General features: G+C 72.2%; 48 protein-coding genes and 1 pseudogene (2 of these 49 running past the window's edge). 37 read left to right on the top strand and 12 right to left on the bottom strand.

What is annotated here, in order from left to right; all coding sequences use genetic code 11:
- On the bottom strand, positions 1 to 1,288 hold the 5' portion of the coding sequence (locus ACLZN2_RS12265; protein ID WP_416978452.1) for an IucA/IucC family protein. The gene continues 233 nt to the left of window position 1, outside the view; 1,288 of the gene's 1,521 nt are visible here — the first part of the coding sequence; it begins with the start codon at positions 1,286 to 1,288; the stop codon falls past the left edge of the window.
- Between the two features lie 95 nt (positions 1,289 to 1,383).
- Here ACLZN2_RS12265 and ACLZN2_RS12260 point away from each other — a divergent pair, with 95 nt between their 5' ends.
- From ACLZN2_RS12260 to ACLZN2_RS12250, 3 genes are all read left to right on the top strand, one after another.
- On the top strand, positions 1,384 to 2,892 hold the full coding sequence (locus ACLZN2_RS12260) for an IucA/IucC family protein (RefSeq protein WP_416978427.1): 1,509 nt from the start codon (positions 1,384 to 1,386) through the stop codon (positions 2,890 to 2,892).
- A 91-nt stretch (positions 2,893 to 2,983) separates the two neighbouring features.
- Positions 2,984 to 4,246, top strand: coding sequence for a VWA domain-containing protein (locus ACLZN2_RS12255; RefSeq protein WP_416978426.1), 1,263 nt, complete (start codon positions 2,984 to 2,986; stop codon positions 4,244 to 4,246).
- Entirely contained in the window at positions 4,246 to 5,097 is an 852-nt protein-coding gene (locus ACLZN2_RS12250) for a hypothetical protein (protein WP_416978425.1), read from the top strand. Before ACLZN2_RS12255 ends, ACLZN2_RS12250 begins: the two co-directional genes overlap by 1 nt.
- 60 nt (positions 5,098 to 5,157) lie before the next feature.
- On the opposite strand, the gene ACLZN2_RS12245 is transcribed toward ACLZN2_RS12250, so the two are convergent.
- Positions 5,158 to 5,814: a winged helix-turn-helix transcriptional regulator gene (locus tag ACLZN2_RS12245; RefSeq protein WP_416978424.1), complete on the bottom strand. Its 657-nt coding sequence runs from the start codon at positions 5,812 to 5,814 to the stop codon at positions 5,158 to 5,160.
- Between the two features lie 87 nt (positions 5,815 to 5,901).
- Between ACLZN2_RS12245 and ACLZN2_RS12240 the strand changes: the two genes are divergently transcribed.
- From ACLZN2_RS12240 to ACLZN2_RS12220, 5 genes are all read left to right on the top strand, one after another.
- The gene (locus tag ACLZN2_RS12240; protein ID WP_416978423.1) at positions 5,902 to 7,110 is read left to right on the top strand and encodes a pyridoxal phosphate-dependent aminotransferase; all 1,209 of its coding nucleotides are present in this window, start codon (positions 5,902 to 5,904) and stop codon (positions 7,108 to 7,110) included.
- A 27-nt stretch (positions 7,111 to 7,137) separates the two neighbouring features.
- Entirely contained in the window at positions 7,138 to 7,701 is a 564-nt protein-coding gene (locus ACLZN2_RS12235; protein ID WP_416978451.1) for a histidine phosphatase family protein, read from the top strand.
- Positions 7,702 to 7,749: 48 nt separating this feature from the next.
- Positions 7,750 to 8,400, top strand: a complete 651-nt coding sequence (locus ACLZN2_RS12230) for a hypothetical protein (RefSeq protein WP_416978422.1) — start codon at positions 7,750 to 7,752, stop codon at positions 8,398 to 8,400.
- 60 nt (positions 8,401 to 8,460) lie between these two features.
- Positions 8,461 to 8,883, top strand: a complete 423-nt coding sequence (locus ACLZN2_RS12225) for an acyl-CoA thioesterase (protein WP_416978421.1) — start codon at positions 8,461 to 8,463, stop codon at positions 8,881 to 8,883.
- 127 nt (positions 8,884 to 9,010) lie between these two features.
- Positions 9,011 to 9,826 (top strand): chitosanase, encoded by an 816-nt coding sequence (locus ACLZN2_RS12220; RefSeq protein WP_416978420.1) that lies wholly within the window; start codon positions 9,011 to 9,013, stop codon positions 9,824 to 9,826.
- On the opposite strand, the gene ACLZN2_RS12215 is transcribed toward ACLZN2_RS12220, so the two are convergent.
- The 6 genes from ACLZN2_RS12215 to ACLZN2_RS12190 form a co-directional block, all read right to left on the bottom strand.
- A complete protein-coding gene (locus tag ACLZN2_RS12215) occupies positions 9,811 to 11,199 on the bottom strand; it encodes an 8-oxoguanine deaminase (RefSeq protein ID WP_416978419.1) in 1,389 nt (462 codons plus the stop codon). The two genes, ACLZN2_RS12220 and ACLZN2_RS12215, sit on opposite strands and share 16 nt — an antisense overlap.
- Before the next feature lie 10 nt (positions 11,200 to 11,209).
- Complete coding sequence (gene pucL / locus ACLZN2_RS12210) at positions 11,210 to 12,106, bottom strand: factor-independent urate hydroxylase (RefSeq protein ID WP_416978418.1); 897 nt, start codon at positions 12,104 to 12,106, stop codon at positions 11,210 to 11,212.
- Between the two features lie 5 nt (positions 12,107 to 12,111).
- Entirely contained in the window at positions 12,112 to 12,525 is a 414-nt protein-coding gene (gene uraH, locus ACLZN2_RS12205) for a hydroxyisourate hydrolase (protein ID WP_416978417.1), read from the bottom strand.
- Positions 12,522 to 13,052, bottom strand: a complete 531-nt coding sequence (uraD, locus tag ACLZN2_RS12200) for a 2-oxo-4-hydroxy-4-carboxy-5-ureidoimidazoline decarboxylase (protein ID WP_416978416.1) — start codon at positions 13,050 to 13,052, stop codon at positions 12,522 to 12,524. Before uraD ends, uraH begins: the two co-directional genes overlap by 4 nt.
- Before the next feature lie 89 nt (positions 13,053 to 13,141).
- A complete protein-coding gene (locus ACLZN2_RS12195) occupies positions 13,142 to 13,510 on the bottom strand; it encodes a helix-turn-helix domain-containing protein (RefSeq protein ID WP_416978415.1) in 369 nt (122 codons plus the stop codon).
- Positions 13,507 to 13,773, bottom strand: coding sequence for a hypothetical protein (locus tag ACLZN2_RS12190; protein ID WP_416978414.1), 267 nt, complete (start codon positions 13,771 to 13,773; stop codon positions 13,507 to 13,509). The genes ACLZN2_RS12195 and ACLZN2_RS12190 overlap by 4 nt, the downstream gene beginning before the upstream one ends.
- Positions 13,774 to 13,964: 191 nt before the next feature.
- Between ACLZN2_RS12190 and ACLZN2_RS12185 the strand changes: the two genes are divergently transcribed.
- From ACLZN2_RS12185 to ACLZN2_RS12175, 3 genes are all read left to right on the top strand, one after another.
- Positions 13,965 to 14,804, top strand: coding sequence for a TIM barrel protein (locus tag ACLZN2_RS12185; RefSeq protein WP_416978413.1), 840 nt, complete (start codon positions 13,965 to 13,967; stop codon positions 14,802 to 14,804).
- Between the two features lie 51 nt (positions 14,805 to 14,855).
- Positions 14,856 to 15,752, top strand: a complete 897-nt coding sequence (locus ACLZN2_RS12180) for a 2-hydroxy-3-oxopropionate reductase (protein ID WP_416978412.1) — start codon at positions 14,856 to 14,858, stop codon at positions 15,750 to 15,752.
- A gap of 70 nt (positions 15,753 to 15,822) precedes the next feature.
- Positions 15,823 to 16,068, top strand: a complete 246-nt coding sequence (locus ACLZN2_RS12175) for a hypothetical protein (protein ID WP_416978411.1) — start codon at positions 15,823 to 15,825, stop codon at positions 16,066 to 16,068.
- Between the two features lie 178 nt (positions 16,069 to 16,246).
- Here ACLZN2_RS12175 and gcl read toward each other — a convergent pair whose 3' ends face one another.
- Complete coding sequence (gcl, locus tag ACLZN2_RS12170; protein ID WP_416978410.1) at positions 16,247 to 18,031, bottom strand: glyoxylate carboligase; 1,785 nt, start codon at positions 18,029 to 18,031, stop codon at positions 16,247 to 16,249.
- Between the two features lie 162 nt (positions 18,032 to 18,193).
- On the opposite strand from gcl, the gene ACLZN2_RS12165 reads away from it, so the two are divergent.
- Positions 18,194 to 18,913 (top strand): hypothetical protein, encoded by a 720-nt coding sequence (locus tag ACLZN2_RS12165; RefSeq protein WP_416978409.1) that lies wholly within the window; start codon positions 18,194 to 18,196, stop codon positions 18,911 to 18,913.
- A 247-nt stretch (positions 18,914 to 19,160) separates the two neighbouring features.
- Here ACLZN2_RS12165 and ACLZN2_RS12160 read toward each other — a convergent pair.
- Positions 19,161 to 20,830: pseudogene (locus ACLZN2_RS12160) on the bottom strand (AMP-binding protein).
- Between the two features lie 20 nt (positions 20,831 to 20,850).
- Positions 20,851 to 22,521, bottom strand: a complete 1,671-nt coding sequence (locus ACLZN2_RS12155; RefSeq protein WP_416978408.1) for an AMP-binding protein — start codon at positions 22,519 to 22,521, stop codon at positions 20,851 to 20,853.
- A gap of 111 nt (positions 22,522 to 22,632) precedes the next feature.
- Here ACLZN2_RS12155 and ACLZN2_RS12150 point away from each other — a divergent pair, with 111 nt between their 5' ends.
- From ACLZN2_RS12150 to ACLZN2_RS12140, 3 genes are all read left to right on the top strand, one after another.
- Entirely contained in the window at positions 22,633 to 23,505 is an 873-nt protein-coding gene (locus tag ACLZN2_RS12150; protein WP_416978407.1) for a response regulator transcription factor, read from the top strand.
- A 359-nt stretch (positions 23,506 to 23,864) separates the two neighbouring features.
- Positions 23,865 to 26,684, top strand: a complete 2,820-nt coding sequence (locus ACLZN2_RS12145; protein ID WP_416978406.1) for an ATP-binding protein — start codon at positions 23,865 to 23,867, stop codon at positions 26,682 to 26,684.
- A gap of 237 nt (positions 26,685 to 26,921) precedes the next feature.
- A complete protein-coding gene (locus ACLZN2_RS12140) occupies positions 26,922 to 27,713 on the top strand; it encodes a S1 family peptidase (RefSeq protein ID WP_416978405.1) in 792 nt (263 codons plus the stop codon).
- A 110-nt stretch (positions 27,714 to 27,823) separates the two neighbouring features.
- Here the strand turns inward: ACLZN2_RS12140 and ACLZN2_RS12135 are convergent, their stop codons facing one another.
- Positions 27,824 to 28,936, bottom strand: coding sequence for a winged helix DNA-binding domain-containing protein (locus tag ACLZN2_RS12135; RefSeq protein WP_416978404.1), 1,113 nt, complete (start codon positions 28,934 to 28,936; stop codon positions 27,824 to 27,826).
- A gap of 146 nt (positions 28,937 to 29,082) precedes the next feature.
- Here ACLZN2_RS12135 and ACLZN2_RS12130 point away from each other — a divergent pair, with 146 nt between their 5' ends.
- The 22 genes from ACLZN2_RS12130 to ACLZN2_RS12025 all read left to right on the top strand — a co-directional run.
- Positions 29,083 to 30,225, top strand: coding sequence for a magnesium and cobalt transport protein CorA (locus tag ACLZN2_RS12130; RefSeq protein WP_416978403.1), 1,143 nt, complete (start codon positions 29,083 to 29,085; stop codon positions 30,223 to 30,225).
- A 499-nt stretch (positions 30,226 to 30,724) separates the two neighbouring features.
- Positions 30,725 to 32,203 (top strand): sugar transferase, encoded by a 1,479-nt coding sequence (locus ACLZN2_RS12125; RefSeq protein ID WP_416978402.1) that lies wholly within the window; start codon positions 30,725 to 30,727, stop codon positions 32,201 to 32,203.
- 23 nt (positions 32,204 to 32,226) lie between these two features.
- Positions 32,227 to 33,555: a nucleotide sugar dehydrogenase gene (locus ACLZN2_RS12120; RefSeq protein ID WP_416978401.1), complete on the top strand. Its 1,329-nt coding sequence runs from the start codon at positions 32,227 to 32,229 to the stop codon at positions 33,553 to 33,555.
- On the top strand, positions 33,545 to 34,831 hold the full coding sequence (locus ACLZN2_RS12115) for a glycosyltransferase family 4 protein (RefSeq protein ID WP_416978400.1): 1,287 nt from the start codon (positions 33,545 to 33,547) through the stop codon (positions 34,829 to 34,831). The genes ACLZN2_RS12120 and ACLZN2_RS12115 overlap by 11 nt, the downstream gene beginning before the upstream one ends.
- A complete protein-coding gene (locus ACLZN2_RS12110; protein WP_416978399.1) occupies positions 34,828 to 36,204 on the top strand; it encodes a Wzz/FepE/Etk N-terminal domain-containing protein in 1,377 nt (458 codons plus the stop codon). Before ACLZN2_RS12115 ends, ACLZN2_RS12110 begins: the two co-directional genes overlap by 4 nt.
- Positions 36,201 to 37,721 (top strand): Wzz/FepE/Etk N-terminal domain-containing protein, encoded by a 1,521-nt coding sequence (locus tag ACLZN2_RS12105; protein WP_416978398.1) that lies wholly within the window; start codon positions 36,201 to 36,203, stop codon positions 37,719 to 37,721. The genes ACLZN2_RS12110 and ACLZN2_RS12105 overlap by 4 nt, the downstream gene beginning before the upstream one ends.
- 3 nt (positions 37,722 to 37,724) lie before the next feature.
- Positions 37,725 to 39,671 (top strand): asparagine synthase (glutamine-hydrolyzing), encoded by a 1,947-nt coding sequence (gene asnB, locus ACLZN2_RS12100; RefSeq protein WP_416978397.1) that lies wholly within the window; start codon positions 37,725 to 37,727, stop codon positions 39,669 to 39,671.
- A gap of 26 nt (positions 39,672 to 39,697) precedes the next feature.
- Positions 39,698 to 41,884, top strand: coding sequence for a bi-domain-containing oxidoreductase (locus ACLZN2_RS12095; protein ID WP_416978396.1), 2,187 nt, complete (start codon positions 39,698 to 39,700; stop codon positions 41,882 to 41,884).
- Positions 41,881 to 43,848, top strand: a complete 1,968-nt coding sequence (locus ACLZN2_RS12090) for an alginate lyase family protein (protein WP_416978395.1) — start codon at positions 41,881 to 41,883, stop codon at positions 43,846 to 43,848. Before ACLZN2_RS12095 ends, ACLZN2_RS12090 begins: the two co-directional genes overlap by 4 nt.
- Positions 43,849 to 43,864: 16 nt before the next feature.
- Complete coding sequence (locus tag ACLZN2_RS12085; protein WP_416978394.1) at positions 43,865 to 45,394, top strand: right-handed parallel beta-helix repeat-containing protein; 1,530 nt, start codon at positions 43,865 to 43,867, stop codon at positions 45,392 to 45,394.
- A gap of 1 nt (position 45,395) precedes the next feature.
- Positions 45,396 to 46,640, top strand: coding sequence for an O-antigen ligase domain-containing protein (locus ACLZN2_RS12080; protein WP_416978393.1), 1,245 nt, complete (start codon positions 45,396 to 45,398; stop codon positions 46,638 to 46,640).
- Between the two features lie 2 nt (positions 46,641 to 46,642).
- A complete protein-coding gene (locus ACLZN2_RS12075) occupies positions 46,643 to 47,860 on the top strand; it encodes a glycosyltransferase (protein ID WP_416978392.1) in 1,218 nt (405 codons plus the stop codon).
- Positions 47,857 to 49,092, top strand: a complete 1,236-nt coding sequence (locus tag ACLZN2_RS12070) for a class I SAM-dependent methyltransferase (RefSeq protein ID WP_416978391.1) — start codon at positions 47,857 to 47,859, stop codon at positions 49,090 to 49,092. The genes ACLZN2_RS12075 and ACLZN2_RS12070 overlap by 4 nt, the downstream gene beginning before the upstream one ends.
- On the top strand, positions 49,089 to 49,889 hold the full coding sequence (locus tag ACLZN2_RS12065; RefSeq protein WP_416978390.1) for a glucose-1-phosphate cytidylyltransferase: 801 nt from the start codon (positions 49,089 to 49,091) through the stop codon (positions 49,887 to 49,889). The genes ACLZN2_RS12070 and ACLZN2_RS12065 overlap by 4 nt, the downstream gene beginning before the upstream one ends.
- Positions 49,886 to 50,533 (top strand): PIG-L deacetylase family protein, encoded by a 648-nt coding sequence (locus tag ACLZN2_RS12060; RefSeq protein ID WP_416978389.1) that lies wholly within the window; start codon positions 49,886 to 49,888, stop codon positions 50,531 to 50,533. The genes ACLZN2_RS12065 and ACLZN2_RS12060 overlap by 4 nt, the downstream gene beginning before the upstream one ends.
- Positions 50,534 to 50,536: 3 nt before the next feature.
- A complete protein-coding gene (locus ACLZN2_RS12055; RefSeq protein WP_416978388.1) occupies positions 50,537 to 51,562 on the top strand; it encodes an NAD-dependent epimerase/dehydratase family protein in 1,026 nt (341 codons plus the stop codon).
- Positions 51,550 to 52,833 (top strand): DUF4910 domain-containing protein, encoded by a 1,284-nt coding sequence (locus ACLZN2_RS12050; protein ID WP_416978387.1) that lies wholly within the window; start codon positions 51,550 to 51,552, stop codon positions 52,831 to 52,833. The genes ACLZN2_RS12055 and ACLZN2_RS12050 overlap by 13 nt, the downstream gene beginning before the upstream one ends.
- A 5-nt stretch (positions 52,834 to 52,838) precedes the next feature.
- Positions 52,839 to 54,149 carry a hypothetical protein gene (locus ACLZN2_RS12045; RefSeq protein WP_416978386.1) on the top strand — a complete coding sequence of 437 codons (1,311 nt, stop codon included), beginning with the start codon at positions 52,839 to 52,841 and terminating at the stop codon, positions 54,147 to 54,149.
- Positions 54,146 to 55,093, top strand: a complete 948-nt coding sequence (locus ACLZN2_RS12040; RefSeq protein WP_416978385.1) for a glycosyltransferase family 2 protein — start codon at positions 54,146 to 54,148, stop codon at positions 55,091 to 55,093. The genes ACLZN2_RS12045 and ACLZN2_RS12040 overlap by 4 nt, the downstream gene beginning before the upstream one ends.
- Positions 55,090 to 56,304, top strand: a complete 1,215-nt coding sequence (locus ACLZN2_RS12035) for a polysaccharide pyruvyl transferase family protein (RefSeq protein WP_416978384.1) — start codon at positions 55,090 to 55,092, stop codon at positions 56,302 to 56,304. The genes ACLZN2_RS12040 and ACLZN2_RS12035 overlap by 4 nt, the downstream gene beginning before the upstream one ends.
- Positions 56,301 to 56,852, top strand: coding sequence for a dTDP-4-dehydrorhamnose 3,5-epimerase (gene rfbC, locus ACLZN2_RS12030; protein ID WP_416978383.1), 552 nt, complete (start codon positions 56,301 to 56,303; stop codon positions 56,850 to 56,852). Before ACLZN2_RS12035 ends, rfbC begins: the two co-directional genes overlap by 4 nt.
- 7 nt (positions 56,853 to 56,859) lie before the next feature.
- A protein-coding gene (locus ACLZN2_RS12025) for a glutamate-1-semialdehyde 2,1-aminomutase (protein WP_416978382.1) crosses the window boundary here: on the top strand, positions 56,860 to 57,671 show its 5' portion. Its footprint extends 523 nt past the window's final position; the window shows 812 of its 1,335 coding nt (coding positions 1–812); it begins with the start codon at positions 56,860 to 56,862; its stop codon lies beyond the right edge, outside the window.

Genomic DNA, 57,671 nt, shown 5'->3' with positions numbered 1-57,671 from the left:
GGCAGTACACGAGCCGTTCCCAGCCGGCGGCCCGCTCCACGTCCGTCAGGAGCTTGACGCCCTCGGCGTCCCGGAACAGCGCCTGCACCGGCATGCCGTCCTCGTCGACGGCGACCAGCGTGTTCTGCAGATGGGCCTCGAGGACGACGCCGTGCTCGGCGAAGACCGTGAGCGCGGGCGGCACGACGGCCCTCAGATACGCCTCCCACCAGGCCGCCGGGTCCGTCGCGGCGTCGAGCGGGCTGCCCGCGAAACCCTCCGTGAGGCCCGCGGCGAGCAGCGGGGTGGCGCCGGGCAGGACAGGGCCGTGCAGGCCGTCGCGGACCAGGACGGCCAGTTCCTCGAAGGCGAAGGACGCCGTCCGGTAGCCGCGGTCGCTCAACCAGGCCGCCGGGCCGCCCTGCGCGGCGAAGGCCCGGGTGACGGCCGCGTCGGTGCGGCGCAGCTTCAGCAGGTCGTGGCGCCACAGCCGGCGGACGTCGTTGGTGATGCGCACGTCCAGGCTGAACTTCAGGAACAGGTCCCGCTCGGGCGCGTACAGGGTGCGCACGGCGGCTGTCGGCCAGACCTCGAAGGAGGTGGCGGCGAGCCGCAGGAGGCGGCCGTCGGCGAAGGCCGGGGCCAGCTCCGGGCCCGTCAGGTCGAGCTGCCAGGGGTGGGCGGGCAGCAGCCGGTAGCCGGGCGGGGCCTCGCCGAGCGTGTCGAGCGCGGAGGTGTCGCCCTCCTCGACGACCAGGTCCTCGCGCACGGCGAGCAGCGCCAGGGGGAAGCGGGCGTACGCCTCCGGGGCGTACGGCAGCCAGCCGGCGACCGGGCCACCGCCGCGCGCCTTGGGGGCGGGGTGGTGGGGGTGGCCGGTGACGAGGGACTGCTCGGAGCGCAGATAGCCGCCGGTGGGCGGGGTGGCACACGCGCGTGCGGCGAGCAGCGCGGCGACCGCGTCCCGGCTGTCGGTCATCTCGATGGGCAGCTCGTGGTTGGAGAGGCCGGTGTGGCGGCGCAGCTCGTCGGCGACCAGTTTGACCAGCTCGGAGTGGCCGAGCGGCCGCCAGGTGTCCGCCGTGCGCAGCTCGGGCCCGGCGGGGCGGCGGGTGCCGCGCACCCGCAGCAGCCGGCCGGTGCCGGGCAGCCGGTACACCCGTCTGCCGTCCGGCCCCGCGGGCTCTGGCAGCGGCTCGGCCACCTCCCGCAGGAGGCAGTTGAGCAGCGGCGCCATGGCGCGGGCGTCGGCCGTGCCGTCGTCCACGGCGGCCTCGGCGGGCGGGGGGATGAGGTCCACGCGTTCCACTCGTTCCCTACGGTTCTTCTGGGCGGAGACGATCAGTATCGCTGTCGTCGCGGCCCCTCCATGACTCACGTACCCGCACCCCGAGGAGCCCACCCGTGGACCGACCTCCCACCGCCGAGGCCGAGGTGGCCGCCGAACTCTCCGGGCTGCGCCCGGACCTCGCTCCCCGGTACGCCGCCGCGCTGCCCGGCGCCCGGTCGGCCGTGCTGACCCGGCTGTGGCGGGCCCTCGCCCATGAGCCGCTGCCCTGGGTCACCGGCCGCGAGCCCGGCCGCGACCACCTCACGCTGCGGCTGGCGGACGGCCGACTGCTGAGCGGCCCGCGCGCCGACCCGTACGCGACCGCCGCGTATGTGACCGAGGTACGGCTGGGCGGGGTGGCGTACGACGATCCCGCGCGGCTGATGACGGCGCTGAGGGTGCCGCACGGCGGTGGTTTCGCGGCCGAACTCGGGCACAGCGCGGCGTCGTTGGCGCTCTCGCGTGCCGCGCGGGAACCCGTCTCGCGGGACTGGCCGACGCACGACTGGGAGTGGGAGCAGCGGGTCGTCGACGGCCATCCCTTTCACCCCAACTGCCGCTCCCGGCCCGGTTTCTCGGTGGCGGAGCAGTTGGCGTACGGCCCGGAGCACCGGCCGGTGGTGCGGCTGGGGCTGGTGCCGGTGCCGGCCGGGGAGTGCCTGGTGTCGGGAGTGTGGCCGGACGAACTGCGGGACGGGGAGCGGCTGTTGATCCCGGTGCATCCGTGGCAGGCGGCGCATGTGCTCAAGCGGTCCTGTGAGCGGGAGTTGCCGGCGCGTCCGCTGATGTCGCTGCGCACGCTGGCGCTGCCGTGCGGGCCGCATGTGAAGACCTCGCTGAGCGCCCGGCTGACGTCCTCGGTGCGGGACATCTCGGTCGGGTCGGTCGCCGCCTCGGCGGCCCTGTCGGCGTTCGCGGAGACCCTCGCCGCCCGCACGGACGGTCTGCTGCACGTCACGCGCACGCTGGGCGCGGCCACCCCCGACTCCCCCGAACTCGCCGCCGTGCTGCGGGAGTCACCGGCGGTGTACGCGGGACCGGGCGAGCGGGTCGTCCCGGTGGCCGCCCTCGCCACGACCGGTCTGCCCGGATCCCCCGGCTGGACGGCGGAGTTCGCGCGTCTCGCGCTCACCGTCGGGCTGCGGCTGCTGGAGTCGGGGGTGGCGCTGGAGGCGCACGGCCAGAACCTCCTGGTCGTGCTGTCGGCGTCGGGCGCCCCGCTGCGGCTGGTCTACCGCGATCTCGCCGACATCCGCGTCGGCCCCACCCGGCTGGCCCGGCACGGCGTCGCGCTGCCCGACGGCCTGCCCGCGCGGATCCTCACGGACGAGGAGACGGCCCTGCGGCGCAAGCTGTTCGGCTCGCTGGTGGCGGGCTCGCTGGCGGCGACGGCGGGCAGCGCCGCGGCACTGCGGGCGGCGCTCGACACCGCCGTACGGGATCTGCCGCGCACCCCCGATCTGGCGGCGCTGTGCGAGCGGCCGCTGCCGGCGAAGGCGCTGACGCTGATGCGGCTGTCGCCGGGGTCGAGCGGGGACCAGTGGGCCGAACTGCCCAACCCGCTGGTGTCACAAGTGAACTGAACATGTCCGCGGTGGTCGCGGCGGGCGTCGTTCACGCACTGTTGTCGACCCCGTTTTGTGGCGGGACACCCCTGATCAATAAGATCCGCCGATGATCAGAACACAACGGCTGGCGGCGGGCGTCTGCGCCCTGCTCGCCGCGCTCACGGCCGGGCTCGCGTTCCCGGCCGGGGCGGTCGCCGACGAGACCACCGCCCTCGCGCCCAAGGTCGACCTGGTCCTCGACGTGAGCGGTTCGATGCGGGCGAAGGACATCGACGGCGGGACGCGTATGGCCGCGGCCAAGCAGGCGTTCAACGAGGTGCTGGACGCGACCCCGGAGACCGTCCTCCTCGGCATCCGCACCCTCGGCGCGAACTACCCGGGAGACGACCAGAAGACGGGCTGCAAGGACACCGCGCAGCTCTACCCGGTCGGTCAGGTGGACCGTACCGAGGCCAAGGCGGCGGTGGCGACCCTGTCCCCCACCGGCTGGACGCCGATCGGCCCCGCGCTGCTGAAGGCGGCCGACGACCTCGACGGCGGCACCGGCTCGAAGCGGATCGTGCTGATCAGCGACGGCGAGGACACCTGCGCGCCGCTCGACCCGTGCGAGGTGGCGCGGGAGATCGCGGCCAAGGGCATCGGTCTGACCATCGACACCCTCGGCCTGGTGCCCAACACGAAGATGCGGCAGCAGCTCAGCTGTATCGCCGAGGCCACCGGCGGCACCTACACCTCGGTGGAGCACACCGACGAACTCACCGACAAGGTCAACCAGTTGGTGGACCGGGCGGCCGACCCGGTGGTGACGCCGGTCGCCACGGAGGGCGCGGACTCCTGCTCCAAGGCACCCACGCTCAAGTCGGGTCTGTACACCGACCGTGAGGAGTTCGGCCAGGAGCGCTGGTACCGGGTGGACGTCGAGCCGGGCCAGGAGCTGCGGGCGTCGGTGAGCGTGGCGTCGGACCGGGCGATGAACCCGGACTACGGGGTGCTGCTGCGGGCGGTCACCGTGCACGGCCGGGAGATCGTGCGCGGTGAGGCGGCGGGCAACGGCCGTACCGATGTCGTCTCGACCGGTCTGCGCTATCCGAAGGCGGACAGCGACGACGAGGACGCGGCGGCCGAGACGGTCTGTCTGCAGGTCACGAACTCGTTCTCGGCCGGCTCCGGGGTGAAGACCACGCCCGGTATGCCGGTGGAGCTGACCGTGGACGTGGTCGACGGCCCGTCGCAGGCGAGCGACGTGGCCTCCTTCGGTCTCGGGCGCGGCTGGTGGCTGCTCGGCCTGCTGGTGCTGGTCGGCTTCCTCGCGGGTCTGATCTGGGGCTGGCTGTCGCGCTGGCGTGTCGCGGTCTGGAGGACCAACTGATGCGGATCACACTGCTGCGGACCGCACTGCTGCGGACCACATTCCTGCGGACCACACGCGTGCTGGGTGGCGCGCTGCTGGCGCTGGGCCTGGCGGCCGGACCGGCCGCCGCGGACTCCTCGCCCTCCGCGAGCCCCTCCGGGGACGGTGCCGGGCCGACCTCGGCGGGCACCTCCTTCCGTACGGCGACGGAGGTCGAGCAGGGGCAGACGGCCACCGCGAGCGCCTCCACGGGTGACTACCTGTACTGGTCGTTCCCGGCGGACTCGGGCCAACGTCCCACCGTGAAGGCGGAGGTGAAGCTGCCGGAGTCGCACCTCGCCCAGACCTGGCAGATCGACGTGTACGACGGTCTGCGGCGCCGTCAGGCCTGCCAGTACGGCGCCCAGACCCGCACCGCCGCCCAGGACGCCGCCAGGGTGGAACTGGCGTGCGTGCTGCGCACGGTCCGCGCCTGGGCGGAGCCGTGGGCGAACGACCCGCTGCCGGGCACGTACTACATCCGGCTGACGGCCGTCGGTCTGAACACGGCCGACCTGGGCCAGCCGGTGAGCGCCGGACTGCACGTCGACTCCAAGGACATCGGCGGTGCGGCGGCCGTGGACGGCTCGCTGGCGAAGCCGCTCGTCCCGGGCATCGCGGTCACGTCCACGGCGGAGGACGAGGACGACTCGTCGGCGACGGCGGTGCTGTCGAGCATCGAGCCGGACGACGGCTGGGCCTCCGGCTGGTGGTCCGACCGCTGGGTGTGGACCGCGATCGGCGCGGTGCTGGCCGCGCTGGCCGGCATCGGCGGCTACACGCTGACCCGCGGCTCGGGGCGGCCCCAGCAGGTCCCACCGGGCGCCTGACCTCTCCTGACGCCCACTCAGAAGGCCCATCACCGCCCGGTGGTGGGCCTTCGGCGTGCCTCAGCCCTCCCGCAACGCCTTCGCGAGCGTCCCCTCCCCGCCGACCTCGATCCGCCCGGCGCGCACCGCGTCCAGCATCCCCAACTCCCCCCGGGCCACGGCCGCGCAGGTCCCGGCGTCCAGGACGAGCCGGGCGTCGGGCTCCCGGGGGGCGGGTCCGTCGCCGTGGACCGGCCCGTCCTGCGCGCCGACGTACAGGTGGAAGTCCCCTTCGTCCAGGCGGACTTCGAGGAGGCTCCCCTCGCCCTGCCGGACGTCGGGGAAGTCCTCGCCCTGCAGTGCCCGCAGCAGGGGCAGCGCGAACCAGTGGGCGCGGACGGCGTCGGTGGGGCGGCGCTCGCCGAGTTCGCCCTCGCCCCAGCGGCCCAGCGCCTGCAGCACAGGCAGCAACTCCCGTCCCCGTTCGGTGAGTTCGTAGACGTAGGCCGCGCCCGGCGGGGGCAGTCGGCGGCGGGTGGTCAGGCCGTCCCGTTCCATGTCCCTCAGCCGGCCGGCGAGCACGTCCGTGCTGACGCCCGGCAGGTCGGCGTGCAGGTCCGTGTACCGGCGCGGGCCCGCGAGCAGCTCCCTGACGATCAGCAGGGTCCAGCGGTCCCCGACGACGTCGAGCGCCCGGGCGGCGGAGCAGTACTGGTCGTAGCTTCGACGAGGTGACATGCGACGCAGTCTAGACATGTCGTTGGACTTTCCAAGCTGGAACTTGGTAAAACCAAGCAACACACGAAACCGGAGGGGCGAGCGAGCATGGAGTTCCGGCAGTCGAACAAGCTCAGCGAGGTCTGTTACGAGATCCGCGGCCCGGTGGTCGAGCACGCCAACGCACTGGAGGAGGCGGGCCACAGCGTGCTCCGCCTGAACACCGGCAACCCCGCGCTCTTCGGTTTCGAGGCGCCGGAGGAGATCCTCCAGGACATGATCCGGATGCTGCCGAAGGCGCACGGCTACACCGACTCGCGCGGCATCCTCTCCGCCCGCCGGGCCGTGGCCCAGCGCTACCAGACCCTGGGCCTGGAGGTCGGCGTCGACGACGTCTTCCTCGGCAACGGGATCTCCGAGCTGATCGCGATGGCCGTACAGGCGCTGGTCGAGGACGGCGACGAGATCCTCATCCCCGCCCCCGACTTCCCCCTGTGGACGGCCGTGACCACCCTCGCGGGCGGCAAGGCGGTCCACTACCTGTGCGACGAGCAGGCCGACTGGTACCCCGACCTGGACGACATGGCGTCGAAGATCACGGACCGCACCAAGGCCGTGGTCATCATCAACCCCAACAACCCCACCGGCGCGGTCTACCCCCGGGAGATCGTCGAGGGCATCCTCGACCTGGCCCGCCGGCACGGTCTGATGGTGTTCGCCGACGAGATCTACGACCAGATCCTGTACGACGACGCCGTACACCACTCGGCCGCCGCGCTCGCCCCGGACCTGGTCGTACTGACCTTCTGCGGGCTCTCGAAGACGTACCGGGTGGCGGGCTTCCGCTCGGGCTGGCTGGTCGTGACTGGCCCCAGGCAGCACGCGCGCGACTACCTGGAGGGCCTGACCATGCTGGCCTCCATGCGGCTGTGCGCCAACGCGCCCGCCCAGTACGCCATCCAGGCCGCGCTCGGCGGCCGGCAGTCCATCCGCGACCTCACCACTCCGGGCGGCCGGCTGCACGAGCAGCGGAACGTGGCCTGGGAGAGGCTCAACGAGATCCCGGGCGTGTCCTGTGTGAAGCCGAAGGGCGCGCTGTACGCGTTCCCGCGCATCGACCCCAGGGTCCATCCGATCCACGACGACGAGAAGTTCATCCTGGATCTGCTGCTGCAGGAGAAGATCCAGGTGGTCCAGGGCACGGGCTTCAACTGGCCCACGCCCGACCACTTCCGTATCCTCACCCTCCCGCACGCGGAGGACCTGGAGACGGCGATCGGCAGGATCGGACGGTTCCTGAGCGGCTATCGGCAGTAGGGCGCAGCGGTCGTACGGTGTCGATCACTGTCGTACCCTGACAGACGTGGACGATCTCATCCTCGTCGGCACGGTGAAACCGAGTGGTCGCGGTCCGGGCGGCACACGGGCTGGACGGACGTTCCGCTGACCAAGCACGGGCGGGACGAGGCCCGGCGGCTGACCGCGCTGATCGGGTCGCTGCGGGTCGGCGCGCCCTGGGGGTACCCCCTCTGGGGGAGGGATTACGGCGGGTACGAGGGCGTCACGACGGCCGAGATCCAGCGGACCCGGCCCGGCTGGTTCCTGTTCGACGACGGGGTGGCGCCGGGTCCGCCCGAGCACCCCGGGGAGACGCCCGAGGAGGTCGGCGAGCGGGCCGACCGGGTGCTCGCGAGGGTGCGGGGGGCAGCCGCCGACGGGGAGGTGGCGCTGGTGGCGCACGGGCACTTCCTGCGGGTGCTGACCGCCCGCTATCTCGGACTGGCACCCTCGGCCGGGGCGCTGTTCCGGCTCAGAGCCTGTGTCATATCCCCGGGCACGCTGGGCCGGCTGGGCACGGAGCACGGGCGGCCGGTGGTCGCCGCCTGGAATGTCAGACCCGGGTCGTAGCCTTCGAGTGGGCCCCGCTGGAGGGCAGGACGCGAAAGGGGGCACGCCGTGACCCGACCGCCGACCGCCGCGCAACGGCGGGTGATCGAGGCCGCCGAACCCGTCACGGGCCGGCTCAGGGGTACGGAGGCGCAGCTCGCGGCGCTGGTCGGGCGGGGGCTCGCCTTCCGGCATCCGCGGCCGCCGCACGACCACTTCCTGACCCCTGCGGGCCATCGCATACGGGAGTCGGGGACGCAGGCCGGGTCCGCGCCCGCTCCCGAGGCTCCCGAGGCTCCGAAGGCGGAGACCGGCACCGGGGTGTTCGCGGCGCGGGCCGGTGGCGAGGCGGACACCGGCGCGGACGGCCCGGCACGTGCGCGTGAGGTGCACAGCGCCTGGCAGGGCCTGCTGGAGCTGCGCCGGATGACGAATCCGGACGGGTCGGTGGAGCGGCCCTGCGGCTGGGAGCGCACCCATCTGGTCCGGGCCGCGTCCCTCGCCCTGGAGGCCGCGGGACACCGCCCCGCCGGGCCGGACACCGGCGGATACCGTGTGCGGGCCACCCCCCAGCCGGAGGCCGTCGCCGTGCGCGGGCCGGACGACGCGACGCTGAGAGCCTGTGCGGCGACACTGGAGAAGGCGGGCTGGCAGGTCGGCGAGCACACCGATCCCCGGACCCGGGCGCGCTATCTGCTGGCTTCCCCACGCCGAGTGTGAGGGACATGCCAAGATCGAGGCCCGGCGCACCGATCTCTCGTCGACAAGGGGAAGAACACCGTGAGCGAGCCGTTTTCCGTCCGCTTAACCGTCCGCGGGTACGAGACGGACGTCATGGGTCACGTCAACCAGAGCGTGTACATCAACTACGCGGAGCACGCCCGCTGGTCGCTGCTGCAGGCCGCGGGCATCAGCCAGAGCGGGCTGACCGGTCAGGGGGTGGGACCGGTCGCCCTGGAGACGACCATCCGCTACCGGCGCGAACTCCTCGCGGGCGACGAGATCGACGTCTCCTGCGCCTTCGAGTGGAGCGGCGGCAAGACGTTCCGGATCCGGCAGACCATCACCCGGACCGACGGTACGGTGGCGGCCGAACTCACCGCGGTGGGAGGGCTGCTGGACCTCAAGGAGCGACGCATGGTGGCGAACCCGCAGGGCTACTTCAAGGAACTGGCGAGCGACCCGGGCCTGTTCGGGCTGTGACGTCATGCCGGGACGCGAACCGACCGCTTGTCGTGTCCCACTCACAGCACCGTCCCATCTGCGTCCCACGCCATTCCCAAGATCCTGCGGCAGGCTCAACTGCCTTTGACAGCACCTGACTTGGGAGATGACGTTGCCCTTTCCGCACGCACGAGCCGCCCGTCGCACCCTGCTCGCCGCCCTCGGTGCCGCAGCGCTCGCCACGCAGTGGCCCTCGGCCGAGGCCGCCACCGCGACCGGACTCGCCGATCCGGAGAAGAAGGACATCGCGATGCGGCTGGTGTCCAGTGCGGAGAACTCGTCACTGAACTGGAAGGCGCAGTACAAGTACATCGAGGACATCGGCGACGGCCGCGGCTACACCGGCGGCATCATCGGCTTCTGCTCCGGTACGAGCGACATGCTGGCCCTCGTCGAGCTGTACACCGATCGGCACCCGGACAACGCCCTGGCCGCGTATCTGCCGGCGCTGCGCGCGGTGAACGGCACCGACTCGCACGAGGGTCTCGACCCGGGCTTCCCGGCCGCCTGGCGCAAGGCGGCGAAGACGGCCGGTTTCCGCAAGGCCCAGCGCGACGAACGGGACCGCGTCTACTTCGACCCGGCGGTCGCCCGGGGCAAGAAGGACGGCGTCGGCACCCTCGGCCAGTTCGTCTACTACGACGCCCTCGTCATGCACGGCCCGGGCACCGACGCCCTGAGCTTCGGCGGCATCCGCGAGCGGGCCCGCGCCCACGCGGACACCCCGACGGACGGCGGCGACGAGACGACGTACCTGCACGCCTTCCTCGACGCCCGGGTGTGGGCGATGAAGCAGGAGCCGGCGCACAGTGACGTGTCCCGGGTCGAGACCGCCCAGCGGGTGTTCCTGAAGAACGGGAACCTCGACCTGGAACCGCCGCTCAAGTGGAAGGTGTACGGCGACAGTTACGAGATCGACTGAGCGGCGATCCGCGCCAGCCGCCGGGCCTCCTCGCGGGTCGCGCGGGCGATCGTGTCCTCGTCGGCGGTGAGCAGCCGGCCGTTCTCGACGATCTGCCGGCCGTTCACGAACGAGGCGGTCACCGGGGCCGCCGCGCCCAGGACCAGCGCGGCGACCGGGTCGGCGATGGAGGCGTGGGCGAGGGTGTCGAGGCGCCACAGCACCAGGTCGGCGAGCTTGCCCGGCTCCAGGGAGCCGATCTCCCGTGCCCGGCCCAGCACTTGGGCGCCGCCGTAGGTGCCGAGGCGCAGTGCCTGACGGGCGTTCAGGGCGGCCTCGCGGTGGGCGCCGAGGCGGTTGACGAGCAGGGCGTTGCGCAGTTCGGTGTGGAGTTCGCCGGACTCGTTGGACGCCGTGCCGTCGACGCCGAGGCCGACCGGGACACCGGCCGCCAGCATGTCGGGAACGCGGGCGATACCGGCGGCCAGCCGGGCGTTGGACGACGGACAGTGGGCGACACCCGTCCTCGTCCGCGCGAAGGCCTCGATGTCGGAGTCGTTCATGTGGACGCAGTGCGCCATCCACACGTCCTCGCCGAGCCAGCCGGTGGACTCGAAGTAGTCGGTCGGGCCCATACCGAACAGCTCGTGGCAGAACTTCTCCTCCTCGACCGTCTCCGAGCCGTGGGTGTGCAGCCGCACCCCGAGCCGACGGGCCAACTCGGCTCCCTGACGGAGGAGTTCGGTGGAGACGGAGAAGGGCGAGCAGGGCGCCACGGCGACCTGGGTCATCGCGTCGAAGGAGCCGTCGTGGTGCTCCTTGACCGTCGCCTCGGTGGCGGCGAGGGCCCCGTCGAGGGTCTCGACGGCGAAGTCCGGGGGCAGGCCGCCGTCCTTCTCGCTGCGGTCCATCGAGCCACGGGCCAGGGTGAAGCGGACGCCCATGTCACGGGCGGCGCCGATGATCGCGCCGGAGAGGTCGCCGGAGCCCTCGGGGAAGACGTAGTGGTGGTCCATGGCGGTGGTGACCCCGCCCCGGGCCATCATCGCCAGCGACCCCCGGGCCGCCGCGCGGACCATCGGCTCGTCGATGCGCGCCCAGGTCGGGTACAGCGCGACCAGCCAGTCGAACAGGTTGTGGTCGGTGGCCAGGCCCCGGGTGATCCACTGGTAGAAGTGGTGGTGGGTGTTGACCAGGCCGGGGGTGGCCAGATGGCCGGTGGCGTCGATCCGGCGTACGACGTTCTGGAGGCCCTCGGGGGCCCGGCCCGGGCCGACCGTCTCGATGCGGTTGCCGGCCAGGACTACATGTCCGGCCTCGTACTCGGTGTCGTCGGCGTCGACGGTGGCGATCGAGCAGTTCTCGATGACGACGCGCTGGAGGGCTGCTGCCATGGTCCGTCCTTCAGAGGTTGGTGAGGTCCGCCGGGATCTTCGCCTCGCAGCCGTCCCTGAGGACGGTGGCCTCGATCAGGCCGTACGGGCGGTCGGCGGCGAAGAACACCTCGTTGTCGTTCTTGAGCCCGAACGGCGCCAGGTCGACCAGGAAGTGGTGCTTGTTGGGGAGGGAGAAGCGGATCTCGTCGATCTCGTCACGGTGGTCGATGATCCGCGCGCCCATCGCGTAGAGGGTCTGCTGGAGCGAGCGGGAGTACGTCTCGGCGAAGGCCCGCAGCAGATGCCCCTTCACCTCGGCGTACGACTCCTCCCAGTCGGGCGCGTCCTCGGCGTCGTCGCTCCAGTGGAAGCGCCAGCGGGCCGAGACGTCGGTGGCGAGGACACGGTCGTACGCCTCGGGGAGCGTCGTGTACTTGTCCTTGACGTAGCCCCAGAACTCCGAGTCGGTCGAGTTCATGACGGTCAGACCCTTGAGGCCGGAGACGACCTCCCAGGAGGTGCCGTCGTACGTGATCTGGGTGAGACGGGTCTCCTGGCCCGCGCGGACGAAGGAGTGGTCGCCCTCCCCGGAGTGCTCGATGCGCTCCCAGGCGTACTCCTCGATGCGGACGCGGGCCCGGTGGATGGTGTCCTGGCTGGTGACGAAGTGCCGGGCGAGATGGATGCCGAACTGCTCAGCGGAGTCGATGCCGTGCTCCTTGGCGAACGCGTACACCGTGTTCTTGGTGGTGTCGGTCGGCAGGACGCTGGCGTTGGAGCCCGAGTAGTGGACCTCGTCCATGTCGCCGGACAGCGACACCGACACGTTCAGGTCCTTGATGTGGTGGGTGGCTCCGTCCCGCGTGATCCTGACGACTCGGTTCTCGGCCTTGCCGTACTGGTTCTGTCCCAGAAAGGTGGGCATGGTAGCTAGCTCCCTCGGTATACGGAGTAGCCGAACGGGTTGAGCAGCAGCGGTACGTGGTAGTGCTCGCCCGGTACGACGGCGAACGTGACCGTCACCTCCGGGAAGAACACCGGGGCACCGCTGTCCCGATTCGCGGGGGCGTCCTGCTGCGCCTCGGCTCGCTGGTTCTCGACGTCTCGCTGGTTCTCGAAGTACGGCTCGACGGCGAAGTCGAGCCGTACCCGGGTGGTTCCCTCCGGCAGGGCCGGGAGGTCCTTGCACCGGCCGTCCGCGTCGGTCGCGGAGCCGCCGAGTACCCGCCACTCGGCGTCGCGGCCGCCGCGTGCGGACAGTGCGACGGCGACGCCCCGGGCGGGGCGGCCGACGGAGGTGTCCAGGATGTGGGTGGACACGGAGGCGGTGGTGGCGGTGCTCATGGTCGGGATCGGTCCTCTTCCACGGGGGCGACGAGCCGGGCCAGCCGGATGAGGTTGATCCTGCCCAGCTCGGTGCGGACGATCTCGCGTTCGCGCTCCGGCGTGTTGCCGAGGCGTTCCCGGGCGGCGTCGCGCATCTCCGCGCCGGTCCGGCCGGTGGCGCAGATCAGGAACACATGGCCGAACCTCTCCTGGTAGGCCAGGTTGAGTTCGAGCATCTCCGCCCTGAGGTCCTCGGACGCCCCGGCCATACCGCGCTGCTCGCGGGCCGAGGTCGGATCCCCCGGCCTGGGTCGGCCGATCGGCGGATGCCCGGCCATCGCCTCGGCCAGGTCCGCCTCGGTCAGCTCCGCCATGGCGGCGTCGCTCGCGGCGTACAGGTCGTCGGCGGCGGCGTAGGGGCGGCCGGCGACCAGGCGCCGCCCCCAGGCGGCGGACGCGCACGCCTCATGGAGGACGGCAGCCGCCGCGTGCTCCTCCAGCTCGTTGAACCGGGCCAGGCCCGGGGGCGTCGAAGTCGAAGTCACGGGGCCAGCTAACGCCTCCCCGTGACCCCGCGTCAACACTTTGTTGAAAATTCCCGGTTACGGGGTCCCGACTCCGACAGGGCCGCGCTTCAGGCCCCTTTCTCCCGGTTCAGGTAGTTGTAGACCGTGAAGCGGCTGACGCCGAGCGCGCTCGCGACCGTCTCCACACCGTGCCGTACGGAGAAGGCGCCGCGCGCCTCGAGTATCCGGACGACCTCCTGCTTGGCCTTGCGGTCCAGGTCGGCGAGGGGCTTGCCCTTCTTGCGCTCCATGGCGGCCAGGATGTGGTCCAGGGAGTCGGCGAGCTGGGGCAGGCGTACGGCGACGACGTCGACGCCCTCCCAGGCGAGGACCACGTCGTCGGGGCCGGCCTCGTCGGGCGGGACCATCTCGCCACCCATAGCGTCGACCAGGGGTTTCACGGCCCCGATGAAGGCGTCGTCACCGGTGGCGGTCATGCGCCCTCCCCCTCACGGGCGGCCTCGGAGATGACGTTGACCTGGAGGGTGATCCGGGTGGCGCCCGCGCCGAGCGAGCGGCGCAGCAGGGCGTCCACGGCGGCGAGCACCGCGTCGGTGCCGCCCTCCGCGGCGTTGCCGAACGGCCCGACGTCGACCGCGTCCAGGTCGGCGGCCTCGATCACCTCGCGGGCGACCAGCGCGTGCGCCGGCGCCTCGTCCAGGTCGAAGGGCTCGGTGGTGAACTCCACTTTCAGTCGCATCGCGCCCCCACACCTCTCCGACCGGCCTCACCAGGACCCCGACCTTAACGGACCGGGCAGACGCACACCCTTGACAAGCCACAACCCGAGCGCCAGCCTTCCAATAAGCAGAAAATAACTTCCACCATACGGAATTAACGCGGAATCGCCCGAACTGCGGCTCACCGACACCGAAGGGAGCGCGGCACCCCATGGGAATCGAAGACCGGCGCTTCACCGTCAACCTGTCGATCCTCTTCACGGAACTCCCGCTCCTGGAGCGCCCCGCTGCCGCCGCCGCGGCCGGCTTCACCGCGGTCGAGCTGTGGTGGCCCTGGGTCGACTCCCCCACGCCCGCGCGGTCCGAGCTCGACGCGCTGAAGGGCGCGATCGAGGCCGCGGGCGTCCGGCTGACCGGCCTGAACTTCTACGCCGGACGACTCCCGGGCCCGGACCGCGGCGTCCTGTCGCTGCCCGGTGAGGAGTCGGAACGCTTCCGCGCCAACGTCGAGGTGGCCGCCGGCTTCGCCGGTTCCCTCGGCTGTACGGCGCTCAACGCGCTCTACGGCAACCGCGTGGACGGCGTCGACCCGGCCGCGCAGGACGCGCTCGCCCTGGAGAACCTCGCGCTCGCCGCCCGGGCCGCCGACCGGATCGGCGCGACCCTGCTGATCGAGGCCCTGAACCGGCCCGAGTCGCCCCGGTATCCGCTGGTGAGCGCCGAGGCCGCGGTCGAGGTCGCCGACCGGGTGAACGCGGCGACGGGCCTCGGCAACGCGAAGTTCCTGATGGACCTGTACCACCTGTCGATGAACGACGAGGACCTGCCGCGGGTGATCGACACCCACGCGGCGCGCACCGGCCACGTCCAGATCGCCGACAACCCCGGCCGCGGGGCGCCCGGCACGGGCTCGCTGCCGCTGGCGGACCTCCTCGACCGGCTGGCGAAGGCCGGATACGACGGCTGGATCGGCCTGGAGTACAAGCCCGGCGACCGGCCGAGCGCCGAGGCCTTCGGCTGGCTCCCTCGTGAAGCCCGCGAGACCCGTTAGGCCCGCCAGGCCCGCGCCGCCCGCTGCCCCCCGTACCGAGAGGCTCCCGCCATGAGCAACGCACCCCTCCCCAAGGTCGCCTGGATCGGCCTCGGCATCATGGGCTCCCCCATGTCCGAGAACCTGGTCAAGGCGGGTTACGACGTCACCGGATTCACGCTGGAGCAGGACAAGCTGGACCGGCTGGCCGCCGCCGGAGGCAGGGCCGCCGGTTCGATCGCCGAGGCGGTGCGCGACGCCGACGTGATCATCACGATGGTGCCGGCCTCCCCGCAGGTCGAGGCCGTCGCCTACGGCCCGGACGGCATCCTCGAGAACGCCCGCCCTGGTGCCCTGCTCATCGACATGTCCTCGATCACCCCGCAGACCTCCGTCGGCCTGGCGGGGGCGGCGCGGGAGAAGGGCGTCCGGGTCCTGGACGCGCCGGTGTCCGGCGGTGAGGCCGGGGCGATCGAGGCCGTGCTGTCCATCATGGTCGGCGGTGAGCAGGCCGACTTCGACGCCGCGAGGCCGCTCTTCGAAGCGCTCGGCAGGACCGTCGTACGGTGCGGACCTCACGGCAGCGGGCAGACCGTGAAGGCCGCCAACCAGCTGATCGTCGCCGTGAACATCCAGGCGTGCGCCGAGGCCGTGGTCTTCCTGGAGAAGTCGGGCGTGGACCTCGAGGCCGCGCTGGACGTGCTGAACGGCGGCCTCGCCGGCTCGACGGTCCTGACCCGGAAGAAGGAGAACTTCCTGCGGCGCGACTTCGGGCCGGGCTTCCGTATCGACCTGCACCACAAGGACATGGGGATCGTCACCGACGCGGCCCGTGCCGTCGGCGCGGCCCTGCCGGCCGGTGCCGTGGTGGCCCAGCTCGTGGCCTCACTGCGCGCCCAGGGCGACGGCGGCCTGGACCACTCGGCGCTGCTGCGGGCCGTGGAGCGCCTCTCCGGCGCCCGGGTCTGACACCCGCGCCCCTCCGGCGCGCCCGAGTTCTCCGCGTGCGGAACCGCCCCGCCCGCAGGAGGCTGAAGGCATGGCACATCCAACGGAGCATCCGCATGTCGTGGTGCATCCGCCGGCCCTCGACGGATCCCGGCGGGTGACCGAGGGCGACGAGACGCTGGGGATCGCCACGCACGCGGACGACGTCAGCGAGATCCTGCGCCTGGCCGACCTGTATGTGACCGATCTCGAGGAGAGCGACTTCATCGAGTGGCAGGGCGGCGGGCCGGACGACTGGCCGGGGCTGTCGGAGCACCACCCGCAGCATCCGGCATAGACGGTATGGGCAAACCTCAAATCAACCTCTGAACATGGATCGGCAGGCTTCAACCGGGCCCGGGTGCGGGCACATTGTGGTCACACGAGGCCCGCCGGCACGGGGGTGGCGGGCTTCGTGGAACGGGGGATGCCGTGAGGGGCGGCCGCTGAGCGGCCGCCCCTCACGCGCTGCGGGGTCAGGCCTTCAGCGGCCTGACCGAGGTCGGGGCGTGGCCCGGTTCGGTGGCGGGTTCCTCGAACTCCACGACCGCGCCGATGTCGTTGGTGACGCTCATCGCGATGTTGGTGACGCGCTCCAGGATCGCCTCGACGACGACCGGCACCCGGAACTCGGCGGCGAGCTTGCGGGCCCGCTCGAAGGCCGCGCCCAGCTCACCCGGGTCGGTCACCCGGATCGCCCTGCAGCCGAGGCCCTCGGCGACCTTCACATGGTCGACGCCGTACACGCCCAGCTCCGGCGCGTTGAGGTTCTCGAACTCCAGACTGACCTGGAAGTCGATGTCGAAGGCCCGCTGGGCCTGGCGGATCAGGCCCAGGTAGGCGTTGTTCACGAGGACATGGATGTACGGGATCCGGTGCTGTGCGCCGACCGCCAGCTCCTCGATCATGAACTGGAAGTCGTAGTCGCCGGAGAGGGCGACGACCTGGGCGTCCGGGTCGGCCTTGGCGACGCCGAGGGCCGCCGGGATGGTCCAGCCGAGCGGGCCCGCCTGGCCGCAGTTGATCCAGTGACGCGGCCGGTGGACCTGCAGCAGCTGGGCGCCGGCGATCTGGGAGAGGCCGATGGTGGTGACGTACCGGGTCTCGGGGCCGAAGGCCTTGTTCATCTCCTCGTAGACGCGCTGCGGTTTGATCGGGACGTCGTCGAAGTGCGTACGGCGCTGGAGGGTGGCCCGCTTCTCCTGCGCCGCCGCCGCCCAGGCGGACCGGTCGGGGAGCCTGCCCGCCGCCTTCAGTTCCCTGGCCGCCTCGACGAACAGGGCGAGGGCCGCCCCGGCGTCGGAGGGGATGCCGTAGTCGGGGGCGAAGATCCGGCCGATCTGGGTGGGGTCGATGTCGACGTGGACGAAGGTGCGGCCCCGCGTGTAGACGTCGAGCCGGCCGGTGTGGCGGTTGGCCCAGCGGTTGCCGATGCCGAGGACGAAGTCGGACTCCAGGAAGGTCGCGTTGCCGTAGCGGTGCGAGGTCTGCAGGCCGACCATGCCGGCGTTCAGCTCGTGGCCGTCGGGGATCGCGCCCCAGCCCATCAGGGTCGGCACGACCGGGGTGCCGGTGAGCTCGGCGAACTCCACGAGGAGTTCGCAGGCGTCGGCGCCGATGATCCCGCCGCCCGCGACGATCAGCGGGCGCTCGGCGGCGTTGAGCATGCCGAGCGCCTTGTCGATCTGGGCGCGGGTCGCGGCCGGCCGGTGGACGGGCAGTGGCTCGTACGTGTCCGGGTCGAACTCGATCTCCGTCAGCTGGACGTCGACGGGCAGGTCGATCAGGACGGGGCCGGGGCGGCCGGAGCGCATCAGATGGAAGGCCTGCTGGAAGACGCCGGGGACCTGGGCCGCCTCCATGACGGTGACGGCCATCTTGGTCACGGGCCGGGCGATCGAGGCGATGTCGACGGCCTGGAAGTCCTCCTTGTGGATCACGGCGGTCGGGGCCTGGCCCGTGATGCACAGGATCGGGATCGAGTCGCCGGTCGCGGAGTAGAGCCCGGTGATCATGTCGGTGCCGGCCGGCCCCGAAGTGCCGACGCAGACGCCGATGTTGCCCGGGTGGGTGCGGGTGTAGCCCTCGGCCATGTGTGAGGCGCCCTCGACATGGCGGGCGAGGGTGTGGTCGATGCCGCCGCAGGCCTTGAGCGCCGCGTAGAACGGGTTGATCGCCGCGCCGGGGACACCGAACGCGGCGGTGACGCCCTCGCGCCTGAGGACTTCGACTGCCGCGCGGGCAGCGGTCATTCGAGCCATCGAGTGCTCCTCTTCGCCTGTGGGAATCGCTCTCTCGTTGCGCCCGCCGCGAGAACTTCCGCAATATGGAAAGTATTTTCTACTATCTGGAAGCAATGTAAGGGGGTGGGCAAAGGTCGTCAAGAGACGGACAGGAGCGGGCCGGAGGAGGACGATGGGGCCATGTCCGAGAGCGTGCCGGTGCGCTGCCCGGCCTGCCGGCGCGAGCGCCTCTACACCGTGCCGTCGTATCTGTGCGCGTGCGGTGCCCCCGTCGCCCCGGCGCTCGATCCGGCGGCGGCGCCGACAGCCGTCGTGCACCGCGCCTGGGACGAGGACTGGGTCACCCTGCACTGCGTGTCCTGCGGCCGCGAGGGCCAGTGGCCGCACCCGGAACTGGGCTGCCCCTGCGGAACGGCCCTGCGGCTCCCGGTGACCGGAGGGACACGGCCCCGGGAACCGGAACCGGAGACACGGGAACCCGAGGCACAGGAGCCGGAGCCGGGGCCGACCACGCTCCACCGCCCCGTCTTCCGGTCCGTCGCCATCCGGACCGCCCTCGACGCGGTCACCGCCGCCGCCCTCTATCTGCGCTGGCTGGGCCATGGCGATGTCCGGCGGGCCGATCAGCGGCCCACCTCGGGGATCGGTCTCGCCGCCCCCGGCCTGCTCGCCCAGGTCGACCCGAGTGTGCGACCGGCCGCGCTGCGGGACGTGGAGTGTCTGTGGCTGACGGCGATGGCCCAGTCCTCGGACTGTGTGTACTTCTCCCTCGCCGGGTACGCCGACGAGGCCCGCGCCGGCGCCGACCGGCTGCGCGTCCCGCTGTTCCTGCTGGACCTGACGGGCACCCCGCGACCCGTGAACGCGGCGGCCGCCGCCCTCGACGCCAGGGGCGCCTAGGGCCTGTCCAGCCGATCAAGTCGCAGGAAAGCACCGGTGCCTTGCCAGTGCCGGGAAGCGGGGTCTGGTGCGTGCAGCTGCAAGGCGGAGGAGGGCGTCGACGCGATGGGGGTCCCCCCGCTCGAGCGCAGTCGAGAGTGGGGGAGTCGGCAACCGACGACAACGCCGCAGCTGTGCGTGCCAGACCCCGCGTCTGCGGCATGATCGGCCGGACAGGTCCTAAGGCGGCGACGGCCGTCGGCGGGACTCAGCTGCCGTACGTCTCCCGCAGCTCGATCTTGCGGACCTTCCCGGACACGGTCATCGGGAACGCCTCCAGCACCTGGAGCCTGCTGGGGACCTTGTAGTGCGCGAGCCGCCCCTCGCAGTAGGCGCGCAGCTCCTCCAGGGTGAGCGGTTCCGCGGCCTCGCGCGGGATCACACAGGCGAGGACCTCCTCGCCGTACCGCTCGTGCGGGACGCCGACGACCTGGACGTCCTGGATCTTCGGGTGGCCGTGGAGGAACTCCTCGATCTCGCGCGGGTAGATGTTCTCCCCGCCCCGGATGATCATGTCCTTGATGCGGCCGACTATCTCCACGTAACCGTCCTCGCGCATCACCGCCAGGTCGCCGGTGTGCATCCAGCGGCCCGCGTCGATCGCCTCGGCGGTCTTCTCGGGCTCGTTCCAGTAGCCGAGCATCACGCTGTAGCCGCGGGTGCACAACTCGCCCGCCGTGCCGCGCGGTTGCGTCACCCCGGTCGCGGGGTCGACGACCTTCACCTCGATGTGCGGCAGGACCCGGCCGACCGTGCCGGTGCGGTGTCCCAGGTCGTCGTCGCGACGGGTCTGGGTGGAGACGGGCGAGGTCTCGGTCATGCCGTAACAGATCGACACCTCGGCCATGTTCATCTCCGAGACGACCCTCTTCATCACCTCCACCGGGCAGGGCGAGCCCGCCATGATGCCGGTGCGCAGGGAGGAGAGGTCGTACGACGCGAAGTCGGGGAGTCCGAGCTCCGCGATGAACATGGTCGGCACGCCGTACAGGGAGGTGCAGCGCTCCTGCTGGACCGCCTCCAGGGTGGCCCTGGGTTCGAAGGAGGGGGCCGGGATCACCACGCAGGCGCCGTGAGAAGTGGCCGCCAGGTTCCCCATCACCATTCCAAAACAATGGTAGAAGGGCACCGGGACGCAGATCCGGTCCTGCTCGGTGTAGGCGATCATCTCGCCCACGAAGTAACCGTTGTTGAGAATGTTGTGATGGGACAGGGTGGCGCCCTTGGGGAAGCCGGTCGTCCCCGACGTGTACTGGATGTTGATCGGGTCGTCGCAGGACAGGCCGTCCGCGAACGACACCGGCGTGCCCCGGGCGATCAGGGCCTCCCAGCTCGGATCCCCGATGAAGACGGTCTCCCTCAACTCCGGGCAGCTGTCCCGCACTTGCCCGACCATCGCCCGGTAGTCGCTCGTCTTGTGGCCGAGGGAGGCGAAGAGGAGGCGGACGCCGGCCTGGTGGAGGACGTACTCCACCTCGTGGGTGCGGTAGGCCGGGTTGACGTTCACCATGATCGCGCCGATGCGCGCGGTGGCGTACTGGACCAGCACCCTCCCCCACTGCCTTAAGGGCGTGGGAGGTGCCCCCACGGGCAGTTGACCGCCCAGATGCCCACCCGGTCGCCCTTGGCGATCCCGCTCGCGAGCAGCGCGTACGCCAGCTCGTCGACGTCGGCGGCGAACCGGGCGTAGGTCCAGCGCCGTCCCGAGGGCACGTCGACGAGCGCCTCACGGTCCGGCCAGGCGGCGACGGCCCGGTCCAGGTTCGCTCCGATGGTGTCGCCGAGCAGGGCGGTCCCGCTGGTCCCGTGCGTGTACGAGCCTGCCGTCGCCGGAGCGCCGGAGGCCGCTGTCGCGGGAGAGCCGGAGGCCGCCGCCACAGGACCGCCGGAGGCCGCCGTCACCGGAAGTCCTCCTCGCGGTACTCGTCGCCCGAGCCCGCCGCCGTCGCCTCCCGGAGCTCGATGCGGCGGATCTTGCCGGAGACGGTCTTGGGCAGCGGGGCGAACTCCAGGCGGCGGATGCGCTTGTAGGGGGCGAGGGTCTCGCGGGAGTGCTCGAACAGCACCTTCGCCGTGTCCGGGCCCTGCTGCCAGCCCTCCGCCAGGACCACGTACGCCTTCGGCACGGCGAGGCGCAGCTCGTCCGGCGCGGGCACGACGGCCGCCTCGGCCACCGCCTCGTGCTCCAGCAGCGCGCTCTCCAGCTCGAACGGGCTGATCTTGTAGTCGGAGGCCTTGAACACGTCGTCGGCGCGGCCCACGTAGGTGATGTAACCGTCGGCGTCGCGGGCGCCGATGTCGCCGGTCCGGTAGTAGCCGCCGCCCATCGCCTCCGCCGTACGGTCGGGGTCGCCGTGGTAGCCGGTCATCAGGCCCACCGGCCGTTCCGAGAGGTCGAGCGCGATCTCGCCCTCCGCCGCGCCGGGCGCGCCCGAGACCGGGTCGAGCAGTTCCACGCGGTAGCCGGGGCTGGGCCGGCCCATCGAGCCGGTCTTCAGCTTCTGGCCGGGGCTGTTGGCGACCTGCACGGCCGTCTCCGTCTGCCCAAAGCCGTCCCGGATCGTCACCCCCCAGGCCCTGCGCACCTGTTCGATCACCTCGGGGTTGAGCGGCTCGCCGGCCGCGACGGCCTCCCTCGGCGGGGTGGCCAGCTGGGTGAGGTCGGCCTGGATGAGCATCCGCCACACGGTGGGCGGGGCGCAGAACGTGGTGACGCCAGCGCGGTCCATCTCCGCCATCAGCCGGGCCGCGTCGAAGCGCGTGTAGTTGTGGATGAAGACGGTGGCCTGCGCGTTCCAGGGCGCGAAGAGGTTCGACCAGGCGTGCTTGGCCCAGCCCGGCGAGGAGATGTTCAGGTGCACGTCACCGGGCTTGAGGCCGATCCAGTACATGGTCGCCAGATGCCCGACCGGGTACGAGGTGTGGGTGTGCTCGACCAGCTTGGGGCGGGCGGTCGTACCGGAGGTGAAGTACAGCATCAGCGGGTCGTCGGCGAGGGTGGGGCCGTCGGGCGTGAAGCCCGCGGGCGCGGCGTAGGCGTCCTCGTACGCCTGCCAGCCCTCGGGCGCGCCGCCGACCGCGATGCGGGTGTAGTCGCCGGGCACCTCGTCGAACTTGGCGGTGTCCTCGGAGCGTACGAGGACGTGCCGGACCCGGCCGCGCTCGACGCGGTCGCGCAGGTCGGCGGGGCCGAGCAGCGGGGTGGCGGGGATGACGACGGCGCGCAGCTTCATCGCGGCGAGCGCGGTCTCCCACAGTTCGGCCTGGTTGCCGAGCATGACGAGGACGCGGTCCTCGGCGGCCACCCCCTGTCCGCGCAGCCGGTTCGCGACCCGGTCGGAGCGTTCGGACAGCTCGGCGAAGGTCAGCCGGGTCTCGGTGCCGTCCTCCTCCACGATGTGCAGGGCGGTGCGGTCGTTGCCCTCCGCGATGACGTCGAACCAGTCGAGGGCCCAGTTGAACTGCTTCGGGCGGGGCCAGGCGAAGCCCTCGCAGGCGGCTGTGTAGTTCTCACGGTGTTCCAGCAGGAAGTCCCGTGCCCTGCGGAACTGTTCGGTCGCCGTCGTCATCGGTGTCCTCCTCGGTGCCGGACCATTGCCGGGCGGCTCTCCGACATCGTGTAATCCGTGATGGGGGTCTCACTACCCCCGAACGGGGGGAGTGCGGCGCGCGGGGGTGACATGTGGGATCATCCCCAGCCACGCGGAAAGGGCGAGGACGTGGCAGCAGACCCAGCCGGTACGGCGGAGATCCGCGGGGCGCTGGCGCGCCTGCGGCGTATGACGGGGCTGCCGGTCGCCTTCGGCGGCCTGGTGGAGCCGGGGCGTTCCCGGATGCGGATCAGCGAGTTCAGCGGCGCGGCCACGCTCGCGCTCAGCGGGCTCGCGGTGACCTCGGGCAACGGCCTCGGCGGCAAGGCGGTCGCGCTGGCCCGCCCGTGCGTGGTCACCGACTACTCGCTCTCCCGGCAGATCAGCCACGAGTACGACGCGGCGGTCGCCGAGGAGGGGCTGCGCTCGGTGCTGGCGATCCCGGTGGTGGTACGGCGCCGGGTGCGCGGGGTGCTCTACGGCGCGCTGCGCACCGCCCAGCCGCTGGGCGACCGCACCCTGAACACGGCGGTGGTGGTGGCGCGGGACGTGGAGCAGGCGCTGGTCGTCGAGGACGAGGCGCGCGCTCTGCTGTGCGAGGCCGGGCGGCGGCCCGCCCGTGACACCGCTCCCGGGCCGGGCTGGGAGCAGGTGCGGGAGGCGCATGCCGCTCTGCGGGCGCTGGCCCCGAGGATCGGTGACCCGGCGCTGCGCGCGGAGCTGCTGGAGGCCTGCGGTCTGCTGACGCCGGGCGAGGGCGGGCAGCCGGTCCAGCTGGCGCCCCGGGAGCTGGACGTGCTGGCGTGTGTGGCGGCGGGGGCGACGAACGCGGTGGCCGCTGAGCGGCTGGGGCTGCGGTCGGAGACCGTGAAGGCGTATCTTCGCTCGGCCATGCGGCGGCTTGGGGCGCATACCCGGGGTGAGGCCGTGGCCGCGGCGCGGCGGGCGGGGCTGCTTCCCTAGCGCGCCGTGGTTTGTCTGCTGCGCCGTTGTGGCTGGTCGCGCAGTTCCCCGCGCCCCTTTCGGGGCGCTGCCGAACCGTAGGCGGCATCGCTCGGCGGCTTAGTCCACGCGGGTGGTTCCCGTCGGTAACAACGACATGGAAGAGTGCTCCCACACCTGTCGCGGCACCCGCTGCGACGGGGGTACGGACCGCATGGATCAAGCCAGGGAGGGGCTGCCACGACAACCAGCCATTCATCCGCCGCCGCAGTGAATTTGCTTATGCGTCACGTTGTTATCTCCCTCACCACGCCGTCCCTCCGAATTTCACGGAGACATTGCCTAGAATTTGGCCCGGACACGACACTCGGAGGGGAGCGGTGACTGTGCGACGGGACTTCAAGGAGCCTGCCAGATGCCGCCCCGACCTGGTCATCGGCAGGGAGGAGCTGTTCGCCTCCGCCCGTGACCAGCTGGCCCGCGGCGGCAGTGTGCTGCTCCACGGCCCCGCCGGAATAGGAAAGTCGACCGTGCTGCGGGCATTGGCCGCGGATTACGGCGACGCGGCGCACACCGTGTTGCGCTGCTCGGCGACCGAGTCCGAATCCCATCTCCCCTTCCTGGCCCTGGCCGACCTGTTCGGTCTGGTCCTGGACGAGATCTCGGACAAGCTGCCGACGGCCCAGCGCACCGCCCTGGAATCGGCCCTGACCGGCCGCGGCGAGTCCACCCTGCAGCGCGACGGCCTCGCCCTGCGCCTCGCCGTGCTCTCCGCCCTGCGTGCCCTCGCGGCCTCCGGCCCCGTGCTGCTCGTCGCCGACGACCTCCAGTGGCTGGACTCGGCCAGCGCCGAGCTCCTCGGCTTCGCCGCGCGCCGCCTCGGCGACACCCCGGTGCAGCTGCTGTCCGCGGTCCGCACGGAGGGGCAGGAGTACGACCGTCATCTACGCGCGTCCCCGCCGGACACCCTCGCCGTCCGGCTCAACCCGCTCTCCCGCGCCCAGGTCTCCGCCCTGCTCGACCACCGCGGCTACACCGATCTGCCCCGCTCCACCGTCCGCGAGATCCACCGCACCAGCGGCGGCAACCCCCTGTTCGCCCTGGAGCTCGGCCGTGCCCTCGGCGAGAACCCGACCCCGCCGCGGCCCGGCGAGCCGCTGCCGGTGCCGACCTCGCTGCGCGCCCTGGTGCTCAGCCGCCTCGACATGCTCTCCGACGAGGCCCGCCGCACCCTGCTGGTGGCCAGCGCCGGCGCCCGCCCCACCCTGGCCCTGCTGCACGCGGCCGGCCGGGAGAACGCCGAGGCCGAGACCGCCCAGGCGGCCGAGCTGGGGCTGCTGGCGACCGAGCCCGAGGGCCCCGCCGTACGGTTCGCGCATCCGCTGATCTCGGCGGCGCTGTACGCGGAGGCGCCCGCGCTGGAGCGCCGGGCCGCGCACGCCGCGCTGTCCACCGCCGCCTCCGACCCGATCGAGCGGGCCCGCAACCTGGCCCTCGCCACCACCGGCACCGACCCGGAGGTGGCCGCCCGGCTCGCCGAGGCCGCGGCCCTCGCCCGTGACCGCGGCGCCCCGTCCGTCGCCGCCTCCCTCGGGCTGCTCGCCGCCCGCCACACCCCGCCGGACGGCACCCCTCCCCCGGACGAGCACCGGCTGAAGGCCGCCGAGGACGCGATCACGGCCGGCGAGGTGGACCTGGCGCGGGACATCGCGCGCGAGGTGCTGACCCGGGCCACCGTGCCCGCCGACCGGATACGTGCCTGGGAGGTCGTCATCGAGGCCGCCGGACAGGCCCTCGGCGATGTCGACGCCGTCTTCCCGCAGGCCCTCGCCGACGCCGGCGACGACCCCCGGCTGCTCGCCCTGGTCCACTACCACCTCGCCTGGCGCAAGCTGATCGTCGAGGGCGACTTCTCCGAGGCCCGCCAGGAGGCCGCGCACGCGGCGGAGCTGGCGGCGCGCGGCGGCGACCGGCGCACCGAGCTGATGTCGCTGTCCTTCCAGGCCTCCACCGAGACCCTGATGGGCCATCCGAACGCGCCCACCACCATCAAACGGGCGCTGAAAGAGCCTCAGAACCCGTATGTGGCCTGCCATCACAACGGAGTGGGCGCCGCCCGGTTCCGCTGGCTGCTGATGAGCGACCAGCTGCCCGAGGCCCGGGCCACCATCACCGCGCTGCTGCGCGAGGTGCGCCGCCGCGGGATGGTCGAGAGCGAGGTGCACTTCCAGCGCTTCCTCGCCGAGACCGAACTGCGCTCCGGGCACTGCGGGCGCGCCCTCGACCTGTCCCGGGAGAGCCTCAGGCTGGCCCGCGACTCCGGCATCGGCCTCGGCGCGTCCGCGATGCTCGCCTCCCTCGCCGAGGCCTCCGGCGGCGATCTGGACCGGGCCCTCGCCCTCGCCCGGGAGGCGGCGGAGCGCGCCGAGGAGGACGGCGACCAGATGTACCTCTCGCGCGCCCTGGCCGCTCAGGGCCACGCCCAGCTGGTGGCCGGCGACGCCGCGGGCGCGGTCGCCTCGCTGCGCCGGGTGCGGGAACTGGAAGTGGGCCTGCGCATCACCGACCCGGCGCGCGGGCGCTGGCACGGCGACCTCGCCGAGGCACTGGTCCGCGTCGGCGAACCGGGCGAGGCGCAGGACGTCATCGACGTCACCCGTGAGCACGCGCTGCGGCTCGGCCGGGAGAGCGTCCTCGCCGTCCTCGACCGGGCGGAGGCCCTGGTGCGGGCGGCACACGGCGACCACGAGGGGGCGCTGGCCCGGCTGACGTCCGTTCAGGACCGGCTCGCCAAGCTGGGCTACGGCCTGGAGGAGGCGCGGGCCGCGTTCGCGCTGGCCCGGCTGCGTACCGGACGGCCCGGTCCGACGTCCTACGACGAGGCGGCGCGGCTGTTCCGGCGGTGCCGGGCGCTGCCCTGGCTGCGGCAGGTCGACGCGGCAGCGGCGGCGGGCGCCACGGAGGCGGTGCCGGCCGTCCCGCAGGCGGCGCCCGCCTCCGACGCCCTCGAAGGTCTCGCGTCGATGGAGCGTCAGGTCGCCGCCCTGGTCATGGAGGGCGCGACGAACCGGGAGATCGCCGCCCGGCTGTTCATCAGCGTCAAGACGGTCGAGGCGACCCTGACCCGGGTCTACCGCAAGCTGGGGATCCGCTCCCGGGTGGACATCGTCCGGCTGGCGGCGGGGCGTCACGCGAAGTGAGCCACGCGGGGGTTAACTGCCGTACGCGGGTTGACTCGGGGCGCCCGCGGGCCGACCGAGGGTTTTCCCTGCCCCGACGCCCCTAGGGGGTTCCCTCATTGGGAGGAGGCTGCCCCGCCCCCTAGCGTTTGGGATGTGCCGCTCGCCCGGGCACACGGGGGTCGGTCCCGCGACCCCCGTGCATCACCCCCCACACCCGCGCGACCCCCCACCGGCAAATCCCCCACGAGGAGACGCATGTTCGGGCTCAACCGTGCCAAGAAGGCTGCGGCCGTCGTCGCGGCCACCGCTGCTGCGGCAGCGACGGCTCTGCTCAGCGCCCCCACCGCTGTCGCAGCGCCCCAGCCGATCGTCGGCGGCACGACCACCACCACGACCGCGTACCCGTTCATGATGCAGATCACGGACGCCTCGCAGAACCAGTTCTGCGGCGGCACCCTGGTCTCCGCGACCAAGGTGGTCACGGCGGCGCACTGTATGGTCGGCGAGACCACCAGCAGCGTGCGCGTCGTCGGCGGCCGGACCTACCTGAGCGGCACCAACGGCACGGTCAGCCGAGTGAGCAAGATCTGGATCAACCCGGACTACACGGACGCCACCAACGGTGACGACGTGGCCGTCCTGACCCTGGCGACCTCGATGTCGTACACCCCGGCGTCGTACGTCTCCTCGTCCCAGACCAGCGTGTACGCGGCCGGCACCACGGCCCGCGTCCTCGGCTGGGGCACCACCTCGGAGAACGGCAGCTCCTCCAACCAGCTGCGGACCGCGACCGTCCCGATCGTGTCCGACTCCAGCTGCCGCTCCTCCTACGGTTCCGACTTCGTCGCGACCGACATGGTTTGCGCCGGATACTCATCCGGCGGCGTAGACACCTGCCAGGGCGACAGCGGCGGTCCCCTGCTCATCGGGGGCGTCCTGGCAGGGATCACTTCATGGGGCGAGGGTTGCGCGGAGGCCGGTTACCCGGGTGTCTACACCCGGCTGACCACCTTCTCCGACCTCGTCACCGCGCAGGTCAACTCGTAGGGAACGAGTGACCGCAAGAAGTCCTGAGCACCCCTCAGGTGAATGACCAGGGGGCGCTGCGAGCCTCCACGAGCGGCCCGCAGCGCCCCCTCTCCATGCCCGCGTACGGATCACCGTTTGTCCACGACGGTCCCGAACCGGATGTCGTACGAAGCCCCCGGGTCCAGCACCCGCAGCATCCGCTCCGCCTCTGCGGTCACCGCCTCCTGCTCGGCCTTGTCGAGCGTGCCGAAGGGTTCGACGACGAGGGCGTCCGCCTCCGTCTTCCACACTCCCGCGAGGAAGCCGTCGACGAGGAGGGTGCGGAAGGCCTGGTTGCCCTGCCAGGCGCGGCCGTGCAGGGCGGCCGGGACGACCCGGGTGCGGTCGGCGTGCGAGAGCAGCAGGTTGTCGAACTCGGGGAGGAAGCGGGGCGGGGCCGGGGTGTCAGGGTCGGGGCGCGGGGCGTCCGGGAGGTCGAAGAGTTCGGTGCCGTGCTCGTCCCGGAAGGTGAGGAGTTCGGGCCGCAGCCGCTCGAAGGCCTCGCGCAGCCGGGTGAGTCCGGCCCAGGTCTGCATGTCCTTGACGGAGGCCGGCCCGAAGGCGGCGAGGTAGCGCCGGACGACGCTCTCCGGGGCGGGTGCCGCCTCGGCCGGACGGCCCAGCCAGTGCTCGGCGGTGGTGAGGGCGACCTGTCCGCTCCTCCCCCACAGTCCGCGCGGGGTGACCTGGACGAGGGGCAGCCGGCAGCGGGCGGCGACGGCGAGGGACTGCGGGTCGGCGCCCGGCCACTCGGCGGCGAGGGCCTCGCGCAGCTGCTTCATGGTGCGCGGCTCCGCCTCGACCAGGTCGCGGGCGAGGGCGGCGAGCCGGTCGAGGTCGACACCGGCGAGCCCGGCGCGGAAGTTCGTCAGCTCGCGGTCCCGGGCGGGCTGGACGAACGGCCGCAGGGTGAGGCAGTCGTCGGCCGTGTGGGTGTGGATGGTGGAGCGCATGGTGACGATCCGCACCACCTCCCGGTCCGCCATCAGCCCCGACAGCTCCTCGGGCGCGAAGCCGCCGAGACGGGCGGCGAGGGCGTGGTACGGCGGCTTGACGTTCTGCGCCTGCAGCCCCAGCAGATGCTCCACGGCCGCCTTCACCGGCAGCGCGGCGGGCCGCAGGAGCAGCTGCCGGTCGAGGGTCGCACGGTTGAGGGCACGGGCGGAGAGCACGGGGGCGGCGGCGGACGTCTTCTTCGTCATGGAGGGCAAGCTAGCGGGGATCGAGGACAGGATCTGTCCTCTTGTGGCCTCTTGAACGGGTGGGACCCCACACCGTATGCCCGATATACCCTGGGCTGTGATCACACGGACGTAGGCTCGACCCACGCGACCGAGAGGCAGCCTCGATGTCCGATCGCCCCCGTTCCCGGAAGTCCGTCTGGCGCCGCGGCGCACCCCCGCCCGAGCCGCCGAGGCCCACCGCCCCGGCGTCCCCCGTGCCCCCGGAGCCGCCGGAGAACGGCGAGGTGGCCAGTGTCGTCCAGGCGGTGCTCTACCGCGACGGCGTCCGCGTGTACGCCCCCGCCGGGCTGGCGGAGACCTACCGGGCGCTGCGCGAGCAGCCCGCCGGCATGGCGTGGATCGGCCTGGCCCGTCCCACCGAGGGCGAACTGCACTCGCTGGCCGCCGAGTTCGGCCTCCACCCCCTGGCGGTCGAGGACGCGAAGGAGGCCCACCAGCGTCCCAAGCTGGAGCGCTACGGCGACACCCTCTTCGTCGTCCTGCGCGCCGCCCGCTACCTGGACGCGCCGGAGGAGATCGACTTCGGTGAGCTGCATGTGTTCGTCGGTCCCGATTTCGTCATCACGGTCCGCCACGGAGCGGCGCCGGACCTGTCGGCGGTCCGCCGGCGCATGGAGGAGAGCCCGGAGCTGCTGAAGCTCGGCCCCGAGGCGGTCCTGTACGCCATCCTCGACGCGGTCGTCGACGGTTACCTTCCGGTCGTGTCGGGGGTCCAGAACGACATCGACGAGATCGAGACGGAGGTCTTCCGCGGCGACCCGGAGGTCTCCCGCCGTATCTACGAACTCTCCCGCGAGATGGTCGAGTTCCAGCGTGCCACCCGCCCCCTGGTCGGCATGCTGCACGGCCTGATGGCCGGTTTCTCCAAGTACGGCACCGACGAGGAGCTCCAGCGCTACCTCCGCGACGTCGCCGACCACGTCACGCACACCAGCGAACGCGTCGACGGCTTCCGCCAGGCCCTCACCGAGATCCTCACCGTCAACGCGACCCTGGTCACGCAGCAGCAGAACGCGGAGATGCGGGCGCTTGCGGAGGCGGGGTTCGAACAGAACGAGGAGATCAAGAAGATCTCGTCCTGGGCGGCGATTCTGTTCGCGCCGACGTTGGTGGGGACGATCTACGGGATGAACTTCAGCCATATGCCGGAGCTGCACTGGGTGTTCGGCTACCCCTTCGCGATCGTCCTGATGGCCGTCGTGTGCACCAGCCTTTACGTCATCTTCAAGCACCGCGACTGGCTCTGAACCGGCCACACCGAACTGGAGTGCGATGGCGTGAAGGCACCCGTAGGGGGTGTCGGGTCTGTGGATCAACCCTCAAAGCTTGAGCACAAATTACACACAACCCTCTCTTCATACCGGTCCTGATGGTCTAGATTGACCATGCTTCAGCTGATCGGCCACGAGGCGACCAGTTAGTGATCTGTAGGTCCGGCGCTGCTCAAAGCCAGCAGTCGCGTCCCCGGCGCCGGACGTGGGGGTGATCGATCCCCCGGAGCCCGAGAGGGACCTTGGGTGCGGGGCGCACCCGTGGTTTCGACGGGTTCCCGGGCACCTCGTCCACGTAACTCAGGAACAGCCGGAATGTCATGCGCGGGAGGCGGGGGCCTTCCGCGGGGAGGAACGGCGCGGCACGGGGCCGGAGCCTCACGAGGGGAGGAAGCGTACGGGAGGGCGGGGACCTCCCGGGGGGAGCAACAGTGTTGGACGAAGACGTCGAACCACTGGGGACCTGGGGGGTTCTGTGCGGCAAGGGGGACTTGTCAGCCCGTTTCCGTCGGCGCGCGGGCGTCCGGCGAACGGAGCGATCAGCGGGCCCGCGATCGACTGGGAGCAGCGGTACCGCCGTACCGTGATCACCACCGACACCGTGGCCACCGCCTGTGTGGTGGCGGCGATCGGCAACTTCTTCGGGGCCCGGGACGCGGCCAACTGGCATGAGAAATGGGGGATTCTCGCCTTCGGCACCGAGCTGCTGGTGCTGGGAGCGCTCGCGGTGAGCCGGTCGTGGGCTCCTGCCGTGCTCGGCCAGGGCGCCGAGGAATTCCGCCGGCTCGGACGCTCACTGTTCACCGCGACCGTCGTACTGGCGCTCGGCGGGATCGCTCTCACCTCGCGCAACATCAAGCTCTGGATCTTCGTGGCGATCCCCGCGATCGCGCTCGTCACCATGACCGCGCGGTATGTGCTGCGCCTCGGGCTGCACAAACAGCGCAAGCAAGGACGGTGCCTGCGACCGGTGCTCGCCGCCGGGAGCGTGGCCACCGTGCGCGACCTGATCACCCGGACCCGTAAGTTCCCGCACCTCGGCTGGCGGGTGGACGGGGTGTGCACGACGGACGGCCGCGGGCTCGACGGCGGCCAACTGGACGGAGTGCCGGTCGTCGGCCGGCTGACGGACGTCGCGGACCACGTCCACCTCTACGGCTACCGTGTCGTCGCGGTCACACCGGACCCGCACTGGTCACCGGACCGGCTGCAGCGGCTGGCCTGGAACCTCGAGGGCAGCGACGCCGAGATGGTCGTGGCCCCCGTGCTGATGGAGGTGGCCGGCCCGCGGCTGCACGTCGACGCGGTGCTCGGGATCCCGTTGCTGCGGGTCAGCATGCCGACCTTCACCGGGGGCCGCCGGGCGGTCAAAGGGGTCGTCGACCGGATGGGCGCAACGTTTCTGCTGCTGCTGTTCGCGCCGCTGATGGTGTTCGTCGGGCTGCTCGTGCTGTTGGACAGCCGGGGCGGGGTCTTCTACCGCCAGCGCAGGGTCGGCAAGGACGGCCGCGAGTTCACCATTCTCAAGTTCCGCACCATGGTCGCCGGGGCCCACCGGGCACGCGCCGCGCTGGCCGACCGCAACGAGGGCGCGGGCCCGCTGTTCAAACTCCGCCGGGATCCGCGGGTGACCCGGGTGGGAGCGGTGCTGCGCCGGTACTCGCTCGACGAGCTCCCGCAGCTCTTCAACGTGCTCACCGGATCGATGTCGCTCGTCGGCCCGCGGCCCCCGCTGCCGGAGGAGTCCGCCGCGTACGGCCCGGACATCCGGCGGCGGCTGCTGGTCAAACCGGGGCTCACCGGCCTGTGGCAGATCAGCGGACGCAGCGACCTGTCGTGGGAGGAGGCGGTCCGCCTCGACCTGCGGTACGTGGAGGACTGGTCGCTCGCCCTGGACACAGTGATCTTGTGGAAGACGCTGCGTGCGGTGCTCTACGGACAGGGGGCCTACTGATGCGCCAGGGGGAGGAACGGGTCATGAGAGTCAGCGTTTTCGGCCTCGGCTACGTGGGCTGTGTGTCGGCCGCGTGCCTGGCCAGCATGGGACACGAGGTCATCGGGGTCGACGTGAACCAGGTGAAGGTCGACCTGGTGAACGACGGCAAGGCCCCGGTGGTCGAGGAGCGGATCGGCGAGCTCATCGCCGAGGTCGTGCGGACCGGAGCGCTGCGCGCCACCGGCGACGTCCGCGAGGCGATCATGGAAAGTGAGGTGTCGCTGGTCTGCGTGGGCACGCCGTCGGAGCCCAACGGCAGCCTGTGCACCACCTACTTGGAGCGGGTCACCGAGGAGATCGGCGCCGCGCTGGCCGAGGGGGCCAAGCAGGGGGGCCGGCACACGGTGGTGTTCCGCAGCACCATGCTCCCGGGCACCTGCCTGAACCTGCTGGTACCGATCCTGGAGAAGTACGTCGGCGGCACCGCCGGGGTGGACGTCGGGGTCGCGGTCAACCCGGAGTTCCTGCGCGAGGGCACGAGCGTGCGGGACTTCTTCGACCCGCCCAAGACCGTCATCGGCGAGCTCGACCCGGAGAGCGGCGACGCGGTGCTGGCGCTGTACGACGGCCTGCCCGGCGAGGTGTTCCGGGTGCCGGTCCCGACGGCCGAGGCGATCAAGTACGCGGACAACGCGTTCCACGGCCTCAAGATCGGCTTCGCGAACGAGCTGGGCGCGGTGTGCCAGGCGCTCGGCGTGGACTCGCACCAGGTGATGGACGTGTTCCTGGCCGACCGCAAGCTGAACATCAGCCCCGCCTACCTGCGGCCCGGCTTCGCCTTCGGTGGCTCCTGTCTGCCCAAGGACCTGCGCAGCCTGGTCCACGCGGCGCAGCGGGCCGACGTCTCGGTGCCCATCCTGTCCCATGTGCTGCCCTCCAACTCCGACCACCTCCAGCGCGCGGTGGAGCTGGTCGAGCGCACCGGCAGACGCAGGGCCGGGTTGTTCGGGCTGTCCTTCAAACCCGGCACCGACGACCTCCGCGAGAGCCCGCTCGTCGAGCTGGCGGAGAGGCTCTTCGGCAAGGGGTACGACCTGAAGATCTACGACGCCAACGTGAGCCTGTCCCGGCTGCTCGGCGCGAACCGCGAGTACATCGAGACCCGGCTGCCGCACCTCGCGCAGCTCCTCGCGGACTCCGTCGACGAGGTGCTCGAACACGCCGAGGTGTGCCTGGTCGGGACCAGGGATCCGGCCGTCCTGTCGGCGCTGCCCCACGGCGGCGACGGCCCGGTGATCGTCGACCTCATCCGCCTTCCCGACGCCGAGACGCGCCGGACCGAACCGGGGTACATGGGCCTTGCTTGGTGACACATCGTTCGGTGACACGGCCGGCGGCGACCGGCACGGCCGGCGCGCGCTGATCCTGGTGGAGAACCTGTCGGTGCCGTTCGACCGGCGGGTGTGGCAGGAGTGCACGACGCTGCGCGACGCGGGCTGGACGGTGCACGTCATCTGCCCGCAGGGGAGCAAGCGGGACACGGAGCCGGAGGCGGAGATCGACGGGGTGCGGATCCACCGCTACCCGTTGCGCGCGGCCACCGGAGGACCGGCCGGCTATCTGCGGGAGTACGGAACGGCGCTGTGGCACACGCTCCGGCTCGCCCGCAAGGTCGGCCCGGTCGACGTCGTCCACGCCTGCAACCCGCCTGACCTGCTGTTCCTTCCGGCGCTGTGGCTGAAGCGGCGCGGGGCGCGGTTCGTCTTCGACCAGCACGACCTGGTGCCCGAGCTCTACCTCTCCCGGTTCGACCGCGGCAAGGACCTGCTCTACCGCGCCGTGTGCGCGCTGGAACGGCGGACCTACCGGGCCGCGGACGTCGTACTCGCCACGAACGAGAGCTACAAGGACGTCGCGGTGCGCCGGGGCGGGCGACGCCCGGAGGACGTCTTCGTGGTGCGCAGCGCGCCCGACATCGACCGCTTCCACCCCGTACCTCCCGAGCCGGAGCTGAAGCGCGGCAAGCCTCATCTGCTGTGCTACCTCGGTGTCATGGGGCCGCAGGACGGCGTCGACTACGCCCTGCGGGCCCTCGCGAAGCTGCGCGACGAGTACGGGCGGACCGACTGGCACGCGGTGTTCGTCGGGGCCGGAGACACCTTCGACGCGATGGTGGAGCTGTCCCGGCGGCTCGGGCTCTCGGAACAGGTGCGGTTCACCGGGCGCGTTCCGGACGCCGACCTGGTGCGCTACCTGTCCACCGCGGACGTGTGCCTCTCCCCCGACCCGCGCAATCCGCTCAACGACGTGTCGACCATGAACAAGGTCCTGGAGTACATGGTGATGGGCCGGCCGGTCGTCTCGTTCGACCTTCGGGAGGCGCGCGTCTCCGCCGGTGACGCCGCCGTCTACGCGCCCGCCAACGACGAGGCCGAGTTCGCCGGGCTCATCGCGCTGCTGCTGGACGATCCGGAGAAGCGGGCCCTGATGGGCAAGATCGGCCAGGAGCGGATCAGCGGGCCGCTCTCCTGGCGGAACTCGCAGGCGTCGCTGCTCGCCGCCTACGCCGCCGCCTGCCGTGACCGGGCCCGGGTGCCGGCGCGCGACCCGGACGGGGCAGGGGAAGGGGAAGGGCCGCACCATTGATCGACGACACCATACGCCTGGTCACGATCGGGCGGATCATCCGTCGGCGCCGACGGCTGCTCACCATCCTGGCCCTGGTGGGTGCGCTCGTCGGCTACGGCGCCTCCGTGCTGTTTCCGCCGCGCTACACGACCTCGGCATCGGTGCTGCTGCCGGGGACGTGGGAGGAGCGCGAGCTGCTGACGCAGACGGAGGTGGCGACCAGTTCGGTGGTGGTGGACCGCGCGGCCGCCACGCTCGACTGGACCGGGGTGAGCGGCAGCGACCTGCGGGACCAGGTCAGCGCCAAGGCCACCGACGGGAACATCATCAAGATCTCCGGCACGGCCGACACCCCGGAGCGCGCACAGCGCCTCTGCGACCAGGTGGCCAAGGAGTTCGTCTCTTACGCCACGCGGATCGCGAGCGAGAGCGCCGACCCCGGGGCCGCGGAGGAGCTCGCCGCGCTTCAGCAGTCGGTGGAGGACACCAGCCGCCGCATCAGCCGGCTGGCCGACGCGGCCGATCCGGGACAGACCGTGGAGAGTGTGCAGACCCGCACCGAGCTGGAGAAGCTGCGCACCGCGCTGCGGGAGGCCATCAGCACGCTGAAGGAGGCCGACCCGGCCGACGACGAGGCGAAGAACATGGTCGTCATGGGGTCGGCGGCCCGGCCCACCGGCGAGGCACCGCCGACGAGGACGCAGCTCATCGCCGGCGGGGCGCTGCTCTTCTTCCTGTTCGCGGTCGTCGGCCACCTCACCGCCGCGCGGATAAGCCGCCGGCTGCGCGGCGAACCGGAGATCGCCGCGGCGCTGGGCTCGGCGCTGCTGGGTACCGTCGACGTACCCGTCCGACGGCCCACGCACCGGACGGAAGGCCCTGGCCCACGGGCCTGGATCCGCCGGCTGGTGGGCCTCGACGTCCGTTGGGACATCCCGACCCCGCAGACGTCCGGCGACGAGGCCAGCAGGCGGATCCGCTACCGGCGGGTGTGCTCCCGTCTCCAGGACCAACTGCCGTCCCCGCGACGGCTGCTGGTGATCTTCCCCGAGGGGGACGAGATCGCCCGCCTGGCCGCCGGGGAGCTCGTCGTCGAGGCCGGAGGCGATCCGCGCTTGCGAGCGGTGGCGGTTCCGGTGTCCCGGCCGATGGTGCCGGACCGCGGCCACGAGTCCGGTGCCCTGGTCGTGCTCAGCGCCGGCAGCTGGACCGCGGGGGAACTCGCCGGCATCGCCGAGGCGTGTGCGGACGCGGGGCACGCGGTCGTCGGCATCGTCCTCGCCGGTCCGGTCCGTGCGACGCGGTCCGCCGACCACCCCCGGCAGGCCACCGTACCGGCGCTCGCCGACCTCGACGGCGCACTGGACGACGCGACGGGGGTCACAGGGTGACGACGAGTACGACCGCGGAGTCGTCGGCCGCCGCTCCGCTGCTCGATCTGCAGGCCCTGGTGGCGGCGGTGCGCAGACGGCGCCGCCTCTGGTGCTCCCTCGCGGTGCTGGGGCTGCTCGTCGGCGCGGCGGTGGCGTTCCTGCTGCCGCAGCCGCCGACCGCGGTGACCAAGGTGCTGGTCGCGCACGAGGAGGACCAGCCGAACGACCCCGGAACACTGATCCGCACCGACGTCGCGCTGCTGCAGACCACCCGGATCGCCGACAAGGCCCTCAAGTCCCTTGAGTCCCGGGAAAAGGCCGAGGACTTCATGCAGGACTACAGCGGTATCGGTCTGACCAACAACGTGCTGCAGATCACCGTGACCGGTGACAGCGACGCCGAAGCGGTGGCCCGCGCCAAGGCGTTGGCCGACGCGTTCGTCGCGGACCATGTGCGGCGGATCCAGGAGACCGCGGACGCCGAGGCCAAGGCCCTGCGCGACCAGCGTGACCAGCTGAAGGCCCAACTGGCCCAGGTCAACAAGGCGATCGGGGACGGAAGCGGGGCCGGCGGGCCGGAGTCGTCGGCGGACCTGGAGTCGCTCTACGCCCGCCGGGCCGAACTCACCTCGCAGATCACCGACTTCGGCCAGCGCGCCGCGGAGGCGAGCATCGGCACACCCCGGCTCGTGGCCGGCACGCAGATCGTGGACGCCCCGTACGCGGTGCGGCGCTCGCTGCCCAAGGCGGCTGCCACCGACGCCGCGATCGGGCTGTTCCTCGGGCTCTTCCTCGGGATCGCGGTGGCCGCGGTCGGCGCGGTGGTGGCGGACCGTCCCGTGCTGCGCCGGGAGATCGCGGCGAACCTCGGCGCCTCCGTCATCGCGGAGCTGCCCCGCCGGTCGGGCGGGCTGTGGCAGCGCCGACGGATCCGGGCGGCGCGCGAACGGCTCACCACGTCCCTGGCCCGCACCGTGCGCGGCTCCGCCGAAACGGTGTCGCTGCTGGAACTGGGGTGTGCGCGCGGCACGAGCGTGATCGCCCTGGCCCTCGCCCGGGAACTGGCGGCGGACGGGCCGGTGGTCGTCGTCGACGGCCTGCCCGGCCGGCAGCTCGCGGGCCGCCGCCCCAAGCCGGGAGACCCGACCGTGGTCCGCGGCGAGGGTGCCGCGGCCCTGTCACCTCAGGAGCGCCGGATCGGCGTCGGCTCGGTGGCACCCGGCACGGCGTGGACCGACCTGCAGTACCTCGGCACGCAGACCGTGCTCGTCGTGCGTGCCGGGCACGGCAGCGCCGCATGGCTGCACACCGTGGCGCGGCAACTCGCGGACCAGCGCATTCCGGTGATCGGTGTGGTGCTGATCGACCCCGATCCGCGGGACCGGACCGACGGCACGCTGTGGGACGGGCTGCACACCGCGCTGCGCGGTCAGATCGAGTGGCTGGCCCGGCAGAACGGGACGGGGCGGCGGGGGACGGAGCGGCTGCCGATGTGGGCGGCACGGGTCCCGGACAGCGACCAGGAGGCGCGGTAGCACATGTGTGGCATCGCAGGCACGTACCGATGGCCGGACGGGAAGGCCGTGACGGACCGGCTCACCGACACCCTCGCCCACCGCGGTCCGGACGGGGCGGGCCGGTACAGCCACCCCGTCGGTGACGGCGAGGTGCACCTCGGGCACCGCCGGCTGGCCATCATCGACCTGTCCGAGACCGGCGCCCAGCCGATGGTCTCGGACGGCCTCGTCCTGACGTACAACGGCGAGCTGTACAACGCTCCCGAGCTGCGAGCCGAGCTGGCGGCGACCGGGGTGCGCTTCCGCGGTACCTCCGACACCGAGGTGCTCCTTGAGGCCTGGCGGCGCTGGGGCACGGACTGTCTGCCCAGGCTGCGCGGCATGTTCGCGTTCGGGATCTTCGACGAGCGGACCGGTGAACTGGTGCTCGCCCGCGACCAGTTGGGCATCAAACCGCTGTTCCTGCTGCGGCGCGGCGAGGGTCTGGTGTTCGCGTCCGAGCTGAAGGCGCTGGCCGTCGCGACCGGCGGCAGGCTGGAGGTGGACCACGCGGCGCTGGTGGCCTCGCTGCTGTACTACTGGGTGCCGGACTCACGGTGCGCGTTCCGCGAGGCGGAGAAGCTGCCGCCGGGGAGCTGGCTGAGGTGCCGGCCCGACGGCCGGGTGGAGCGCGGCCGGTACTGGCAGCTGAAGGACGTCGCCGCCGAGGGCCGGGAGCGGGCCCGGGCCGGCGAACTGCCGGACCTGGCCGCCGTAGTCGAGGAGTCGACCCGGCGCCATCTGCTCTCCGACGTACCCGTGGCGACCTTCCTCTCCGGCGGTCTGGACTCCAGCTACCTGACCGCGCTGGCGGCCCGCGACCGGCCCGGGATCTCGGCCTACACGATCGGGTTCCGCGCCGAGGACGCCCGGTTCGAGGCGATGCCGGACGACCTGCGCTACGCCCGGCAGGTGGCCGAGCGGTTCGGCGTCGACCTGCACGAGATCGAGATCGCTCCGAACGTGCTCGACCTGCTGCCGCGGATGACGTACTCCCTGGACGAGCCGATCGGCGACCCCGCCGCGATCAACACGTTCCTGATCTGCTCGGCCGCCCGGGAGGCCGGGGTCAAGGTGATGCTCTCGGGGATGGGCGCCGACGAACTGTTCGCCGGTTACCGCAAGCACCTGGCCAACCTGATCGCGCTGCGCTACCAGCGTGTCCCGCGCCCGCTGCGGCGCGGCCTGTCCGCGGCCGTGGACCGGCTGCCGGTCGCGACGAGCCGCCGCGGGTACCGGTCGGTGCGTTTCGCGAAGCGGTTCCTCTCCTTCGCCGATCTGCCGGAGGAGACCGCGTTCCGGCGCAGCTACACCATGTACGACCGGGACGAGCTGCTCGCCCTGATCGATCCGGACCTGGCCCAGGCGGTCGAGGACGTGCTGACCGAGCACGCGGACGTCTACCGGGACAACGACCTCGACGACTTCGTCAACCGCATGTGCCTGGGCGACGCCCGGATGTTCCTGCCGGGCCTGAACCTCACCTACACGGACCGCTCCAGCATGGCCGCCTCGACCGAGGTGCGGGTGCCGTACGTGGACGTCGAGGTGGTCGGGGCGGCGTTCGCGGTGCCCGGTGACCGCAAGATCGTCGGACGGCAGGGCAAGGCCGTCCTCAAGGAGGCGGCCACCTCGATTCTGCCCCGGGAGATCGTGTACCGGCCCAAGGGCCTGTTCAGCGCCCCGCTGCGGGCCTGGATGAGCCGGGATCTGGCACCGCTGGTGCGCGAGGTGGTCAACGACGGCGAGCTCGTCCGCTCCGGGTTCCTGCGCCGCGACGCGCTGGCGCGCATGGTCGCCGAGGACGCCGCCGGACAGCAGGATTTCTCCAAACATCTGTGGCATGTGCTGACCCTCGAGTACTGGTATCGCGACGCGACCTCCGGGGCCGGCCGGAGCGCCGGCTCGACAGTGTCGAAAACGGCTTAGAAACAAGGGGACTTAGGGGACTTCGGGTGAAACAGGTCGTACAGAACTACAAGAGCGGCGAGCTGGCCCTGCTCGACGTGCCCGTGCCGGGGTGCAAGCCGGGCGGTGTGCTGGTCCGCAGCGCCTACTCGCTGATCTCCACCGGGACCGAGCTCATGAAGGTGTCCGAGGCCGGCATGTCGATGGTGGGCAAGGCACGCTCCCGGCCGGACCAGGTGGCCAAGGTCATGCAGAGCGTGGCCACCAACGGGGTGCCCGCCACCTACCGCAAGGTGATGGGCAAGCTGGACTCCTACACACCGCTGGGCTACTCGCTGTGCGGGGTGGTCGAGGAGGTCGGTGCCGGGATCGACGACGTGAAGGTCGGCGACCTCGTGGCCTGCGCGGGCAACGAGCACGCGTTGCACGCCGAGCTGAACTGGGTGCCGAAGAACCTCTACGCCCCGGTGCCGGACGGCCTCGCGCCGCGGCACGCGGCCTTCGGCACCGTCGGGTCGATCGCGTTGCAGGGCGTCCGCCAGGGCGAGTCACGGCTCGGCGAGGTGGCGCTGGTCATCGGCCTCGGGCTGATCGGACAGCTGGTGGTGCAGCTCCTCGCCGCCTCGGGAGTCCGCGTCGTCGGGGCCGACCCCGACCCGGCGCGCTGCGAGCTCGCCGAGCGCCTGGGCGCGGCGGCCTGCGGCGATCCCGCCTCCGCTGCCGTGGAGACCGCCGTCGCCGAACTCACCGCCGGTCACGGCGTGGACCAGGTGTACCTGGCCGCCGGCGGCGGCAGCAACCAGCCCGTCGAGCTGGCGGCGCGGCTGTGCCGGGACCGCGGCCGGGTCGTCGACATCGGCAAGTGCCGGCTGGACCTGCCGTGGAACGCGTACTACGAGAAAGAGCTCGACGTACGGTTCTCCCGCAGTTACGGCCCCGGGCGCTACGACCCGGAGTACGAGCTTCAGGGGCGGGACTACCCGATCGGGTACGTGCGCTGGACCGAGCGCCGCAACCTGGCGTGCTTCCTCGACCTCGTCGCCCGCGGCCGCGTCGACGTGGAGCCCCTGGTCTCCCACGTCGCCGACTTCGACGACGCCGTGGAGACGTACCGGCGCCTGAAGGACGGCGAACTGAAGGCCGTGGCCGTGCTGTTCCGGTACCCCGAACACGGGATGGAAGCGGCGGCTCCGGCGGTGGCCGTGCCCACGGTGGCTGTGTCCACCAAAAGCATGAAGCCGGGTCCGGCCCGGGCCGCCAGGACGCCGGTACGGCTGGCGTTCGTCGGCGCGGGGAACTACGCGACGTCGATGCTGCTGCCGCACCTGGCACAGCGCGACGGCGTCGAGCTGTCGACCGTCGTCACCACGACGGCGCTGTCCGCGGCCAACGCGCAGCGCAAGTTCGGCTTCGCCGAGGCGACCACCGACCTCGACGCCGTGCTCGGCGACAGTGCCGTCGACGCGGTGTTCGTCGTCACCCGGCACAGCTCGCACGCCGAACTGACCCGAAAGGCGCTGCTGGCGGGCAAGGCGGTGTTCGTGGAGAAGCCGCTGGCGCTCACCGGGGACGAGCTGGCCGGCGTACTCGCGGCGGTGGAGGAGTCCGGCAACGACCGGCTGCAGGTGGGCTTCAACCGCCGGTTCGCGCCACTGCTGCAGGAGGCCAGGCAGCGGTTCGGCGCCCGGACCGGTCCGGCGAGCCTGCGCTACCTGGTGAACGCGGGCCGCCTCGACCACGGCAGCTGGTACCTCCAACAGGGCTCCGAGGGCTCGCGGTTCGCGGGCGAGGGCGGACACTTCATCGACACGGCGAGCTGGCTGCTGGACGCCGACCCGGTCTCGGTGTACGCGACCGCGACGTCCGGCACCGAGGACCTCCAGGTCGTGCTGCGCTACCCGGACGGCTCCACCGCCACTATCAGCTACGTCACCACCGGCCCGGCCGGCTTCCCCAAGGAGACGCTGGACCTGGTCGCGGACGGCCGCGCACTGCGGCTCGACGACTTCGTCCGCGCCTCGGTGTACGGCCGTAAGAAGTGGGTCAGTTCACGGCTGCCCAAGGCGCGGGACAAGGGCCAGAACGCCGAACTGGCCGCGTTCGTCAAGGCCGTGCGGACCGGCGGGCCGATGCCGGTGCCGCTGGAGTCGCTGGTCGCCACCACGGCGGCCACCCTCGCCGTACAGGCCGGCCTGGCCGGCGGTGCGCCGGTGACGTTGGAGCGGGCGCGATGACCATGAGCGCGGGCTGGTACCTGCGACGCCTGTCCCGGATGGGGCCACGGGAGGTCGCGGGCCGGGCGGGTGACACGGTGCGCAGACGGCGATGGCGGTCGGCGCCGCCCGACTGCCCAAGCGTGACCGGCGCCCGGTTCACCGCCGTGCTGCCCGCGGGGACGATCGCCGCGGTGCCGGCGGACGCCGCGAAACGTCTCGTCGCCGAGGCGGACCGGCTGATGGACGGGCACGCCGAGTTCTTCGGGGTGGACCGCGACGACCTGGCCGACCCGGACTGGTCGTACGACCCGAAGACCGGGCGCCGGGCTCCGCGGGGCTACGCCTTCGACGTGCCGTACCGCGACGAGGACACAGTCGGGGACATCAAGCAGATCTGGGAGCCGTCCCGGCATCAGTACCTCACCGTGCTCGCCGCCGCCTACGCGGTCACCGGGGACGAGCGGTACGCCGAGCGGGTCGCCGAGCACCTGAGGTCGTGGTGGGCGGCCAACCCGCCGCTGCGCGGAGTGCACTGGACCAGCGGCATCGAGCTGGGGATCCGGCTGCTGTCCTGGGTGTGGATCCGCCGGCTGCTCGACGGCTGGCCGGGCGCGGCCGCCCTGTTCGAGGACAACCCGGTGGCGCTCCAGCAGATCTGGCACCACCAGCGCTGGCTGGCCGCCTTCCCCAGCCGGGGGTCCTCGGCGAACAACCACGTCGTCGCCGAGGCCGCCGGGCAGTTCGCCGCGGCCTGCGCGTTCGGCTGGTTCCCGTCCTCGGCGCGCTGGCGGGCCGACGCGCTGCGGTCGCTGGACCGGCAGCTGCGCGCCAACACCTTCCTCTCCGGTCTCAACCGCGAGCTGGCCACCGAATACCACGGACTGGTGCTGGAGCTCGGCCTGGCCGCGCTGGCCGAGGCGGACGCGGCCGGTGTGCCGGTCCCCGCGACGGTCCGGCTGGTGCTGCTGCGGATGACCGACGCGCTCGCGGCCGTCGTGGACAGCCGGCTGCGGCCGCCGCGCCAGGGGGACGCGGACGACGGGCACGGTCTGGTCGTGGACGGCGCGGGCACCGACCGTTGGGGTTCGCTCCTTGCCACCGGGGACGCCGTGTTCGGCCGGCTCCCCTGGTGGCCGGCGGTGACCGGCACCGATGTGCGCACCCCGCTGCTCGCCGCGCTCGTCCGGCCGTACACGAAGAACGGAACCGCGTCGGCCGTGTCCCGCCCGGCGGACCGACCGGCCCATTTCGCCGACGCGGGCATGACCATCCTGCGTGGTCAGGACGAGAGGCCGGAGATCTGGTGCCGCTGCGACGGCGGTCCGCACGGCTTCCTGTCCATCGCCGCTCATGCCCACGCGGACGCGCTGTCCGTGGAGGTCCGGCACGACGGGGTCGACGTGCTCGCCGACCCGGGGACGTACTGCTACCACGGGCAGCCCGAGTGGCGGCGGTACTTCCGGTCGACCCTCGGCCACAACACCCTGCAACTGGACGGCGGTGACCAGTCCGTCTCCGGCGGCCCGTTCCTGTGGACCCGGCACGCCCGCAGCCGCGTCCTGGTCGCGGACACCGCCGACGAGGGGGTGGCCCGCTGGTGCGCCGAGCACGACGGCTACGAACCCTCCGTGCACCGCCGCCAGGTGGAGCTGACGGCCGCGAGCCGGCAGCTGAGGATCGTCGACGAGGTGCGCGGTCCGCGCCGGGCCGTGCGGCTGGTGTTCCACCTCGGCCCGGCGGTCACCGCGGACCTGGTGGGGAACCGGGCGCGGCTCACCTGGACCCGGGACGGCGAGGACCGCTCCGCGGCGCTCGACCTGCCCGAGGAGCTGAGCTGGCGGGCCCACCGCGGCGAGAGCGACCCGCCGCTGGGCTGGTACTCCGCCGGCTTCGGACGCAAGGAACCCACCACCGTGCTGATCGGCACCGGCTTCGCCGTCGGCACGCGGGGGTTCACCACCGTACTCGGGTTCCACGGTTAGGCAGGGGGGAGGCCGCGTGGGGATCAAGTGGCGGCACCGGGCGTGGTCGGCGGCACCGCTGGCGCTGGCTCTGCTGGCGGCGACCGGCTGTGAGAGAAGCACGTCCGCCGCCGCGCCGAAGCCGACCACCGCGCCCTCCACCTCCACGTCCGTGGCCCGCGTGTGCGCCAAGCCCCCGGCCGGGCCGGCGAAGGCGCCTGCGGGCGCGGTGACGGTCGACCCGGCGGTGCCCGGCGACCTGGCCGCGAAGACCGAGAGCAGCCCGCCGCACACCACCTTCTGGCTTCGGCCCGGCAAGCACACGCTCCTGTCGGACCGCTACGACCAGGTGATCCCCAAGGAGGGGGACGTCTACCTCGGTGCGCCGGGCGCGGTGCTCGACGGCCGCAGGAGCAACCACTACGCGTTCGGCGGCACCGCCCCCGACGTCACGATCCGCCACCTGACCGTCCAGGGGTTCATGGCGCCCCGTGACGAGGGCGTGGTCAATCACGACTCGGCCGACGGGTGGGTGATCGAGCACGCGACGATCCAGAGGAACTCCGGCGCCGGGCTGATGGCCGGTGCCCGCCAGCGGGTCCGCGCCAGTTGCCTGCGCGACAACGGCCAGTACGGCATGAACGCGTACAAGGGCGGTGGCGCCCTCCGTGATCTGGTGGTCGAGGGCAACGAGATCGTGGGCAACAACACGGGCGACTGGGAGCGGCGGCGGCCGGACTGCGGCTGCAGCGGAGGCGTCAAGTTCTGGGCCGTGGGCGGGGCGGACGTACGCGGCAACTGGGTGCACGACAACCGCGGAACCGGGTTGTGGGCGGACACCAACAACAACGACTTCCTGATCGAGAACAACCTGATCGAGGACAACGACGGAGCCGCGCTGATCTACGAGATCAGCTACAACGCGGTCATCCGGAAGAACACGATCCGACGGAACAACTGGGTCGAGGGCCGCGCTTACGCCGCCGATGGCGACACCTTCCCGTTCGCGACGGTCTACGTCTCCGAGTCGGGCGGCGAGCCGCGGATCCGCGCCCGCACGAACAAGATCGAGATCGACCGGAACGTGCTGGAGAACAACTGGTCCGGGATCACCCTGTGGGAGAACGCCGACCGGTTCTGCAACAGCCCGGCCAACACGTCGTCCGGTGACTGCACCTTGCTGGTGAAGAACACCGGCCGCTGCGCGCAGCCCGCGATCGCCAAAGCCCCGCTCTACTCCGACTGCCGGTGGAAGACCCAGCGGGTGGACATCCACGACAACCGGTTCGTGCTGGACAAGTCCGTCGTCGACTGCACGGTGAAGTGCGACCGGATGGCGGTGCTGTCCAACTACGGCACCTATCCGGACTGGTCGCCGTACCAGGGCGAGCGGGTGGCCGAGGCGATCACCGACGACCAGCACAACCGCTGGCACGACAACGTCTACGTCGGACCCTGGACCTTCGTCGTCCACGACGCGAGCCGGACCGTCGACGTCAAGCAGTGGCGGGCCACGCCGTACCGGCAGGACGCGGGCAGCACCTTCCGCGCAGGGGACGGTGGTTGAGATGAGATCCGCGGACACCCACACGGACCACACGTCGAAGATCGTCGGGACGGTCTGGGGGCTGCTCGTCCTCAACACCCTCGGCTCCGCCGGGGCGAGGACCATCGTCCCGCTGCCCCGCTCCCTCATCCAGATGGTCACGATGGGCTCGCTGGTCGCCGCGTTCGCGCTGGCGCTCCTGGTCAACCCCCGGGTGCGCGTCCGGGCCAGCGCCTACGTGTTCCTGCTCACCCTCCTGCTGGTGCCGAGCCTGATCTCCAGCGTGGGCCAGGGGGCCGTCGGCGCGCTGTTCCGCTGCGCCCGGCTGGCTCTCTTCATCGGCACGCTGTGGCTGCTCAGCCGCTGGTGGGACGGCGGCACGACGTTCGTCCGGCACCACATCCGGATGTACTTCGCGGTGCTCGGGTCGGTGGCCGCCGGCCTGGTCGTCTCACCGGGCGCCGCCCTGCCCGAGCTCTACGGCGGGCGGCTGGTCGGCGCGCTGTGGCCGCTCACCCCGCCGCAGATCGGACAGTACGCCGCGGTGATCATCGGGCTCACCGTGCTGCTCCTCCTGGGCCGCCGGACCGACCGGAGAAGCGCGGCGGTGGTCATCGTGCCCTCCCTCGTCCTGCTCGCGCTGACCCATACCCGCACGGCGACGCTCGGCCTGATCATCGCGCTGGTGCTGGCGATCACCTCCCTCGTCCTGACCAGCGCCGCCGCCCGCCGGCTCTTCTCCTGGGCGGTGCTGTCCGCCGCGGTGGCCGCGGTGGGGTTCAGCTCCGCCCTCCAGGCGTGGTTCCTGCGCGGACAGAGCCAGGAGAACTTCGCCAGCCTCACCGGCCGGGCCAAGGTCTGGCACGCCCTGCTGGCGGCACCCCGGACGACCACGGAGCAGCTGTTCGGCACGGGCCTGGGCGACAAGTCCTTCGGCGGGCTCCCGATCGACAACAGCTGGCTGGCCGTCTACAACGAGCAGGGCGTGACCGGCATCGCCCTGGTGGCGGCGATCATCATCGTGCTGGGCGGCGTCGCGCTGCTGCGGCCCCCGTCTCTGTCGAGGGCCTGCGCGATCTTCCTGATCAGCTACTGCGCGATCGCGTCGTACACCGAGGCCGGGCTGGGCGACGCCTCGCCGTATCTGCTGCACCTGGCCGTGGCCGCCTCGCTGCTGGCGACTCCTGCCGCGGCCGCTCCGCTCCCGACGTCCCACATCCCTCGACAACGCGTCCCGCGATGGGCCCAGAGATCGGAGGTGACCTGAGCATGCACGGCCTTCACGTCCTGGTAGTGCACAACCGCTACGCCTCGGCGCAGCCGAGCGGGGAGAACACCGTCGTCGACCAGGAGGTGGCGCTGCTGCGCGGGGCCGGCCACCGGGTCGAGGTGTTCGAGCGGCGCAGCGACGACATCGCCACCCGGTCCCTGCCGGCCAAGGCCGCGCTGCCGCTGCTGGTGCCGTGGAACCCGGCGGTCCGTACGGAGCTCGCCGCCCGGCTGCGCGCGGAGCGGCCGGACGTGGTGCACGTCCACAACGTCTTCCCGCTCCTGTCGCCGGCGGTGCTGGCCGCCTGCGCCGACGCCGGTGTGCCCGCCGTCGCCACGCTGCACAACTACACCCAGGTCTGCCCGCCCGGCACGCTGCAGCGGGACGGGCGGCCGTGCTCCGAGTGCGTCGGGTCCACACCGCTGCCCGCCGTCCGGCACGGCTGCTACCGGGGCTCGCGGCTGGCGACGGTGCCGCTCGCGGTCAGTATGTCGGTCAACCGGCGGCGGTGGTGGTCCGGCGTGGAGCGGTTCTTCTGCATCTCCGCCGCGCAGCGCGACGTCCTGGTGCGGGCCGGCATGCCGGCCGAGCGGCTGGCGGTGAAGCACAACTTCGTGCCCGAGCCGGGCGTCGTCCGGGCCGGCGCCGGCGAGCAGCTGCTCTATCTCGGGCGGCTCGCGGAGGCCAAGGGCGTACGGCTGCTGATGGCCGCGTGGGACGAGATCGCCGCCGGCGGCGGTGTGGGCGTGCCGCTCGTGATCGCCGGCGCGGGGCCACTGGAGCGGGAGGTGACCGCCTGGGCGGCGGGCCGGGACGACGTGCGGTACGTCGGCCTGTACGACCCGGCGCAGTGCCGGCAGGCCCTCGCGCGGTCGGTCGCCGTGGTGGCTCCCTCCACGTGGCTGGAGGCGTTCGGGCTGGTGGTCGTGGAGGCGATGGCGGCGGGGGTCCCGGTCGTCGCCGCCGGTCACGGCGCCTTCGTCGAACTCGTCGAGGACGGGGTGACCGGGCTGCTGCACCGGCCGGGCGAGCCTGCCTCGCTCACGTCCTGCCTGCGGAGGATCGCGGGCGAGTCGGCCGTCAACCAGGAGATGGGCCGGGCGGCACGGCGCCGTTACGAGCGGGGCTTCAGCCCGGCCGTCGGCCTGGAGCGCCTGGTGGAGGAGTACCGCACCGCGATCGCGGGTCGGACGGAATCAATGGGGGGCAGTAGATGACACGATGCCGACTCTGCGGCTCGGCGGCGCTGGTGAGCGTCGTCGATCTCGGGGCGACGCCACCATGTGAGAGCTTCCTCGCCGCGGACCAACTGGACCAGCCGGAACCGGCGTACCCGCTGCACCTGCGGGTCTGCACGGACTGCTGGCTCGCACAGATCCCTCCGCTGATCACGCCGGAGGAGACGTTCAAGGAGTACGCGTACTTCTCCTCGTACTCGACCTCCTGGGTGGAGCACGCGCGCACGTTCGTCGACGGCGCCGCGGCGCGGCTGGGTCTCGGCGCCGACGCGTTCGTGGTCGAGGTGGCGAGCAACGACGGCTACCTGCTGAGGCACGTGGTGGACCGGGGGATCCGCTGCCTCGGCATCGAGCCGTCGGTGAACGTGGGCGCCGCGGCACGGGACGCGGGTGTGCCCACGCTCACGGAGTTCCTGTCCCCGGAGACCGGCTCTGCCGTCCGGGAAGAGCACGGCCCGGCGGACCTGGTCGTGGCCAACAACGTGTACGCCCACATCCCCGACGTGGTCGGGTTCACCCGGGGGCTGCGCGCCCTGGTCGCCGACGACGGCTGGATCTCCATCGAGGTGCAGCACCTGCTGACCCTGATCGAGGAGAACCAGTACGACACGATCTACCACGAGCACTTCCAGTACTACACGGTCGCGTCCGCGATCCGGGCCCTTGCGAGCGGCGGACTCGCGCTCGTGGACGTCGAGTTGCTGCCCACGCACGGCGGCTCCGTCCGGCTGTGGGCCCGCCCGGCCGAGGTGGCGGGCGAGCCGACGGGGCGGGTGGCCGACGTGCTGGCCCGGGAGAAGGCCGCCGGGCTGCAGGAGCTGTCCGGGTACACGGAGTTCTCCGCCCGGGTGGCCAAGGTGCGCCGGGACCTGCTGCGGTTCCTCATCGAGGCGGCCGAGCGCGGTGAGACGGTCGTCGGCTACGGCGCCCCCGGCAAGGGCAACACGCTGCTCAACCACTGCGGCATCCGTCCCGACCTGCTCGCGTACACGGTCGACCGCAACCCCTACAAGCACGGCAGGTTCACCCCGGGCACCCGCATCCCGATCCTGCCGCCCGAGCAGCTGGCCGCCGACAAGCCCGACTACGTCCTCGTCCTCCCGTGGAACCTGCGGGCCGAGCTGACCGAGCAGCTGTCCTTCGTGCACGAATGGGGCGGCCGACTGGTCTTTCCCATCCCGGAACTGAGCATTGTCGAGGTCAAGCGATGAAGGTCGTTCTGTTCTGCGGCGGTTACGGGATGCGGATGCGCAGCGGTGCCGCGGACGACGTCCCCAAGCCAATGGCGATGGTCGGTCCGCGACCGCTGATCTGGCACGTCATGCGCTACTACGCGCACTTCGGGCACACGGAGTTCATCCTGTGCCTCGGCTACGGGGCGCACCACATCAAGGACTTCTTCCTCAACTACGAGGAGACGACGTCCAACGACTTCGTGCTGCGGGGCGGGCGGACCGAGCTGCTGTCCACCGACATCGCCGACTGGACGATCACGTTCGCGCAGACCGGCATCGAGTCTCCGATCGGGGAGCGGCTGCGCCGGGTGCGCCACCACCTGGACGGCGACGAGATGTTCCTCGCCAACTACGCCGACGTGCTCACCGACGCCCCGCTGCCGGAGATGATCGACCGGTTCGCCCGGCGGGACGCGGGTGCGTCGATGATGGTGGTGCCGCCGCAGTCCTCGTTCCACTGCGTGGAGCTGGGCGAGGACGGCCTGGTGGGGGGCATCACCGCGGTGAGCGAACTGCCGCTGTGGGAGAACGGCGGCTATTTCGTGCTCCGCCAGGAGGTCTTCGACCACATCCCGGAGAACGGGGACCTGGTCGCCGACGGTTGCGCCCAACTGGCCAAGCGGGGGCGGCTGGTGGCGCACCAGCACCGCGGCTTCTGGAAGCCGACCGACACCGTGAAGGAGCGGGCCGCGCTCGACGAGGCCTACGCGCGGGGCGACCGTCCGTGGGCCGTGTGGGAACACGACGGCGCGAGTGCCGGAGCGAGGGCGTGATCCGGCTCGGGGCCGGGCGCCCGGACCGGATCGTCGCGGTGGGCGCGCACTGCGACGACATCGCCATCGGCGCCGGCGGCACCCTGCTGACGATGTGCCTCGCGCGGCCGGGTCTCCGCGTCGACGCGCTGGTGCTCTCCGGCGGTGGCAGCGAGCGGGAGCAGGAGGAGAGGGCCGCGCTCGCCGCCTTCTGCCCGGGCGCCGATCTGCGGCTGACCGTGCACAAGCTGCCCGACGGCCGGCTGCCCGCGCACTGGGACGAGGCCAAGGGCGCGGTCGAGGAGCTGCGCGCGGGGACGGAGCCGGATCTCGTGCTGGCCCCGCGCACCGACGACGCCCACCAGGACCACCGCGGCCTGGCCGGGTTGATACCCACCGCGTTCCGCGACCACCTCGTGCTCGGCTACGAGATCGTCAAGTGGGACGGCGACCTCGACCGCCCGGTGGCGTACCAGCCGCTGTCGACGGCGATCGCCGAAGAGAAGGTACGGCTGCTGCAGGAGCACTACGCCTCGCAGCGGCACCGGCCCTGGTACGACCGGGAGGCCTTCCTGGGTCTCGCCCGGATCCGCGGTATCGAATGCCACGAGCGCTACGCCGAGGCGTTCGCCGTCACCAAACTCACGCTCAACCTGGGGGGTTGAACCATGCGCGTACTGCTGACCGGACACCAGGGCTACCTGGGCACCGTGATGGCCCCCGTCCTCGCGGCCGCCGGGCACGAGGTCGTCGGGCTCGACGCCGGACTGTTCGCCGACTGTGTGCTGGGCCCGACGCCCGCGGACCCGCCCGGGCACCGGGTGGACCTGCGCGATGTCACGGCCGAGCACGTGGCCGGGGTCGACGCCGTGATCCACCTGGCCGCGCTGTCCAACGACCCGCTGGGCTCGCTGGCGCCGGAACTCACCTACGACATCAACCACCACGCGTCCGTACGGCTGGCCCGGCTGGCCCGCGACGCCGGAGTGCGGCGCTTCCTGTACGCGTCCACCTGCTCGGTCTACGGCGCCGCGGGCGGTGACGACCTGGTGGCCGAGGACGCCCCGCTGCGGCCGGTGACCCCGTACGCGGAGTCCAAGGTGCGCGTGGAGGACGACCTGCACGCGCTGGCCGACGGCGACTTCACCCCGGTGTTCATGCGCAACGCCACCGCCTTCGGCTACTCGCCCCGGCTGCGCGCCGACATCGTGCTGAACAACCTGGTGGGCCACGCGCTGCTGTCCGGTGAGGTCCTGGTGCTCTCCGACGGCACCCCCTGGCGTCCGCTGGTGCACGCCGCCGACATCGCGCGGGCCTTCACGGCCGCGCTGACCGGGCCCCGGGAAGCGGTGCACGACCGGGCGTTCAACATCGGCAGCGAGATCAACAACGTCACGGTCGCCGAGATCGCCGAGCAGGTCGCCGAGGCGGTGTCCGGCGCGAAGGTGAGGATCACCGGGGAGAACGGTGCCGATCCGCGGTCGTACCGTGTGGACTTCTCCCGGTTCCGCACGGCCGTACCCGGCTTCGACTGCGAGTGGACGGTGAAGCAGGGCGCGCTCGACCTCGCCGACGCCTACCGGAAACACGGGCTGACCAAGGAGGACTTCGAGCAGCGCTTCACCCGGCTGGCCGTGCTGCGCGCGGCCTCCGACGCGGGCGCCGTGGACGACACCCTGCGGTGGCGCCCGTGACCACGCCCGGCGAGGAGATGCACGAACTGGTGGAGCGGATGTACCCGCTGTGCCGGAGCATCACCGGCGACGGGGTGCGCGCCACCCTGGACATCGTCGGCGAGTACATCCCGCTGACGGTGCACGAGGTGCCGACCGGGACCCAGGTGCTCGACTGGACGGTGCCGCAGGAGTGGAACATCCGGGACGCGTACATCGCCGACTCCTCCGGCAACCGGGTCGTCGACTTCGCCGCGTCCAGCCTGCACGTGCTCGGCTACAGCGTGCCGGTGTCGGCGACCATGCCGCTGGCCGAGCTGCGCCCGCACCTGCACACCCTGCCCGACCATCCGTCCTGGGTGCCGTACCGCACCAGCTACTACCAGCCGGAGTGGGGGTTCTGCCTGGCCCAGGAGACCCTGGACGCGCTGCCGGACGGCGAGTACGAGGTGCGTATCGACTCCACGCTCGCCGACGGCCATCTCACCTACGGCGAGCACGTGGTCCCCGGGCAGGTCGCCGACGAGGTGATCGTCTCCTGCCATGTCTGCCACCCGTCGCTGGCCAACGACAACCTGGCCGGTATCGCCGTGGCGACGTTCCTGGCCCGCGCGCTGGCACGGGAAACGCCGTACCACACCTACCGGTTCATCTTCGCGCCCGGCACCATCGGGGCGATCACCTGGCTGGCCCGCAACGCCGAGCGGGTGGAACGGGTCAAGCACGGGCTGGTGCTGGCCTGCGCCGGAGACCCGGGCCGGCTGACGTACAAGCGGAGCAGGCGCGGCGACGCGGAGATCGACCGGGTGCTGCGGCATGTGCTGGCCGCCTCCGAACGCCCGCACCACATCGCCGAGTTCACCCCGTACGGCTACGACGAGCGGCAGTACTGCTCCCCCGGGTTCGATCTCGGCGTGGGCTCGCTCAGCCGGACCCCGTACGCCGGCTACCCCGAGTACCACACCTCGGCGGACAACCTGGACTTCGTCTCCCCGGAGGCGATGGCGGACACCCTCGCCGTCTGCCGCGAGGCGTTCGCCGTCCTGGACCGCAACCGGCGGTACGTCAACCTCAGCCCCTACGGCGAACCACAGCTGGGCCGACGCGGGTTGTACGACGCGCTCGGCGGGCGCAGCGACACGAAAGAGGCCCAGATGGCCATGCTCTGGGTGCTCAGCCTCTCCGACGGCGAGCACAGTCTGCTGGACGTCGCCGAGCGGTCCGGGCTGCCGTTCGACACGGTTGCCGCCGCGGCCGACGCCCTCCGCGGCGCCGAACTGATCAAGGCGTGACGCCGATGACCACCGAGGAGAAGAAGACGACGCAGCCGCCGGCACCGGCGGAACCGGGGGCACCGGCCGGATCCGCCGGGCGGGCCCTCGTCGGCCGGCTGTCCTGGGGGCTGGCCGACCAGGCGGCCTCCAGCATCTCCAACTTCGCGGTGGGCATCTACGTCGCCCGCTCGCTGGGGGTGACCGCGTTCGGCGTGTTCAGCCTGGCCTGGGTGACCTACGGCGTGGTGCTCAACGTCTCCCGCGGGCTGGCCACCGACCCGCTCGTGGTGCGCTTCAGCGGCGTGGCGGAGACGTCCTGGCGCGGGGCGGTGGCCCGGTCGTCGGGTACCGCGCTCGGCGTCGGTGCCGCCATCGGCGTGCCGTGCCTGCTGGTCGGCCTCGCTCTCGGTGGCCGGGTGGGGCCCGCGTTCGCCTGCCTCGGGGTCGTGCTGCCGGGGCTGCTGCTCCAGGACGCGTGGCGGTTCTCGTTCTTCGCCGCCGGCGCCGGGCGGAAGGCGTTCGTCAACGACCTCGTGTGGGGCGTCGCGCTCGTCCCGGCCATGGTCGTGGCGGCCCGCGTGGACAGCGTGGCCGCCTTCGTGCTCGCCTGGGGCGCGTCCGCCGCGGTGGCCGCCGCGTACGGCTGCCTCCAGTCCGGCATCCGGCCGCGGACGACCGGGGCGCGCGGGTGGCTGCGCGAGCAGCGCGATCTCGGCTACCGGTACCTCGTCGAGAACGTCAGCCTCAGCGGCGCGAGCCAGCTGCGGGCCTACGGGCTCGGCGCGCTCGTCGGGGTCGGCGCGGTGGGTGCGGTGCGGGGCGCCGAGCTCCTGATGGGTCCGTTCCTCGCCGTACTGATGGGGCTGTCCCTGGTCACCGTCCCGGAGGCGGCACGGGTGCTGCGGCAGGCCCCGCACCGCCTCGGCAGGTTCTGCCTCCTCCTCGGCGGCGGGCAGGCCGCCGCCGCGCTGCTGTGGGGCGGGGCACTGCTGCTGATGCCGGACCGGCTCGGCGAGCTGGCGCTCGGCGGGGTCTGGCACTCCGCCGCGCGGCTCATCGTGCCGATCACCCTGGGCGTCGCGGGCGCCGGCCTCGGCACCGGCGCGGCGGCCGGGCTGCGCGCGCTCGGCGCGGCCCGGCGCAGCCTGCGCTGCCAGCTGTTCGCCTCCGCCTGCTACGTCAGCGGCGGGCTCGGCGGGGCGGTCGTGGCCGGCACGGTCGGCTCGGCCTGGGGCGTCGCCGCCGCGACCGTCGGCAGCTCGGCCGTGTGGTGGCTGCACCTGCGCTCCGCCCTGCGGCACCAAGACACCATCCGTGAAGTGAGGACGCCATGACCGACCGCCCCAGGCTGAGCATCGGCCTGCCCGTGTACAACGGCGAGGAGTACCTGGCCGAGTCGTTCGACGCCCTGCTCGGCCAGACGTACGAGGACTTCGAGCTGGTCGTCTCCGACAACGCCTCGGCCGACGGGACCGAGGACATCTGCCGACGGTACGCCGCGAAGGACTCGCGCATCCGGTACCTGCGGCTGCCGCGGAACATCGGCGCCACGCCGAACCACAACCTCGTGTTCGCCGAGTCCCGCGGCGAGCTGTTCAAGTGGGCCTCGCACGACGACCTGTACGGCCGGGACCTGCTGCGGCTCTGTGTGGAGGCGCTGGACGAGCGGCCGGACGTCGTCCTCGCGCACACCGGCCAGGCGGTCATCGACGGCGACGGCCGGGTGAAGGTGCCGTACGAGTACACGCTCGCCACCGACTCGCCGCACGCGCCGGAGCGCTTCCGCAGTCTGCTGTTCGAGCCGGGTGGCGACGACTTCTACGGGGTGATGCGGGCCGACATGCTGCGCCGGGTGAAACCGATGGACAGTTACCACCACGCGGACCGCACGTTCGTCGCCGAGATCACCCTGCAGGGGCCCTTCCACCAGGTGCCGGAGCTGCTGTACTTCCGCCGCGACCACCCCACCCGCGCCGAGCGGGCTAACCCCTCCAAGCGCTCCCGGTGCGTCAACCTGGACCCGCGCCGGGCGGGCCCGCTGCACCCGACGCCCCGGCTGCTCGCCGAGTACGTCTGGGGCTTCGCCTCGGCGATCCGGCGGGCGCCGCTGTCCCCGGCCGACCGGCGCGCGTGCTTCCGCCACCTGGCCGCGTGGATGACCAGCCGGGTCCGGCCGGGCGCCGGTGAGCGGGTCGAGGACCGGGCCCCGGTCGACCCGGGCGGGCTCACGGTCTCCGTCGACGCCCTGGTCGCCGGCCGTGAGGGGCGGCGGGCATGAAGGCCGGGACACGTGTGGGGGTGTTCGGCCTGCTCGGCTCCGGCAACCTCGGCAACGACGGATCGCTGGAAGCCCTGCTCGGATACCTCCGCGCCGAGCACCCGGAGGCGGCCGTGGACGCCCTGTGCGGCGGCCCCGAGGCGGTGACGGCCAGGTTCGGGATCCCCGCGACGCGGCTGCACTGGAACCGCGCGGAGTACCGGACCGCGTCCCGTGCGGGCGCGATCGCGTCGAAGGGGCTGGGCAAACTCGTCGACGTCTTCCGCACCGCCGCCTGGGTGCGCAGGCACGACGTGGTGATCGTGCCGGGCATGGGCGTCCTGGAGGCCACTCTGCCGCTGCGGCCGTGGGGCTTCCCGTACTCGTTGTTCCTGCTCTGCGCGAGCGGCCGGCTGCTGGGCACCCGGGTCGCGCTGGTCGGCGTCGGCGCCTCCGAGATCCGCAACCGGCCGACCAGGGCCCTGGTGCGCTGGTCCGGGCGGTTGGCCGCGTACCGCTCGTACCGGGACACCCAGTCCCGCGACGCGATGCGGGCGATGGGCGTGGACACCGCACGCGACGAGGTCCACCCGGACCTCGCCTTCGCCCTGCCGACCCCACCGGCGAACACGCCCTCGGGCTCGCCGGGCCCGGTCTGCCTCGGCGTCATGGACTTCCACGGCGGCAACGACGACCGTGCCCGGGCCGACGAGATACACCGGCGCTACCTCGACGGGACCATCAAGTTCGTGCGCACGCTGGTCGAGGAGGGCAGGCCGGTCAGGCTGCTCACCGGCGACCGGTGCGATCTGTCGGTGGTCACCGCGATCCTCGACGCCGTCGACTCACCACTGGTCACCGCGGCCGAACCGGCCTCGCTGGCCGACCTGATGAACGAGATGGCGGCCGCCGACACCGTGGTGGCCGTCCGCTACCACAACCTGATCTGCGCGCTGAAGACCGGAACGCCCGTGCTCGCCCTCTGCTACGCGGCGAAGAGCGACGCGCTCATGGCCCGGATGGGCCTCGGCGCGTACTGCCACCCGGCGCGCGAGGTCGACCCCGACCGACTGCTCGAACAGTTCCGTGAGTTGGAGAAGCACGCGGCAGAGCTACGGCAGACCCTCGCCGAGCGGAACCGGGTCGCCGCGCAGCAACTCGCCCACCAGTTCACCGCGTTGACCACGACCCTGTTCCCGGCGAACGCCCACGCCCCGCGGAAGGCCCCATGAAAGCGACCGAAGTCCCGGAGATCACCGGCGCGTACCTCTTCGAGCCGACCCCGTACACCGACGAGCGCGGCTTCTTCTCCCGCACCTTCGACGCCGACGTGGTCCGCTCGGTGGGCCTCGACCCGGACGCCTTCGTCCAGGACAGCCTGTCCCGCTCGGTGCGGGGCGTGCTGCGCGGCATGCACCTGCGCTCCGGCGCCGGCGAGGCCAAGCTGGTGCGGTGCTCGTACGGGAGGATCTTCGACGTCGTCGTGGACCTGCGGACGGACTCGCCGACCTACCGCAACCTGGCCTTCTTCGAGCTGTCCGACGAGACGCAGGTGACCCTGTACATCCCGGCGGGGTGCGCGCACGGCTTCCAGGCGCTGACCGGACCCGCCGACGTCTCCTACCGGATCGACCGCCCGCACGATCCGTCCGAGGACGTGACGATTCGCTTCGACGACCCGGAGCTCGCCATTCCCTGGCCGCTGCCGGTCACCTCGATGTCCCAACGGGACCGGGAGGCGCCGAGCCTCGCCGAGGTCCTGGAGCACAAGGAAAGCTGAGGTCGGTGTGCACACCGAAGACACCAAAGAGCTCGCCCTGCCCCGGTCGCGGACGGCGAACGAGCGGCTGCACGCCCTGATCCCCGGGGGCGCGCACACCTACGCCAAGGGCGACGACCAGTACCCCGAGAACCTGGCGCCGGTCATCAGCCACGGCCGCGGTGCCCATGTGTGGGACGTCGACGGCAACCGCTACATCGAGTACGGCTCCGGCCTGCGGTCGGTCAGCCTCGGTCACGCCCATCCGCGCGTGACCGAGGCGGTGCGGCGGGAACTCGACCGCGGCAGCAACTTCGTCCGGCCCTCCATCGTGGAGGTCGACGCCGCGGAACGCTTCCTGGCCACGGTGCCGACCGCCGAGATGGTGAAGTTCGCGAAGAACGGCTCCGACGCCACCACCGCCGCGGTGCGCCTCGCCCGCGCCGCCACCGGGCGCCCGCGGGTGGCCCTCTGCGCCGACCATCCGTTCTTCTCCGTCGACGACTGGTTCATCGGCACCACGCCGATGTCCGCCGGCATTCCCGATGCCACCAGCGAGCTCACCGTGTCCTTCCCCTACGGCGACCTGGCCGCCACGGAGGAACTGCTCACCCGGTACCAGGACGACATCGCCTGCCTGATCCTCGAACCCGCCACCCACACCGAGCCGCCGCCCGGGTACCTCGCCGGTCTGCGCGCGCTGGCCGACCGGCACGGCTGCGTCCTGATCTTCGATGAGATGATCACCGGCTTCCGCTGGTCCGAGGCGGGCGCCCAGGGCCTGTACGGCGTCGTCCCCGACCTCTCCACGTTCGGCAAGGCGCTGGGCAACGGATTCGC

Origin of the sequence: Streptomyces sp. T028, from assembly GCF_048159505.1 — a bacterium.
Classification (GTDB): Bacteria; Actinomycetota; Actinomycetes; order Streptomycetales; family Streptomycetaceae; genus Streptomyces.
The sequence above is the reverse complement of the archived record's forward strand: the minus strand, read 5'-3'. Positions and strand labels throughout refer to the sequence as shown.

Excerpts from the sequence above, each read along its gene's own strand:
- ACLZN2_RS12140 (WP_416978405.1), top strand. The coding sequence starts at position 26,922 with ATGTTCGGGCTCAACCGTGCCAAGAAGGCTGCGGCCGTCGTCGCGGCC.
- ACLZN2_RS12065 (WP_416978390.1), top strand. The coding sequence starts at position 49,089 with ATGAAGGTCGTTCTGTTCTGCGGCGGTTACGGGATGCGGATGCGCAGC.
- ACLZN2_RS12045 (WP_416978386.1), top strand. The coding sequence starts at position 52,839 with ATGACCACCGAGGAGAAGAAGACGACGCAGCCGCCGGCACCGGCGGAA.
- ACLZN2_RS12090 (WP_416978395.1), top strand. The coding sequence starts at position 41,881 with ATGACCATGAGCGCGGGCTGGTACCTGCGACGCCTGTCCCGGATGGGG.
- uraH (WP_416978417.1), bottom strand. The coding sequence starts at position 12,525 with ATGAGCACCGCCACCACCGCCTCCGTGTCCACCCACATCCTGGACACC.
- ACLZN2_RS12175 (WP_416978411.1), top strand. The coding sequence starts at position 15,823 with ATGGCACATCCAACGGAGCATCCGCATGTCGTGGTGCATCCGCCGGCC.
- asnB (WP_416978397.1), top strand. The coding sequence starts at position 37,725 with ATGTGTGGCATCGCAGGCACGTACCGATGGCCGGACGGGAAGGCCGTG.
- ACLZN2_RS12130 (WP_416978403.1), top strand. The coding sequence starts at position 29,083 with ATGTCCGATCGCCCCCGTTCCCGGAAGTCCGTCTGGCGCCGCGGCGCA.
- ACLZN2_RS12195 (WP_416978415.1), bottom strand. The coding sequence starts at position 13,510 with ATGACCGCCACCGGTGACGACGCCTTCATCGGGGCCGTGAAACCCCTG.
- ACLZN2_RS12185 (WP_416978413.1), top strand. The coding sequence starts at position 13,965 with ATGGGAATCGAAGACCGGCGCTTCACCGTCAACCTGTCGATCCTCTTC.
- ACLZN2_RS12165 (WP_416978409.1), top strand. The coding sequence starts at position 18,194 with ATGTCCGAGAGCGTGCCGGTGCGCTGCCCGGCCTGCCGGCGCGAGCGC.
- ACLZN2_RS12255 (WP_416978426.1), top strand. The coding sequence starts at position 2,984 with ATGATCAGAACACAACGGCTGGCGGCGGGCGTCTGCGCCCTGCTCGCC.
- ACLZN2_RS12250 (WP_416978425.1), top strand. The coding sequence starts at position 4,246 with ATGCGGATCACACTGCTGCGGACCGCACTGCTGCGGACCACATTCCTG.
- ACLZN2_RS12075 (WP_416978392.1), top strand. The coding sequence starts at position 46,643 with ATGCACGGCCTTCACGTCCTGGTAGTGCACAACCGCTACGCCTCGGCG.
- ACLZN2_RS12055 (WP_416978388.1), top strand. The coding sequence starts at position 50,537 with ATGCGCGTACTGCTGACCGGACACCAGGGCTACCTGGGCACCGTGATG.
- ACLZN2_RS12190 (WP_416978414.1), bottom strand. The coding sequence starts at position 13,773 with ATGCGACTGAAAGTGGAGTTCACCACCGAGCCCTTCGACCTGGACGAG.
- gcl (WP_416978410.1), bottom strand. The coding sequence starts at position 18,031 with ATGGCTCGAATGACCGCTGCCCGCGCGGCAGTCGAAGTCCTCAGGCGC.
- ACLZN2_RS12150 (WP_416978407.1), top strand. The coding sequence starts at position 22,633 with ATGTGGGATCATCCCCAGCCACGCGGAAAGGGCGAGGACGTGGCAGCA.
- ACLZN2_RS12040 (WP_416978385.1), top strand. The coding sequence starts at position 54,146 with ATGACCGACCGCCCCAGGCTGAGCATCGGCCTGCCCGTGTACAACGGC.
- ACLZN2_RS12180 (WP_416978412.1), top strand. The coding sequence starts at position 14,856 with ATGAGCAACGCACCCCTCCCCAAGGTCGCCTGGATCGGCCTCGGCATC.
- ACLZN2_RS12220 (WP_416978420.1), top strand. The coding sequence starts at position 9,011 with ATGACGTTGCCCTTTCCGCACGCACGAGCCGCCCGTCGCACCCTGCTC.
- ACLZN2_RS12035 (WP_416978384.1), top strand. The coding sequence starts at position 55,090 with ATGAAGGCCGGGACACGTGTGGGGGTGTTCGGCCTGCTCGGCTCCGGC.
- ACLZN2_RS12240 (WP_416978423.1), top strand. The coding sequence starts at position 5,902 with ATGGAGTTCCGGCAGTCGAACAAGCTCAGCGAGGTCTGTTACGAGATC.
- pucL (WP_416978418.1), bottom strand. The coding sequence starts at position 12,106 with ATGCCCACCTTTCTGGGACAGAACCAGTACGGCAAGGCCGAGAACCGA.
- ACLZN2_RS12155 (WP_416978408.1), bottom strand. The coding sequence starts at position 22,521 with ATGACGACGGCGACCGAACAGTTCCGCAGGGCACGGGACTTCCTGCTG.
- ACLZN2_RS12080 (WP_416978393.1), top strand. The coding sequence starts at position 45,396 with ATGAGATCCGCGGACACCCACACGGACCACACGTCGAAGATCGTCGGG.
- ACLZN2_RS12245 (WP_416978424.1), bottom strand. The coding sequence starts at position 5,814 with ATGTCACCTCGTCGAAGCTACGACCAGTACTGCTCCGCCGCCCGGGCG.
- rfbC (WP_416978383.1), top strand. The coding sequence starts at position 56,301 with ATGAAAGCGACCGAAGTCCCGGAGATCACCGGCGCGTACCTCTTCGAG.
- ACLZN2_RS12215 (WP_416978419.1), bottom strand. The coding sequence starts at position 11,199 with ATGGCAGCAGCCCTCCAGCGCGTCGTCATCGAGAACTGCTCGATCGCC.
- ACLZN2_RS12070 (WP_416978391.1), top strand. The coding sequence starts at position 47,857 with ATGACACGATGCCGACTCTGCGGCTCGGCGGCGCTGGTGAGCGTCGTC.
- ACLZN2_RS12135 (WP_416978404.1), bottom strand. The coding sequence starts at position 28,936 with ATGACGAAGAAGACGTCCGCCGCCGCCCCCGTGCTCTCCGCCCGTGCC.
- ACLZN2_RS12120 (WP_416978401.1), top strand. The coding sequence starts at position 32,227 with ATGAGAGTCAGCGTTTTCGGCCTCGGCTACGTGGGCTGTGTGTCGGCC.